We start from the raw sequence: 56,461 nt of genomic DNA on the forward strand, positions 1-56,461 counted from the left end.
CCCGTCCCTCCAGCTGCCGCCCCTGGCGCCTGAGCGGTCGTCGAGACATCGCGACGACGACCAGCCCAGGTCCTCGCACCGTTCGTCCCAGTCCAGGGGTCCGTCCCGGCATGGGTCTTCGTCACGTCGCTACTCGTCGTCCCAGTACGACCAGCCGGACCCCTACGTGCACTCGCAATCGTCGTCCCAGCGACTTCCGCCCCCGCGGAGCCAGGCGCCCCTGTACGAATTCAATGGCCGCCTCTACGAGTTGATCGGCGATGATTTCCACGAGGTGTGAGCCGCGCCCGGCGGGCCCGAATGCGCATCAGGTCCGGAGCCCGCCGGGCCGCACAACCCCGATCAGGACCGCACAGGCCCGCTCGTGAAGGCCCGAGGCCGGCGTGACCCGGTCGCCGCGGCTCCCCGCGCCCGTACATGCGGGATCTGTTCGAGCGCCCGGGCCAGAGAGCGGAAGGTGTCCGCCGGCAGCAGTGCGTCGCAGTACGGGAGCGCGGCGGCCATCGTCGATACGCGCGGCTCGAAACCCGGGGCCGAGGCGCGCGGGTTCAGCCACACCACCCGGTGGGCGCGGCGGCGCAACCGGGCCATGGCCGCGGCCAGTTCGTCCGCGGAGTCGCCGTCCCAGCCGTCCGAGCCGATGATCACGATCGCCCCGCGCAGCGCGCCGCCGTGGTGCGAGGCGAGCAGTGCGCTCAGGCAGCTCGCGATCCTGGTGCCGCCGAACCGGTCCGTGACCTGCGCCGTCGCCCCCTCGATCGCGAACTCGGCGGACCGGTGGCGCAGCACCGCGGTCAGCCGGGTCAGTGAGGTGGCGAACGCGAAGGCCTCCGCGTCGGCGGTGAGCGCCAGCGCCCGCATGAGGTGGAGGTACGCGACCGCCTGGGCCTGCATGGACCGGCTGACGTCGCACACCATGACGACCCGGCGTGGCGCGGCGACCGGTGCCACCCGCACCAGTTCCATCGGCTCCCAGCCGGTACGGCGCGACCGGGCGAGCGTGCGTCGCGGCGCGATCCGGCCCCGCCGCCCCCGGCCCGGCGCGACGCGCCGCGAGCGCCGGGTGGGCCACTCCCGTACGGCTGCCTCCAGCCACCGTCCGAGCAGCGCGCTCTCCTCGGGGCCCAGCGCCTCGAACGGTACGTCCGCGAGCCCGTCCAGCGCGCTCGGCAGGCGTTGCGGGACGGTCAGCTCGGCTTCTTCGGCGTCGGTATGCTCGGTCTGCGCCACCACCTGGGGCCGCGTCGCCCAGGGCAGCCCGCCGTCGCCCTCCGGCACCCCGTCCCGCCGTACGGAGGGTGCGGAGGCGGGGCGTTCGGCCGCACCGGAGGGCCCGGCGGGGCCGCGCCGGCGCGCGTGGGGGTCCACGCCGAGGACGGCCCCGCCGAACACGGCGTCGAAGACCGCGTCGAACACGGCCAGGTCGGAGTGGCGCCGTACGAGCGTGATCCGGGCGGTCCAGTACAGCGGCGTCCTGGTACGCGGCCGGGCGCCGTCCAGCGCGCGTACGAAGTCCTCGACCGCCGTGAACCCGACCGCAAGCCCGCGCGCCCGCAGCCGCTCGACGAACGCCACGGCGAAGGCGGCCCGGTCGGTGCCGCGCAGCAGCAGGGGCGGGGTGGGCGCCGCGTCAGCGGACAAGGAAGTAGGCCACGACCGCTATCACGACCACGGTCCCGGCCACGAGGGGGAGGAACCGCTTGTAGACCGACGCCCCGGCGATCCCCATCAGATCGAGCGGTGCGACGTCGTCGTCCTTCTCCTCCGGAGCCGGTGCTGGTGCTGGTGCTGGTGCTGGTGCTGGTGCTGGTGCTGGTGCTGGTGCTGGTGCGTGAGTCTGCGCCGGAGGAGCGGGCGCCGTGGACGCCGGAGGCGGGGGCGGCGTCTCCCGTACCGCGGCGGGGACCGATGCCGCCACGGGCTCGGGCTCAGGTACCGGAGTCGGTGCCGGTGCGGGAGCGGGTGCCGGGGCCTCCGCGTGCAGCTGCGCCTCCAGGTTCTGTACGAACTGGCCCAGCAGCTTGACCGACACCTCCTTGATCATTCCGCTGCCGAACTGGGCTATCTTCCCCGTGATGTTGAGGTCCGTCACGACCGTGACGACCGTCGCGTCCCCCTCCGCCCGCAGCGTCGCGTTGATCAGCGCCGACGCGTTGCCCGCGCCCCGGGAGTCCTTCCCCTTCGCGCGGATCACCGCCCGGCGGGCGGCCGCGTCCTTCTCGACGATCTCCGCCGTACCCGCGTACTGGCTGATCACCGGACCGACCTTGATCTTGATCTTTCCGGTGTAGACGTCCCCGTCCACGCCCGTGAGCTGCGCGCCCGGCATGCAGGGTGCGATGCCCTCCAGGTCGGTGAGCACCTCCCAGGCACGGTCGACGGGCACCCCGACGGTGAACTCGTTGTCGATCTTCATGGGTTCCTCCGTTGGCTACGCCGACGCGGGCTCGGGAAAGCCCAGGCCGTCCAGCGCTTCGTTGATCGTGGTGTGGTCGTCCGGGCTCTTGGCGATCGTGCTGAGCGTGCGGACGATGTCCGCGCGCACCAGCTCCGAGGCCCGCAGCACCGACAGCGCCGAGACCCAGTCGATCGTCTCCGCCATGCCCGGCGCCTTGTCGAGGTCGAGCCGTCTGACCCGCCCGATGAACTCCACCGCCGAGGCGATCAGCGGTTCGTTCGCGGCGGGTACGGTACGGCGCAGGATCTCCGCGGCGCGCTCGGGCGCCGGGAAGTCGATCCAGTGGTAGAGGCAGCGGCGGCGCAGGGCGTCGTGCAGTTCGCGGCTGCGGTTGGACGTCAGGATCACCACCGGGCGCCGGGCGGCCGTGAACGTGCCCAGCTCCGGGACGGTGAGCGACGCCTCGCCGAGGAACTCGAAGAGCAGCGCCTCGAACTCGTCGTCCGCGCGGTCGATCTCGTCGATCAGCAGCACCGGCGGTACGGGGCCTTCGTGCCGGATCGCCCGCAGGATCGGCCGGTCCTGGAGGAACTCCTCGGTGAAGAGGTCGGCGTCGCCCAGCCGCTCGTCGCGTGCTTCCGCGAGCCGTACGGCGAGAAGCTGGCGCTGGTAATTCCACTCGTACAGCGCCTCGTTGGCCGTCAGGCCCTCGTAACACTGCAGTCGCACCAGTGGTGTTCCCATCGCCCGGGCCAGGGCCTTTGCCGCCGCTGTCTTGCCCACCCCCGGCTCCCCCTCGACGAGGAGGGGACGCTCCAGGGCGAGGGCGAGGTAGAGGGCGGTCGCCGTTCCGTCGTCGACGAGGTGGCCGACGGCGTCGAGGCGGCGCCGTATGTCGTCGGCGTCCGTGAACAGGGGGATGGGGATGGGGCCGGAATCGGCGTCGGTGTCGGTGTCGGTGTCGTTCATGTCGTGCTACCGCCGCGCCTCTCCGCCGCGTACCGGTCGCGGCACCCGGGGGCGCAGAACCAGACGTCCGTTCCGTCGGCGGAGAGGTGCGGGGTGTCGGGCATGACCGTGACCGACATGCCGCAGACGGGGTCGGTCACGGTCGGCGGGGGTGAGGACGGGGACGGGGACGGGGGCCGGTCCCCGGCGGCAGGGGTTGCGGCGGCGGCCCCGCCCGGAGGGACTCCGCCCCCGGCGGCCCCGGCAACCTCGGCGGCCCCGGCGGCCCCGGCGGCCCCGCGTACCGCCGCGATGACCTCCGCAAGGATCGACAGCGCGACCTCCGGTGCCGTGCGCGCGCCGATGTCCAGGCCCGCCGGAGTGGAGATCCGGGCCCGTTCCGCGTCGGTCAGGCCCAGTTCGTCGAGGAGGGCCCGGCCCCGCCGGGGGCTCGCGACCAGGGCGATGTAGCCGATGCCCGCGTCCAGCGCGGCGCGCAGGGACGCGGTCTCGTCGCGGCCGTGGCTCGCGACGACCACCGCGTCCGCGCACGCCTCCGGCGCACCGTCCGGCAGGGAGCGGGCCGTGGCGTAACCGAGCACCTCCGCGAGGGCGACAAGGGCGTCCGCGACCGGGGTCCTGCCGACGATCTCGACCAGCGGCGGGGGCAGTCTCGGCTCCAGAAAGATCTCCAACGCCCCGCCCGAAAGGCAGGGATTGACGACCACTTGCGCCCCCGGAGACTCGGGGAAGTCCGCCTCGCCCTCGGGCAGCACCCGCAGCAGCAACGGGCCGCCGCCGTTCAGGGCGCCGAGTGCGGCCGTACGGACGGAGCCCTCGGCGCACACCCCGCCGACGAAGCCGTCGATCGTGCCGTCGCCCGTGACGATCGCCTCGTCGCCGGGGCGGGCGGAGCTTGGCACCTGGGCCCGTACCACCGTCGCGTGCACGAACGGCACGCGTCCGGCGGCGAGTTCCGCCATTCTGGCCGCCGTCCGGCCCGCCCGGTCCGTCACCGGCACTGCCGTCGTGGTCACCGGCGCCGCCATGGTCACCGGTGCTGCCGTCGTGGTCACAGACGCTGTCGTCATGGTCATCCGTACGTTCGCCACCCTCGTAACCCTCACTTCGACCGCGATCCGCCTCAGATCGGCGGCATCGGCCGCCCCCGCATCGCCTCCCACACCCGGGAGGGCGTCAGCGGCATGTCCGCGTGCCGGATGCCGTACGGCCGCAGCGCGTCCACCACCGCGTTCACCACGGCCGGCGGGGAGCCGACCGTCGCGGACTCGCCGACGCCCTTCGCGCCGATGGGGTGGTGGGGCGAGGGCGTGACCGTGAACCCCGTTTCCCAGTCCGGCACTTCGAGCGCCGTCGGGATCAGGTAGTCCATCAGTGAGCCGCCGAGGCAGTTGCCGTCCTCGTCGAAGGAGATCATCTCCATCAGCGCCATCCCGACGCCGTCGGTGAGGCCGCCGTGCACCTGGCCCTCGATGATCATCGGGTTGATCCGGGTGCCGCAGTCGTCCACCGCGATGAAGCGGCGGACCTTGACCTGCGCCGTGCCGGGGTCGATGTCCACGACGCAGATGTACGCGCCGTGCGGGTAGGTCAGGTTCTCCGGGTTGTAGCAGATCTGCGCCTCCAGACCGCCCTCGATCCCCTCCGGCAGATCACCCGCGCCGTGCGCCGCCATCGCGATGTCCTGGATGGTCACGGACTTCGACGGGTCGCCCACGACCGTGAACGAGCCCTTGTCCCACTCCAGATCGGCGACCGACACCTCCAGCATCCCCGAGGCGATGATCCGCGCCTTGTCCCGCACCTTCCGGGCGACCAGGGCCGCCGCCGCGCCCGAGACGGGGGTCGAGCGGCTGCCGTACGTGCCGAGCCCGAAGGGCGTCTGGTCGGTGTCGCCGTGCACCACGTCGATGTCGGCGGGCGGGATGCCGATCTCCTCGGCGACGATCTGCGCGAACGTCGTCTCGTGGCCCTGGCCCTGGGTCTGCACGGAGAGCCGTACGACGGCCTTGCCGGTCGGGTGGATCCGCAGTTCGCAGCCGTCGGCCATGCCGAGGCCGAGGATGTCCATGTCCTTGCGCGGGCCCGCCCCGACGGCCTCGGTGAAGAACGAGACGCCGATGCCCATGAGTTCGCCGCGGGCCCGCTTCTCCGCCTGCTCGCGCCGCAGTTCGTCGTAGCCGGCCAGCTCCGTCGCCAGCCGCATGGTCGGCTCGTAGTTCCCGGAGTCGTACACCCAGCCCGTCTTGGTGGTGTACGGGAACTGCTCGGGCCGGATGAAGTTGCGCCGCCTCAACTCGACCGGGTCCATGTCGAGTTCGAAGGCGAGACAGTCCACGATCCGCTCGACCAGATAGACCGCCTCGGTGATCCGGAACGAGCAGGCGTACGCCACCCCGCCCGGCGCCTTGTTGGTGTGGACGGCGGTCATCCTCGCGTACGCGGCCTCGATGTCGTAACTGCCGGTGAACACACCGAAGAACCCGGCCGGGTACTTCACCGGCGCCGCCACCCCGTTGAACGCGCCGTGGTCGGCGAGGACGTCGGTGCGGATCGCGAGGATCTTCCCGTCACGGGTCGCCGCGATCTCGCCGCGCATGATGTAGTCGCGGGCGAATCCGGTGGAGATGAGGTTCTCGGAGCGGTCCTCCATCCACTTCACCGGCTTCCCGGTGAGCAGCGAACCGACGATCGCGCAGACGTAACCCGGGTAGATCGGGACCTTGTTGCCGAAGCCGCCGCCGATGTCGGGCGCGATCACCCGGATCTTGTGCTCGGGCAGCCCGGCGACGATCGCGTACAGCGTGCGGTGGGCGTGCGGGGCCTGGGTGGTGGACCAGAGGGTGAGCCGGCCGTCGATCGCGTCGTAGTCGGCGACCGCGCCGCAGGTCTCCATCGGCGCCGGGTGGACGCGCGGGTAGACGATGTCCTGGCTGACGACGACATCGGCGCGGTCGAAGACGGCGGCGGTCGCCGCCTCGTCGCCGGTCTCCCAGTCGAAGCAGTGGTTGTCGGTCTTGCCCTCGATGTCGTCCCGGATCACGGGCGCGCCGACCTCCAGCGCCCGGCGGACGTCGACCACCGGGTCGAGCTGGTCGTACTCGACGTCGATCAACTCCAGCGCGTCGCGCGCCGCGTAGCGGTCCTCGGCGACGACGAAGGCGACCTCCTGGCCCTGGAAGCGCACCTTGTCGGTGGCGAGCACGGCCTGGACGTCGTTGGAGAGCGTGGGCATCCACGCGAGGCCCTTCTCCGCGAGCATCGCGCCGGTGACGACGAGCTTCACCTTGGGGTGCGCCTCGGCCAGCGTCGTGTCGACGGAGACGATCCGGGCGTGGGCCATCGGTGAGCGCAGCACGGCGAGATGGAGCATCCCGGGGAGCTGTACGTCGTCCACGTAACGGCCCCGGCCCCGGATGAAGCGCGGGTCCTCCTTGCGGAGCATCCGGCCGTGGCCGCAGGGTTTCCGGTCGTTGTCGGTGAACTCGGTGACGGGCGCGGGCGCCGGGGCGGCCGCGTGGCCCGCGACGGTGCTCATGACTCCTCCACGGCGGTGACGGCGCTGCGGGTCCCGGCCTCTTCGGCGGCGGCCCACTGGACGGAGCGGACGATGGAGGAGTAGCCGGTGCAGCGGCAGATCTGGCCGGAGACCGCTTCCCGTATCTCGTGCTCGGAGGGGTTCTTGTTACGGTCGAGCAGCGCCCGCGCGGTCATCAGCATGCCGGGGGTGCAGAAGCCGCACTGGAGGCCGTGGCACTCCATGAACCCCTGCTGGACGGGGTCGAGCCGGCCGCCCTGCTCCAGGCCCTCGACGGTCCGTATCTCGTGGCCGCCGGCCATCGCGGCCAGCACCGTACAGGACTTGACGGGCTCGCCGTCCATCCAGACCACGCAGGTACCGCAGTTGCTGGTGTCGCAGCCCCAGTGGGTGCCGGTGAGCGCGAGGTGGTCGCGGAGGAAGTGGACGAGCAGCAGCCGGCCCTCGATCTCACGGGTGACCTCGTCACCGTTGACGGTCATGGTGACCTGCATGGTCAGCCTCCCTGGGGGTAGTTCGGGCCACGGCCGGGGGCAGGGGCGGCGGGGGCGGCGGGGGCGGATCCCACCGCACCCGCCACGCCCGCCGCTCCTGCCCGCGCGTCCGCGATGCGCGCCACCGAGCGGCGCAGTGTGCGTACGGTCAGCTCCTTGGCGAGGTGGCGCTTGTACTCGGCGCTGCCGCGCCGGTCCGTGACCGGGTCGCAGGAGGCCGCCGCGATCTCGCCCGCCCGCGCGTACAGCGCCTCCGAGGGCTCCCTGCCGCGCAGTTCCCGGGAGATCTCCGGCAGCCCGGTCGTGTTCGGCCCGACGGCGGCGAGCCCCACCCGCGCGTCCTCGATGACACCGTGCTCCGCGTCCAGCCAGACGGCCGCGCCCGCCGAGACCACCGCCCAGTCGCCCGCGCGCCGTTCGACCTTCTCGTACGCGCTCGCGCCGTGGGGCCGGCGCGGGAGGATCACCTCGATCAGCATCTCGGCGTCGCCCACGGCCGTCTCGTAGGGACCGCGGTGGAACTCCTCCATACTCACGGTGCGCCGGCCGCCGCTGCCCTGGATCACGCAGCTCGCGCCGAGCGTCGTGCACACGGCGGAGAGGTCCTCGGAGGGGTCGGCCTGGCAGAGCGAACCGCCGAGCGTGCCGCGGTTGCGGACCACGGGGTCGGCGATCACGCGCTCCGCGTCGGCGAAGATCGGAAAGGTCCCGGCGAGCGCGGCGGACTCCAGCAGCTCGCGGTGGCGGGTCATGGCGCCGATGCGTATGCGGTCCGGCTCGACCCGGATGTAACCCAGCTCGTCGTAGAGATCGTTGATGTCGATCAGGTACTCGAAGTTGGCCAGCCGCAGCTTCATCATCGGGAGCAGACTGTGACCGCCGGCCACCAGCCGGGCCGTGTCACCCAGCCGGTCGAGGAGCCCGATGGCGTGATCGACGCTGGTGGCGCGTTCGTACTCGAAAGGGGCGGGAACCTGCATCAGCGATCCCTCTCTTGTGGCGCCCTCGCCACAGCCGCTTGCCGGCCCCCGTCGACGCCGTCATTTGGCTTCACGAGGTGCGGAAAGTCAACAGCGAATTAAGGTGTCGCTTAGGTCCCGGAAGGCCCGGGAACGAGCGCGGGCGACGTACACGCCACGGCTTAAGCGAACGCTGAAGTCTCCTTTGACAGCACCGGCCCCGGGACCCAGGCTGCGCCGGAAAGCTCGGAGGGAGCACAGGTGCGGGACATCGCCGGATCCATCGCCGCATGGCAGGCCGCAGGGGTGCGCTTCGCCCTGGCCACCGTCGTAGAGACCTGGAAGTCGGCGCCGCGCGGCCCCGGCGCGTCGATGGCCGTCGCGGAGGACGGCGAGGTGGTCGGCAGCGTCTCGGGCGGCTGTGTCGAGGGCGCGGTGTACGAGGTCGCGCGGGAGGTCCTGGCCACCGGCGAGGCCCAGCTCAAGACGTACGGGATCAGCGACGGCGACGCGCTGGAGGCGGGGCTGACCTGCGGTGGGATCGTGGACATCCTGGTCAGGCCGGCCGACGCCACGCACTTCCCCGGGCTGCCGGAGGTCCTGGAGCGCATCGCGGCGGGACTCCCGGTGGCGGTGGCGTCGGTGCTCTCCGTCGATCCGGACGCGTACGGCGACCACGGGACGCCGAGGACGCCAGGGGCTCCGGTGCCGGGCGGGAACCTGCTCGTGCTCCCGGCGGAGGCCTCCACGGAGGACTTCGCGGAGACCGCCCCGGATCCCTGTCCCTCCCCGGTACGGGGCACCCTCGGCGGCGCCCGGCTGGACGCGGCGGTCACCGAGCAGGCGCGCGGCATGCTCGCGCAGGGACACACCGGCGTCGTCCACATCGGGCGCCACGGCGAGCAGCGCATGGACGACCTGACGGTCTTCGTCCAGTCCTTCGCGCCGCCGCCGCGGATGCTGGTGTTCGGCGCGATCGACTTCGCGGGCGCGGTCGCGCGGATGGGGAAGTTCCTCGGCTACCACGTCACGGTCTGCGACGCCCGCCCGGTCTTCGCCACCCGGCGGCGCTTCCCCGACGCGGACGAACTGGTCGTCCAGTGGCCGCACCGCTTCCTGGAGGAGCATCCGGTGGACGCGTCCACGGTGATCTGCGTACTGACGCACGACCCGAAGTTCGACGTCCCCCTGCTGGAACGCGCCCTGCGCACCCCTGCCCGCTACATCGGCGCCATGGGCAGCCGCCGCACCCACGAGGACCGCCTCGCCCGGCTGCGCGAGGCCGGCCTGAGCGAGCGCGAACTGGCCCGGCTCTCCTCCCCCATAGGGCTCGACCTGGGCGCCCGTACGCCCGAGGAGACGGCAGTGGCGATCATGGCGGAGATCATCGCGCTGCGCTGGGGCGGCACGGGCGAGCGGCTGACGCGTACGGAACTCTCCATCCACCACGGTCAGCCGGTGAGATAGCCGCCCGAGACGTCCGCGTCGGTGCCGGTCAGGGGAGCCGCTTCGGCCGCCCCTCCGCACCCACCGGGCGTACGCCCTCCTAGGCACCGTCATCGAAAACAAGATTGCCGTACCTGCCGTTCGGCTCCCCGTTCGCGTACACACGCGGCGAGGTGAACACCCCGGCCAGTCCCTCGTCGAGGATCCGCCGCCGGGGCAGACTCACCCCGTAGTGCTCGCCCACCAGCCGGTAGACGTCCTCCATGGGCGGTATGTAGAGGACTTCCTCCTCGGGATCCTCGTCCGGGTCGAGCGTGCCGAGCCCGATCTCCGCCACCATGCGCCGCGTCAGGGGGTGGTCCGTCCTGATCGTCTCGTGGACCTCGCCCCAGAAGTACTGCCAGTCCGATGTCCCGTCCACGACGGCCCAGACGACGGGCGGGTCCCCGCCGTTGTCCTGAACGCCCAGACAAGTGCGGCCTTCCCACAGGTGCTTCACATGGTCGGGACGCTGGGTGTGGAACCCGTCCGAACCCCCGTGAAAAGCGAACGCCCACCCATCGTGCACTCCCAGCCGGGCCCAGTCCGGCACGCTGTAACCGGACTGCCGGAGCGTCCTGTTGAACGCATCCGGCTCCATGACACCGATGCCGGGGTCGGCTCCCAGCATCTCGGCCAGCTCCCCCACACCGACGCCTCTGACCATCTGCAGAATGAAACCCGGGTCATGAAGCTCGTCGTGCAACCACGCGAATCCGTCACTCATGACCGGCAGTGTGGCAGCGAGGTCTGACAACTCCCCCTCGGCGTCCTCGATGACACGGCCAGGCCGCGGGCACGGACTCGCCGGATGACCGCCGGCGAGATCCACGTCCGCGGCCACTCGGTCGGTCAGTCGAGACAGAACTCGTTGCCCTCGATGTCCTCCATCAAGAGGCACGACTCGTTCTCGTCATCCGCGAGCAGGAGTCGCACCCGTACCGCGCCGAGCGCGACCAGACGCGCGCATTCGGCCTCCAGCGCGGCCACGCGCTCGTCACCCACCAGCCCGGTGCCGACCCGCACGTCGAGATGGACCCGGTTCTTGACGACCTTGCCTTCGGGAACGCGCTGGAAGTACAGCCGCGGGCCCACACCTGACGGATCACCGCAGGCGAACGAGGCACCCCGACGCTCGGGCGGCAGCGTCCGGTCGTAGTCGTCCCAGGTGGCAAACCCCTCCGGCGGCGGCGGTACGACGTACCCCAGCACCTCGCACCAGAAACGGGCGACGTGCTCGGGTTCCGCGCAGTCGAAGGTGATCTGGACCTGCTTGATCGACGTCATCGGCCCATCGTAGAGGCGGCGTCCGGCGAGTCCGACTGGGTTTTTCGCAGCCTCGGTGGGAGGGCCCCCGACCGGTCCTCCAGCGCCAGAAAGTCAGGAGACGACGCAGAGTTCGCGTTCACCGCCCAGAGCAGCACGAAACCGCTCCCGCGAGCCCTCGCTCTCCAGGCCACCGCACTGGAGCAGCTCCTGAAAATGGCGATGCACATCGTCCGCCGCGTGAACCGGCGGCTCGTTGCCCGGCAGAAGCCACCGGAGAAGATCAAACTCATTCCAAATTCGATCGACTGACAGTCATGCCCTGGCTATGATCACGCCACGGCGGGGTCGTAGCACAGAGGTAGTGCGCCTACACAGCATGGAGGAGGACGCCGGTTCGAATCCGGCCGCCCCGCCTGCGCCCCTTCGTCCTGGCCTTCGGGCTGGGGCGGAGGGGCTCTTTCGTCATGTTTGAGGGCTCAGGTCCTCCGGGCGGCTCCGTAGGGCCAGACCACGTCCACGGGGACACCGGCCGCGCGCGCCTCGATCACCACGTCCGCCGTACCGCCGCCCTTCCCCGCCGGGGGCGCACCGTTCCAGACCGCGACGAGGCGGTCCGCGCGCTCCAGGAGGACGGCGTTCGCCGACTCGCACTGTTGCGGACTCACATGAAGGCCCTCCTGCCCTCAGCCGAGGCCCACCTGAACAGCCTCCGCCGAGGCAGCCTGGAGTGGATCTGCGGTCGGGGTCGCCTGAGCTCCGTGCGGCACCACAATCAACGGGCCCACACCAACCGTGGCTCAGTCCTCCGCTCAGACCTGAGTAGATGTCTACTCCCAAGACTGCGCCTGGATCCTGAGGAACTGCGGTAGCAGACTGGCCAAGGAGGCCCGGTGATCTGCGCGCACTGCGACCAGCCCATCCTCCGGGGCCGGCCCGCCACCGAGTCCACCGTCGAGACCGGATCCGGCATCGCCCCGCCCGTTCAGCGGCACCTGGACTGCAGGCCGAACCAGTTCCCGCGGCCGCGGGACTACCAGTTGCCGCGCCGGTGAACTCCCGTACACCGCCCGGGGCGCTCGCCCTGGCTTACGGGCCTGCCCGGCCGCGCCCGCCCCTGCGACCGGATCCAGAGACGGACCGAGCCTCGCAGTCAGCTTGGGGATGTGGCATCTATGTGGCATCAATCATGAAAACGGCCCCTGGTCGATCACGACCGGGGACCGCATTCAGCGTTCACCTGCTGGTTCCTACTGGTGGGCGCGGACGGTTTCGAACCGCCGACATCTGCTTTGTAAGAGCAGCGCTCTACCCCTGAGCTACGCACCCGTGGATGAGGGAACAGCGTACATGGCACACGGGGCCGGGCCACAAACCCGGGTCACGGCGCCGGGGGGCGCGGCTCTCGTCCGGGGCGGGTACGGGGGGTAACCCCACCCCGGGACGGTGGGCGGCCGGATCGGATCGGTGAGGGATCGTTCGTACCGTGGAGGGCACACCACTTCGGGCCGCCGGGGCGGGCCGGGCATGGGGCATCGGGGACCGGGGAGCCGGCCGGCGGCACAACCTTCTGGGGGACGATCATCGTGGCCGTACGCCGTGTACGCCGTAACCACACCCGTACGCTCATCGCCGCGGGCGGGGCCGCGCTGCTCGCCCTCACGGTCGCCGGGTGCGGGGCGGACGCGTCGGAGGCGACCGTGCAGGAGAAGGCGTTCCCGTTCAGCGGGAGGACGCTGAAGATCGACGCGGGGAACACCGCGGTCGAGCTGGCCACCGGGGAGGTGCGGGACGTCGAGGTGACCCGGCAGGTCGACGGCTGGGCGTTTCTGGGGAGCGGGCCCCACCCCGTCTGGAAGATGTCGGGCGACACGCTGACCCTCCAGGTGAAGTGCCGGGCGCTCGTCAGCGACTGCGAGGCCCGGCACCGGGTGACGGTGCCGCGTGGAGTGGCCGTGACGGTGGACGGGGACAACGGGAAGGTGACCGCCGTCGGGTTCGACACCGCGCTCAAGCTCACCACCGACAACGGCGCGATCTCCGTACGGGACTCCTCCGGGCCGCTCGACCTGAAGACCGACAACGGGAAGATCACCTCGGAGAACACCTCCGCCCCGTCCGTGGCCGCGTGGACCAGCAACGGTGCCATCCGGCTCGCGCACCGTACGGCGCCCGGCACGGTGGAGGCCGTCACCGACAACGGGAAGATCCAGATCGACCTGCCCGCCGCGTCGGCGCCGTACGCGGTGACGGCGAAGAGCGACAACGGAAAGATCGACGTGTCCGTGCCGACCAGCGAGAACAGCGCCCACGTGGTGAAGGCGCGCACCGACAACGGGAAGATCACGGTACGAAGCGCGAACTAACCGGCCCGCGTGTTCGTCATTACCTGGTGGGAGAATGAACCAGGGCAGGGCGAACTCGGCACGGGAGAGTGATGTGACGGCGACACACGCGCGGCCGTACGCAGGAGCCGGCGCACGTGCCGTCGGTGGCGCCCCGGCGGGTGCGGGCCGCGGGCTCGCGGGCCTCAGGGACGCGCTGACGCTGGTCCTGCTGCCGGTGCCGCTGCTGGTGGCCGCCGTGCCCGGCGCCTTCGCGGGCGGGGGGACGCGGCGCTGGTTCGGCGGTCGCGGCGAGAGCCTGCGGGCGGACGCGCAGGCCGCCAAGGACGCCGCCGCGGCCTCCTTCTACGAGCTGGACACCGCCCAGCGCGACCTGCGGATCTCCATAGAGACGATCACGGCGGTGGACAGCTCGCCGGGCGCCCGCAAGGCCGTCGCCGACTTCGCCGCGCTGGGGCAGCGGATCGACGAGGTGAGCCACGGCTACATCAACGCTGTGGACGCCCACGACCTGGACAAGGACGATCTGGAGCCGTCGGCCGCCTCGAAGGCGCGCACCGACCTCGCCAAGGCCAAGCAGGAGCTGGACCGGGTCAAGGGCGATCTCGGCCGGTTCGAGCAGGGGCTCGGGCCGCTGCTCGACAAGGCCGAGACGCAGCTCGCACGGCTGGCGCCCGCCGTGGAGCGGGCCCGGCAGGCGCTGCTGGCCGCGAGCGACGCGCTCGACGCGGTACGCGCCGCCGGGCTGCGCGCCGACGACCTGGCGGCCCGCCTCGCCGCGCTCGCCCCCGAGCTGACCAAGCTCAACCAGGGCGCGGGCCGGCACGGCGTCGCGGACACCCTCCAGCGCGCGGACCACGTCAAGCGGGACGCCGAGTCCGTACGGGCGGAGGCCGAGCGGCTGCCCGAGCGGGCCCGGGAGATCGACCGGCGACTGGTCTCGCTGCGTACCCGCGCACAGGCCCTCACCACCCGCGCCGGGACGGTGGAGCCCGTGCTCAGCGAGTTGCGCAGACGCTTCACGGCGGCGTGCTGGCAGGACCTCCAGCAGGTCCCCGACCATGCGGCGAGCAGCGTACGGCAGGCGGAGGAGAAGCTCGCGGAGGCGGCGAAGGCGCGCGAGGAGCAGCGGTGGCCGGACGCGACCTCACTGCTGAGCACGGCGCGGGCGCTGCTCAACGGCACGGACGAGGCGGTGTCCGCCGCCGGTGACCGCCTCCAGCGGCTCAACGCGGTGGCGAAGGACCCGCAGCAGGAGATCGACCGCACGCGGTTCGCGATACGGGACGCGCAGCGCCTGGCCATGTCCGGCCGGACCACCCCCGAGCCCCGGCACGCCCGCCCGCTGGACGACTCGGTGGGGCGGCTGGACCGGGCGGTCTCCTCGCTGGAGGGCCGCCACCCCGACTACTGGCACTTCCTGACCGAGACCGAGGCGGTACGGCGGCGGGTGGCCCAGGTGGTCACGGAGATCCGCGAGGAGCGCGGCGCCGGGCAGTAGCGCCCCTCCGCCCGGATCGTGGCGGCTCGGGGCCGGGCGGCTCGGGCCTGGGCGGCTCGCGTGCGGAGGGCCGGGGTCCGGGCGGCTCGGGTCCGGTCGAGTTGTCGGTCCGTCGCGGTGGGCGGATCCTGAGGATGCGTACGGGTACGTACGGGTGCGTGCCCGTACGTAGGTGTACGCACCCGTAGTCAGGCCACCGTCAGAAGGAGGCCGCCCATGGCCAGCCCAGCGATCCGCCGCTCCCCCGGCTCCCGGCCGGCGCCCGGCCCAGGCCTGTGGAAGGGGCGCGGGGGAGCCGACCGGCGTGACCGCGGCCACGCCCTCCGGCACGTCAGGCTCGACGAACACCTCCCCCTGGACCACCGGCTCAACCAGGTTTACCGCGTCGGCGCCGGGCTGATGGGCCTGGCCCTCATCGCCTTCGGGATCCTCGGCCTGATGGACCGGATCGGCTTCTTCGACACGGGCGGCCAGCAGGTCGCGGGGCTCAACGCCAACGGCACGCTGAGCGTGCTCTCCATCTGCGTCGGGGTGCTCCTGCTGGTCGGGATGGTGATCGGCAAAAACACCGCGTCGACCGTCAACATGGTCCTCGGGGTCCTCTTCCTCCTCAGCGGTTTCGTCAATCTGGCGCTGCTCAACACCAGTTACAACTTCCTCGCCTTCCACATCCAGAACGTGCTGTTCAGCTTCGTCGTCGGGCTGCTGCTGATGTTCTTCGGGATGTACGGCAGGGTCAGCGGCCACCTGCCGCACGACAACCCGTACTGGCGGGCCCGCCACCCCGAGGAGGCGGAGCGTGAGCTGCGCCGGAGGGCCGAGGCCGGCCCGGGGAGCGAGAGCGCCCGGGGGCAGGAGGGCGTCGGATAATCTGAGGCGTATGCCTCGCTACGAGTACCGCTGCCGCTCCTGTGGTGACACCTTCGAACTCAGCCGCCCGATGGCGGAGTCCGCCGCCCCGGCGTCCTGCCCCGAGGGGCACGACGACACGGTGAAGCTGCTCTCCACCGTCGCGGTCGGCTCCAGCGCCAAGGGCGGCGCCCCGGCCCCCGCCTCCGGTGGTGGCGGGGGCGGCGGCTGCTGTGGAGGCGGCTGCTGCGGCTAGGGTCTGTCGTTTGGATCAGGCTGGATCAGGGAGCGCCCGCCGCGTCAGCGGCTGATGTCGCCGTTGGTGCCGTGGATCGCAAGGCGGAGGAGGGAGGCGACGCATGAGCGTCGGCTCCCCCGCATCCGCCGTCAACGCGGCGAGGCGCGGCCCGCCGCGTCAGCGGCTGATGTCACTGCGGGCACGCGAGCCCAGCATGATCCAAACGACAGGCCCTAACTGCCCGTAGCGGCGTCCAGCAGGCGGCGGAGGATCTCCTCGCCCGCCGCGACACCCGTGTGCGACAGTGCGTCGACGTGCGGGGCGCGCCATCGCTCGTCGGCCAGTTCGCCGTGGCCGGGCCGGAACGCCCGGTCGGCGGCGAGCAGCAGGTCCGCGTCGAGCAGCGAGTCACCGGCGGCCAGGGTGAGTCCGGCGCCGGTCCTGCGGGCCACCTCCCGCATGGCCGCGCTCTTGGTGAGCGGCCGCGGTACGGCGTAGATCTTGCGGCCCTGGAGCGAGACGGTCCAGCCGCGCTCCCCCGCCCAGTCGGCCAGTTCCTTGACCCAGCCGTCGGGCAGCAGCGCGCGGTCGACCACCAGATAGGCGAACAGGTCCTCGGCGACCCGCTCCTTGAGGAGCCACGCCGGATCGGCGGTCGCGCTCAGATGCGCGCGGACCTCGGCGAGCGGCGCGCACTCGGCGGCCAGCCGCGCGGCCACCTGGGCCTGCCAGCCGGGGTCCGACACGCCGTCGACCAGCAGGTGGCCGCCGTTGGCGCAGATCGCGAACTCCGGCGCGGGGCCCGGCAGGCGGATCCGGCCGTACTGCTCGCGGGTGCGGGTCGTCGTCGGTACGAAGACGGTCGTGCGGGCGAGCCGGTCGAGGAGCGCCGCGGCCGTCTCCGTCAGATAGGACAGCGGCCGGCTCTCGTACACCTCGACGCAGAGCAGTCGCGGCGCCTCGGCGTCCGGCATCGGTAGCTGGAGGGCGGCGGCGGAGTAGATGAGGGTGCGGTCCAGGTCGCTCGCGACCAGGGTCGGCGGCGCGGTCGGGGATGCCTGCGGGGCCGCGGTCGGGGAGGCCGCCGGGGGCGACGTGGGGGCCGCGGTCGGGGGAGCCGCCGGGGGCGACGTGGGGTCCGTGCTCACGCGGTGGCCACCGCCTTGCCGTCGGCGCCGGTCGCGCCCCGGGTGTACCGGGGGTGGATCAGCCCGACGCAGGTGTACGGCAGGCCGTCGACCTCCTCCACGGGCACCCCGCGCTGCTCGGCCAGCAGCCGCACATGGTCGAGATCGGCCCCCGCGCCGCGCCGGGCGAGGATCTTCCAGGGGACGCGGCGCAGCAGGACGCGGGTGGTCTCGCCGACGCCCGGCTTGACCAGGTTCACGTCATGGATGCCGTACTCCTCGCTGATCCGCTCGACGGCCGCCCACCCCTCCCAGGTGGGGGCGCGGTCGGCCGCGAGGAGTTCCCCCACCTCCTTGGACACCGCGTCGGCGACCTCGTCGAAGCGGGCCGCGACGGTGTCGAGGAAGTGCTGCGAGACATCGGCCCCGGCCAGCTCCCGGTAGTGCTTCGCGCCGTGGAAGTCGTCCGGGCCGACCAGGTCGGCGCGGAGGACCGTACGGGAGATCAGCCCGGAGACCGTGGAGTTGAGGCAGGCGGAGGGGATGAGGAAGTCCTCACGGGTGCCGTACGTCCGTACGCAGCCGCCCGGGTCGGCGAGGACCGCGATCTCCGGGTCGAAGCCGCCGAACCCGGCCAGCGCCTCGGCCAGTTCGCGGGTGATGGCGCCCTTGCCGGTCCAGCCGTCGACGAAGACCACGTCGGCCGGGTCGTGGTGGGCGGCGAGCCAGCGCAGGGCGTTGGCGTCGATGCCCCGGCCGCGCACGATGGAGACGGCGTAGTGCGGCAGGTCCAGGCCGTGGCGGTGCTGGGCCCAGCGGCGCATCAGCACACCGACGGGGGTGCCGGCGCGGGCCAGCGAGACCAGCACGGGGCGGGGTGAGCGCTCGGCGAGCACCGTCTCGGTGACCGTGCCGACGGCTCGGGCGACCCGGGCCGCCGAGGTCTCCAGGGCGGCGGCGAACAGCTTCTGGTACCGCTCGCTCGGCTGGTACTCGACGGGCAGGGACTCCGCGTAGTGCGCGCCACCGCTCTGGATGGCCTCCTCGCGCTCCTCCGTCGGGGCCTCCAGCTCGACGTCCGAGAGGTCCTGGAGGAGCCAGCCGACGTCCTGCGGGGCGTAGGAGGAGAAGGCGGGGCCCCGGAGGGGGTCGGGGAGCATGGCGGGTTCCTGCCGTTCTGGGCTGTACGTGGAGGTGGCGGCGGGGGCGGGAGTGGCGGCGGGGGTGTACGAGGGGATCACGGCGAGGATCACGCGGGGCGTGTGCTCGGCGAGGCGGGCGAGGAGGCCGCCGGGGGCGTGCAGCGCGGGGGTGTCGGCGACGGAGTCGACCACCGCGACGACGGCGTCGAAACCGCCGCCCGCGACGTTGTACGCGTACCGGTCGCCGCCGTCCTCGGCCGTGACGGTGTCGTGGGCGGGGAAGACCAGGCGGCTGCGTATCGCGTAACCAGGGTCGTCGACGGCCAGCACGGGCGAGCGCGTCGTGGTCGAGTAGCGCACCTCCGGGGCCGCGGCGCCGTGCCCGGCCCCAGTCTCGCTCTCGGTCTCGTACGTACGCTCCAGCTCCCCGGCCAGCCGGAGCGGCGCGTACATCAGCTCCTCGAAGCCGAGGACGAGTACGCGCCGGACGTCGCCCAGTTCGGTGGCGAGGGCGCGCGCCATCGCGGGCAGCGCCGTCTCCAGGCTCGTCCGGTGGGCGGGGGTGAAGCCGTGCCGGCCGCCGTCCGGGACCCCGGCCGGCCACTCCAGGGCGACCCGGGACGTCCGGGAGGCGCGCTCCGGGGCGCCCGCCGCCGGGCGCTGCCCCGGGACGGGGACCGGCACCGGAACCGGCGCCGGCGCCTCGTGCCGGGCCACCAGCGCCTGGCCCTTCTCCAGCACGCCGTCCGGGAGCCGGACCGTACCGGAGGCCAGGGTCACCAGGTCGACGCGCGCCCCGATCTCACCGGCGAACTCGGCGAGCCGCCCCTGGTCGGCCGCCGACCGCATGTCGACCAGGGCGACGATCACGTACCACCGCCGGGGGTAGCGGTCGTGCAGGGCCCGGATCGTGTTCAGGACGGTGTTGCCGGTGGAGAACTCGTCGTCGACGAGGACCAGCGGCCCTTCCGAGGCCAGCAGCCCGGGGTCCTCCGGCAGCAGCAGGTGGGAGGTGGCGTGCGAGTGCGACTCCTCGAAGCCGCCCGCGGTCGCCACGCCCGCGACCATCCGGCGCGTGGAGTGCAGATACGTCGCGTCCCGCACCCCGTCGGCGACCGCGTGGCCGAGGCCGGTCGCGGTCTCCGCGTAACCGAGCACCACGGCCCGTCCGGCCTCCGCGCCCAGCAGCTCCCGTACGCGCGTGCCGAGCCGGACGCCCGTGCCGTGGACGACGGCGGGGCTCTGCGGCACGTGCTTGCCCAGCACGTTCGAGACGAGGAGATGCGCGCGCCGGGGGTTGCGGCGCAGGGCGAGGCCGAGCAGTTCGCGCAGCCCGTCGTCGCCGGTCAGCTCGACGCCCAGCCGCTCGGCCACCCATGTGCCGGACCAGACCATGCCGGTGTTCTCCTCCGTGTCGGTGACCCTCGCCGTATCCGTGTCAGCGGTCCTCGCCGTATCCGTGCCAGCGGTCCTCGCCGTATCCGTGTCAGCGGTCCTCGCCCGGTCAGCGGTTCCTGTGATGCTGCGTCCAGGGCCGCTCATTCCGCGAGTCCGGCCGTCAGCAGCTCCACGAAGCCGACGTCCTCGCGGGCGACGCCGAAGACCTCGGCCCGCCGGAGGGTGCGCTCGGCCCAGGCGCGGTGCGGCTTCACCTCGTTCATCTTGTTCGTGTACGCCGACCGCAGCACCCCGCCGCCGCCCCGCTCGGGGCGCAGGATGTCCTGGGCGTCGCTGAACTCCTCATGGCTGACGACCGACAGCGCGTGCACGGGCGGCACATGCGACGGGTGGATGCAGGTCTTGCCCAGGAGCCCGTTGGCGCGGTCGAGTTCGATCTCGCGCAGCAGGCCGTCGAGGTCGTGCTCGATCAGGGCCGTACGCAGCTCCTCGGCGCGCCCTTCGAGGAAGGGGCTGCGGCGGAGCTGCGGCTTGAACATGCGCTCCTGCAGCCGGAAGTACTCCCAGACGGGGCCCGTGATCGTGAAGCCCGTGCCGTCGGCGCGGCCCAGGACGTTGACGACGTCCGCGATGACCCCGGCGACGATCCGTACGTCGTACGCCGTCATGTCGGGCGAGCGGCGCAGCCCGTACGCCGAGCAGAAGTCGGTGACGCCGAGGCGCAGCGCGAGCACCCGTTCGCGGTACTTGTCGACGGCGTTGGCGATGCCGGTGAGTGTCTCGGTCCTGGTCTCCAGGTGGAGGAGTTCGGGCGATTCGAGGACGGGCATCGCGTACAGCGTGCGTCCGCAGGCGGCCTCCGCCTCGGCGAGGGCCTCCAGGAAGGGGGTGCCGCGTTCCTCGGTGAACTTGGGGAGTACGAATCCGGACAGCAGGCGGACGGAGGTGCCCATGCGCCGGACGAGGTCGGGGATCTGGTCCGGCTCGCGGACGCGGATGAAGAGCAGCGGTGTCTCGGTGCCCCGCTCGGCGAGGTCGGCGAGCTCGGCGAACTGGCGCACCAGGTTGGCCTCGGCGCCCTCGACCTCGGCGTCGTGGATGGAATCCTCCAGGCAGAGCACCATGGAGACGACGCCGCGGCCGGCCTGCTTCAGTACGTCGTCGGCGAGCCGGGGCCGGGTCGCGGGGCTGTAGAGGGTGGCCCCGAGCGCGACGGAGAGCAGCCCGGCGGGGGATCCGTCGGTGAACTCGCATGGTTCCCGGTGGAACAGGCCCTGCCGGACAGCGGGCGGGATATGCCCGAAATGACGCATGTGAATCCCCCGTACTGCCGCTTCGGCCTGTTGGCCTGCATGGCCGGTAATAGTACGTATGGCCGGGTGTCAAGAGTTCCCCGGGCGCATGAAATCCTGGTAACTCGTCTGCTTCTCGGTGGTTCCACCGGCGTACCGGCCGTACGGCCGGCGGCGCGGACCGTGGAGGAGCGGCCTCCACGTTGTCCCGGTGGGCGCTGGGAAGGCAGGATGGCCGGTATGACGCACGCGATGCTCAAGGGCTCGAACGTCCCCCTCGACGCCATGGCCGTACGAGCCGTGCTGCGCTGGTCGCCCGGCGCCGGGGTCCCTGATGTGGACGCCTCGGCGCTGCTGCTGGGCTCCGGCGGCCGGGTCAGGTCCGACGAGGACTTCGTCTTCTACAACCAGCCGAGGCATCCGTCCGGGGTGGTGCGCCGGCTGCCCAAGAAGCAGGTCGGTGAGTGGCTGACCGACTCCGTCGAGGCGGATCTCGCCGCGCTCGACCCCTCGGTCGAGCAGGTCATGCTCTCCGCCTCCTCGGACGGCGCGAGCTTCCACCACGTGAGCGATCTGCGGATCATGCTGTACGACGCGGGCGCGGCCGACGGGGAGCCGCTGGCCGTCTTCGACGTGCAGCCGGAGACCGGCGAGGAGACCGCGATCATCTGCGGCGAGCTGTACCGGCGCGGGGACGGCTGGAAGTTCCGCGCCGTGGGGCAGGGGTATCCGACCGGGCTGATCGGGCTCGCCACCGCGTTCGGCATCTCGGTCGACGACACGGAGGAGGCCGCCGGGGCGGACGGCGCCGAGGAGGGCGTGGCCACGACGGACGACGACGCCACGGTGTTCCACGGCGGTCCGGACGCCACGTCCCACCCCGGGGGCCGTCCGGTGGGCGACACCGCGGTCACGCAGCCCGCGGCGCAGCTCCCGCCGCCCCCGGCGGGGCCTCCCGGGTACGGCTACCCGCAGCCCGCCCTGCCCACGGCCCAGCCGCCGTACGGCTATCCGCAGCCCGTCTCGGCGCCGGGGCCCCAGCCCGCGTACGGCTATCCGCAGCCGGCCCCCGCCGCGGCGCCCGCCCCGGATCCGCACTTCCGGCTGCCCCCGATGGGCCCGCAGTTCGCCCGCCAGTAGCCCGCGCGCCGGTGGTGCGCCCCGGCGTACGGGGCCGCACCGGCCGTTGCGACCCCTCAAGGCCGGCTCTCAGGTCTTCGCCTTGTAGCCGCGGCCCCACTGGAGGCCCCAGCCGTACAGCCGGTCCAGCTCGGCCTGGAAGCCGTACACGTACTTCACCTCGCGGCGGACGACCAGGTCGCCCTTGACGTTCTGCAGCGAGAACACCGCGCAGGACCTGGCCTGCGGCTCGTCGTCGTCGAGGTCGATCTCGATCCGCGGGCCGTTGCTCGGGTAGAGCGTCACATGCGCGTGCGTGCGGTTGAACGCGGGCGTCTGGTCGTAGATGTAGACGAAGAACAGCAGGCGCTTGATCTCGTCGCGGTTGTCGAGGTTGACGTACACGGTCTCCCCCGAGCCCGCGCCGAACCGGTCGTCGCCGCTGAGCTTCACGTACGGCGGGTCGTTCAGGTCCCCGAGGAAGTTGCCGAGGGGCTGTACGACGCCTTTGCTGCCGTCCGTCAGCTCGTACATGCAGCCGAGGTCCAGGTCGACGTTGACCACGCCCTGTGTGTGGGCCTGGACGACCTCGGGCTTGAAGAGCTTGAGCGGGTTGCCCAGGATCTTGCCGCTCTGGCGTGAGCGCCCCCCGATGTCTGAGGTGCGCATCTGCCAGGAGAGGTTGACCCGGAGGTTCCCGGTCGCCGCGCCCTGCTTGGAGAGCGAGATCGTCGGGCGCCGCTTGGTCAGTTCGATGGAGTTGGACGCACTGCCCGAATCGAATTGCGATGCCCTTTGCCCTTGCCACAGGTTGTCCCAGAAGGCCATGCCCCCCACCCCGCTCCTGTCATCTGCTCGTCGTCTGCTTGCCAACGAATGGTCATATCGGCACGGAACAACGGGGCGGCCGGTAGGCTCCCGCCTTCTGGCCGCCCCGTTCACAGGGTTCCCTGGATCCGCTCCGTGTCACACCCCTGAGCACCGGCTCACGAGAGGGCTCACCGGAGCATGCGCTCAGACCTGGAGCGCCGTCTTGTCCCCGTCGGGGTCCTTGTCGCCGCCTTCCGCTTCGAGCGCCTTGTTACGGCGCACGGAGGACCAGAAGGAGGCGGCGATGAGAATCACGCCGACCAGACCCGTGACGATCTCGTTGATGGAGTGCTCGATGGTGATGAGCAGGATCGCGGCCAGCGCACCGATCGCATAGTGTGCGCCGTGCTCCAGGTAGACATAGTCGTCCAGCGTTCCCTGGCGGACCAGGTACACCGTCAGCGAGCGGACGTACATCGCGCCGATACCGAGACCCAGCGCCATCCAGAAGATGTGGTTCGTGATGGCGAAGGCACCGATCACGCCGTCGAAGGAGAAGGACGCGTCCAGGACCTCCAGGTAGAGGAAGAGGAAGAACGCCGCCTTGCCGGCCAGGCCGACCGCGGAGACCTGCTTGCCCTCGGCCTTGGCCTTCTCCTCCTCTTCCTGCTCGCGCTCCTCCTCTTCTTCGAGCTTGTCCTCGAAGTAGCCCGAGAGACCGCCCACGACGAGGTACGTGATCAGACCGGCGATCCCCGCCAGCAGTACGGTGGCCGACTTGTCGGTGTACCCGGTGCTGGTGTGCGCGTTGGTCGCGAAGGTCATCGCCGCGACCAGCAGGACGATCAGCGCGACGCAGACCGACAGCATGTCGACCTTGCCGAGCTTGGCCAGCGGGCGCTCCAGCCAGCCGAGCCACTTGATGTCCCGGTCCTCGAAGATGAAGTCCAGGAAGATCATCAGCAGGAACATGCCACCGAAGGCCGCGATCGCCGGGTGGGCGTCGGTGACCAGGTCCTCGTACCGGCCTGGATTGTCCATCGCCAGCTGGACGGCCTCGATCGGCCCGACCTTGGCGCTGATGGCGACGATCACGACGGGGAAGACCAGTCGCATACCGAACACGGCGATGAGGATGCCGATGGTGAGGAAGATCTTCTGCCAGAAGGCATTCATCTTCTTCAGGATCCCGGCGTTGACGACCGCGTTGTCGAAGGAGAGCGAGATCTCAAGGATGGAGAGGATCAGTACGATCCCGAACGCCTCCCACCCCCACTGCCAGGCCGCGAAGGCCAGGCCGATCGCCGTGATGGCGAACGACCAGCCGAAGGTTTTCAGGATCACTGCCTACCCCATCTGGTGATTAACGGGTTTTCCCCCGCGCAGCGTACTGCTTTACGAAACGTTGACCCCAAAGTCTAGAGCGATGCCCCTGAGGCCCGACGCGTACCCCTGACCAACTGCACGGAACTTCCACTCACCGCCATAGCGGTACAGTTCGCCGAAGATCATCGCGGTCTCCGTGGAGGCGTCCTCGCTGAGGTCGTAGCGGGCGAGTTCCTGGCCGTCGGCCTGGTTGACGACCCGGATGAAGGCATTGGCGACCTGGCCGAAGGTCTGGCCCCGGTTGTCGGCGTCGTGGATCGAGACCGGAAAAACGATCTTGTCGCAATGGGCCGGGACCTGGGAGAGATCGACGATCAGCGATTCGTCGTCGCCCTCGCCCTCACCCGTCAGGTTGTCGCCGGTGTGCTGGACCGAGCCTTCGGGGCTCGTCAGGTTGTTGTAGAAGATGAAGAACTCGTCGCCGAGCACCCGTCCTGACTGGCAGAGCAGCGCGCTGGCGTCGAGGTCGAAGTCGGCTCCGGTGGTGGAACGTGCGTCCCAGCCGAGCCCGACCAACACCTGGGTGAGGTTGGGTGCGGCTTTGGAGAGGGAGACATTGCCTCCCTTGGCGAGTGTGACGCCCATGATGGTGAGTCCTCCCCGAGGTGGTGTTCGTGCCGTGCTGGCAGGCGGGACGCGCCTGACGTCCTGCCCGCTCCGTTCCCGATACATGCGATTCGTACCCGTACCGAGATCATGCCGTTCCCGCCCGTGCTCGCGCACCTACTCCGCGGGACCGGTACGAACCCGGGACGCGTCCGGCGCCGCACAGAAATGTGCGGCGCCGGAGACGGGGCTTGGTGAACGGCGGACGGCTCAGACGTTGACGCCGAAGTCCTGGGCGATGCCGCGCAGGCCCGAGGCGTACCCCTGGCCGATGGCGCGGAACTTCCACTCCGCGCCGTTGCGGTACAGCTCGCCGAAGACCATCGCGGTCTCCGTCGAGGCGTCCTCGCTCAGGTCGTACCGCGCCAGCTCGTTGTTGTCGGCCTGGTTGACCACGCGGATGAACGCGTTGCGGACCTGGCCGAAGGACTGCTGGCGGCTCTCCGCCTCGTAGATCGAGACAGGGAAGACGATCTTCTCGACGTCGGCGGGGACCGTGGCCAGATTGACCTTGATCGCCTCGTCGTCGCCCTCGCCCTCGCCGGTGAGGTTGTCCCCGGTGTGCTCGACGGAGCCGTCGGGGCTCTTCAGGTTGTTGAAGAAGATGAAGTTGCCGTCGACGGCGACCTTGCCCTCGGCGTTCGTCAGCAGGGCGCTGGCGTCGAGGTCGAAGTCGGCTCCGGTGGTGGAACGTGCGTCCCAGCCCAGACCCACGGTGACCGCGGTCAGGTTGGGCGCGGCCTTGGTCAGCGAGACGTTTCCGCCCTTGCTGAGGCTGACTCCCACGAGTCCTCCCTATGTTTGAAGCGTTGGCATCCGATCAACGACTGGATCCTAGTGACCGGTTCCCGGCCATCGTGCGATTTCGACGGCCGGTATCGGATGTCGCGTCAGAGCGACGCGAGCGCCTTGACGTACTCGCCGAGGTCCCGGGCGTCGGGCAGCGCGTTGACGACGGTCCAGCGCACGACGCCCTCCTTGTCGATGATGAAGGTGCCGCGTACGGCGCACCCCTTCTCCTCGTCGAAGACGCCGTAGGCGCGCGAGACCTCGCCGTGCGGCCAGAAGTCCGACAGCAGCGGGTACTCCAGGCCCTCCTGCTCGGCGAAGACGCGCAGGGTGTGGGCGGAGTCGTTGGAGACGGCGAGCAGCTGGGTGTCGTCGTTGACGAACGTGGGCAGCTCGTCGCGCAGGGCGCAGAGCTCGCCCGTGCACACGCCGGTGAAGGCGAAGGGGTAGAAGAGCAGCACCACGTTCTTGGCGCCGCCGGCCGCGTCGGCCTTGCGGTAGTCGGACAGCCGCACGGTCCGCCCGTGGTTGTCCTTCAGCTCGAAGTCCGGGGCAGGGGTGCCGACCTCGATCGCCATGGATGCACGTCCTTTCGAATGGCTCGGCGGATCGGTCCTGACGCCAGGGGCGGCGTCAGGACCACGCGCCTGTGTGCCCCCGAGCCTACGCAAGGGCCCCCCGCCGACGAGATCGGCGGGGGGCCTTCAACGCTGCTCCGCCGGTGCCGGTGGCGACATCGGGGGCTGCCGGGTCATGTACGCGCCTCGGGCAGGGCCCGGGCGGCGTCAGTCAGCGCTTGCTCTTGGCCGCCTTGGGCGTGACAAGCCGGCTGCCGGTCCAGTCCTTGCCCGCGTTGACGCTCCTGGTCTGGGACAGGCCCGCGGTCTGGGACGCCTCGTTGACGTCGCTCGGTTCGACGTAGCCGTCACGGCCGGTCTTCGGCGTCAGCAGCCAGATCACTCCGCCGTCCTCGATCAGACCGATGGCGTCCACCAGCGCGTCCGTAAGGTCGCCGTCCTCGTCCCGGAACCACAGGACGACGGCGTCGGCCACGTCGTCGTAGTCCTCGTCGACAAGATCCTGGCCGGTGATGGCCTCGATGGACTCGCGGAGATCCTGGTCGACGTCATCGTCGTAGCCGATCTCCTGGACCACCTGTCCGGGCTCGAACCCAAGCCTTACGGCAAGGTTGGTCCGCTCCTCCGCGTGGTCCGCGGTCGCGCTCACGGATTGCCTCCTGATCATGTTTCGATTAAACGCTTCGGGCCGCGCGCGTACGCGGGGCATTGGCCGTAGTCCACACGGGCGGGGCGGATCGCGCAAGTACCCGGCCGCCGAGACCGCCGAAACGGTGACGTTCCGGGCGCCTTCGTCGCATCTCCCGTCACTTCGATCCCACCGCGCATGACCGGGGCCACACGTTTCCTCCTTCTTTGCCATGGTATGCCGTTTCGGTGCGCCAATCCGGCCCGAACGACCGAACGGAACGCTTGGACGGGATGGGCGTAAGGTTGCGATTTGATCGTTGCGGGAACCGGCCCCGAGCGGCCCCGCAGCCAGGAATTTCCTGGAGAATTGGGGTTACCGCTCGGTAGAGATGACGTTTCCGTCGTCGCGGTAGCACGATGGATGCGGCGTACGTTCCCCCGCGCAGCAGTATCCCGACCGCGTGCACCGCATCGTCCGTGTGCAGGGCACGACACGACCGACCAAGCGAAGGACAAGCGTGGCTTCCGGATCCGATCGCAATCCGATCATCATTGGCGGCCTTCCCAGCCAGGTCCCGGACTTCGATCCCGAAGAGACCCAGGAGTGGCTCGACTCACTCGACGCCGCCGTCGACGAGCGAGGCCGTGAGCGTGCCCGGTATCTGATGCTCCGGCTGATCGAGCGGGCGCGCGAGAAGCGCGTGGCCGTACCCGAGATGCGCAGTACGGACTACGTCAACACCATCGCCACCAAGGACGAGCCGTTCTTCCCCGGCAACGAGGAGATCGAGCGCAAGATCCTCAACGCGACCCGCTGGAACGCCGCGGTCATGGTCTCGCGCGCCCAGCGCCCGGGGATCGGGGTCGGCGGCCACATCGCCACCTTCGCCTCCTCCGCCTCCCTGTACGACGTGGGCTTCAACCACTTCTTCCGCGGCAAGGACGGCGGCGACGGCGGCGATCAGATCTTCTTCCAGGGCCACGCCTCCCCCGGCATCTACGCCCGCGCCTTCCTGCTGGACCGCCTCAGCGAGAGCCGGCTGGACGCGTTCCGCCAGGAGAAGTCGAAGGCGCCGTACGGGCTGTCCAGCTATCCGCACCCGCGTCTGATGCCGGACTTCTGGGAGTTCCCCACCGTCTCGATGGGGCTCGGCCCGCTCGGCGCGATCTACCAGGCCCGGATGAACCGCTATATGGCGGCGCGCGGGATCGCCGACACCTCCGCCTCCCATGTGTGGGCCTATCTCGGCGACGGCGAGATGGACGAGCCCGAATCGCTGGGACAGCTCTCCATCGCCGCCCGTGAGGGCCTGGACAATCTGACCTTCGTCGTGAACTGCAATCTCCAGCGCCTGGACGGCCCGGTTCGCGGCAACGGCAAGATCATCCAGGAGCTGGAGTCGCAGTTCCGCGGGGCCGGCTGGAACGTCATCAAGCTGGTCTGGGACCGCTCGTGGGACCCGCTGCTGGCGCAGGACCGCGACGGCGTGCTGGTCAACCGGCTGAACACCACGCCGGACGGGCAGTTCCAGACGTACGCCACGGAGACCGGCGCGTACATCCGCGACCACTTCTTCGGCGACGACCAGCGGCTGCGCGCCATGGTCGAGAACATGACCGACGACCAGATCCTGCACCTCGGACGCGGCGGCCACGACCACCGGAAGGTGTACGCGGCGTACGCGGCGGCCAAGGCGCACCAGGGCCAGCCGACGGTGATCCTCGCGCAGACCGTCAAGGGCTGGACGCTCGGGCCGAACTTCGAGGGCCGCAACGCGACCCACCAGATGAAGAAGCTCACCGTCGCCGACCTCAAGGGCTTCCGGGACCGGCTGCACCTGCCGATCACCGACCGGCAGCTGGAGGACGGGCTGCCGCCCTACTACCACCCGGGCAGGGACTCGGAGGAGATCCAGTACATGCACGACCGGCGCAGGTCGCTGGGCGGGTACGTACCGACCCGGGTCGTCCGCGCGAAGCCGCTGACGCTCCCCGGCGACAAGACCTACGCGGCGGTGAAGAAGGGCTCCGGGCAGCAGTCGATCGCCACCACCATGGCGTTCGTCCGGCTGCTCAAGGACCTGATGCGGGACAAGGAGATCGGCAGGCGCTTCGTGCTGATCGCGCCCGACGAGTACCGCACGTTCGGGATGGACTCGTTCTTCCCGAGCGCCAAGATCTACAACCCGCTGGGCCAGCAGTACGAGTCCGTCGACCGTGAGCTGCTGCTCGCGTACAAGGAGTCGCCGACCGGGCAGCTGCTGCACGACGGCATCTCCGAGGCGGGGTGCACGGCGTCGCTGATCGCGGCGGGCTCCGCGTACGCCACGCACGGCGAGCCGCTGATCCCGGTGTACGTCTTCTACTCGATGTTCGGTTTCCAGCGGACCGGTGACCAGTTCTGGCAGATGGCCGACCAGCTCGCGCGCGGTTTCGTGCTGGGCGCGACCGCCGGCCGTACGACGCTGACCGGCGAAGGTCTCCAGCACGCCGACGGCCACTCGCATCTGCTGGCCTCGACCAACCCGGGCTGTGTCGCCTACGACCCGGCGTTCGGCTTCGAGATCGCGTACATCGTGCAGGACGGTCTGCGCAGGATGTACGGGCCCGAGAGCGAGGACATCTTCTACTACCTCACGGTCTACAACGAGCCGGTCCGGCACCCCGCCGAGCCCGCCGACGTGGATGTCGACGGCATCCTCAAGGGCATCCACCGCTACCGGCCGGCCGAGCGGGGCGAGATTCCGGCGCAGATCATGGCGTCCGGTGTGGCCGTGCCGTGGGCGATCGAGGCGCAGCGGATCCTCGCCGAGGAGTGGAACGTCAGGGCCGACGTCTGGTCGGCCACGTCCTGGAACGAGCTGCGCCGTGAGGCCGTCGAGGTGGAGCGGCACAACCTGCTGCACCCGGAGGAGGAGCAGCGCGTCCCGTACGTGACGCGGAAGCTCTCCGGCGCGCAGGGCCCGTTCGTGGCGGTCTCGGACTGGATGCGCTCCGTGCCGGACCAGATCGCGCGCTGGGTGCCCGGTACGTACCAGTCGCTGGGCGCGGACGGTTTCGGCTTCGCGGACACGCGCGGCGCGGCCCGTCGTTTCTTCCACATCGACGCGGAGTCGATCGTGCTCGGGGTGCTGACCGAGCTGGCCAGGGAGGGCAAGGTCGACCGGTCCGCGCTGAAGCAGGCGGTGGACCGCTACCAGCTCCTGGACGCGTCGGCGGCGGACCCGGGGGCGGCGGGCGGCGACGCCTGACCGCGGGGAGTGCCGCGGGCGCTGCCGCCGAAGATCAGCGGACCGCGGAAGATCAGCAGTACGTCGTGAGGGCGGCGGGGCCGGAACGGTGCCGCCGCCCTCCGGCGTACGGTGCCGGCCGGTCATCGCTCCCAGATCTTGAAAGCCCTCACCCGGTACGGGGAGCTGGGCAGCCAGGTGCCGGTGCCGGGGTACGTCTCGAACTCGCCGGTCTCCCCGCAGGTGGCGGACTGGTACGTGGTCACGGGGCGGCCGGTGCGGTTGGCGAGGGAGTGGGCAGTGGTGCCGGCGGGAAGCGGCACACAGCTGTCGATGTCGGTCCCGGAGAGCTCGTAGGTCTGCCGGGCGCCCTTGAAGTCGTCCTTCTCCCAGAGGCACAGCTCGCCCGCCGCGCACGTCCCGAGGCGCGGCGGCACGGCCCGCGCCGCCGCCGGCGCGGCGGTGCCGGTCCCGGGGAGCAGGGCGGCGAGGGTGAGCGCCCCGACGGCGGCGCCGACGGTCCCGGCCGTACGGCGGAAGGCCGCCGTACGGGGAGCGGTCCTGTGGTTGGTGGTCGTGGTGGTGCGCTGCTCGGTCATCTCGTTCGGCCCCCGTGTCATGTGTCGTGCGGTCTCGTGTCGCGCGGTCTCGTGCCGTGCGGTACACGTGTCGTGCAGTCAGGTGTCGTGTGTCGTGTGCTGCCGGGACCGCGTGCCGCGATCTCGGCCGCCACCACTCTGACCTGCGACTGAGCATCGCCGGAAGGGGGTGGGGCCGCCCTCCACCCGGATAGGCGACAGCCCCGCCGGAACCTTCCGGCGGGGCTGTCATGGGCGTGATGTTGACGCCGGGTCACCCGGAGGCTGACGTCAGATGTGAACTCCTCCGCCCGCGGCGTCCGCGTTGTCGCCGCGCTTCGTCAGCAGGGCGACGAAGACCGCCACGACGGCGACTGCGGCCGCGACGAGGCAGGCCAGCCCCATGCCGGACATGAAGGTGTCGTGGGCGACGGCCGTGATCTGCTGGGCGACCGCGGGCGGCATGTCGGGGGTCACGGGCGCCATCCCGACCTGGACGGCCTCGGTCGCCTGGCCGGACTGGGCGGCGGTGAGCGGGGGCAGCCCGGCCTCGGTCCAGTTGCCCGGCAGGTCGTTGGAGACCTTCGAGGCCATCACGGCGCCGAGCACGGCCGTACCGAGGCTGCCGCCGATCTGCATGGCGGACTGCTGGATGCCGCCGGCCACCCCGGAGAGCTCCAGGGGCGCGTTGCCGACGATGACCTCGGTCGCGCCGACCATCACGGGGGCGAGACCGAAGCCGAGCATCGCGAACCAGACGGACATGGTGAGGCTGCTGGTGTCCGTGCCCAGGGTGGACATGCCGAACATGGCCGCGGCGGTGAACGCCATACCGCCGGCCAGCGGGATCCGCGGTCCCACCTTGGTGATGAGCACCCCGGCGAGCGGCGATCCCACGATCATCATCCCGGTGAGCGGCAGGAGATGGAGACCGGCGTCGACCGGGCTCATGCCGTGCACGTTCTGGAGGTAGAAGGTGACGAAGAAGAGCCCGCCCAGGAAGGCGATGGCCATCAGCACCATCAGCACCACACCGGCGGAGAGCGGTACGGAGCGGAAGAGCGCCAGCGGGACCAGCGGCTCCGCGACCCTCGTCTCCCAGTAGGCGAAGCCGCCGAAGCAGATCAGCGCCCCCGCGATGTACAGCCAGGTCGTGCCGGATCCCCAGCCCCACTCGGGGGCCTTGATGATCGCCCACACCAGGGCGAACATGGCGGCGGAGAGCAGCACGATGCCGAGGATGTCGAAGGACTTCGGGGCGTTCTGCGCGCGGTGGTCGAGCAGGATCAGCGTGCCGAGGACGAGGGCGGCCACGCCCACCGGCACGTTGATGAAGAAGACGGACTGCCAGTTCACGTGCTCGACCAGCACGCCGCCGAGGATCGGCCCTCCGGCGGTCGAGGCACCGATGACCATGCCCCAGATACCGATGGCCATGTTGAGCTTCTCGGCCGGGAAAGTGGCCCGCAGCAGACCGAGCGCGGCCGGCATCAGCAGCGCCCCGAAGAGCCCCTGGAGCACCCGGAAGGTGATCACGAGGGAGATGCTGTGGGAGAGCCCGATGGCCCCGGAGGCGGCGGCGAAGCCGGTGACACCGATGAGGAAGGTCTGCCGGTGACCGAAGCGGTCGCCCAGCTTGCCCGCGGTGATCAGCGCCACGGCGAGCGCCAGGAAGTAGCCGTTGGTGATCCACTGGACGTCGGCGAACGACGCGCCGAGGTCGGTTTTGATGGCCGGATTGGCGATGGCGACAATGGTGCCGTCGAGCGCCACCATCATGACGCCTATCGCCACGGAGAAGAGAGTCAGCCAAGGGTGGCCGCGCCGCCCCTTGGACGGCGTCTTTTCCGGGGGTTCCGGGGTCGGAGGCGCCTTGTCGACAGTGGTCTGACTAGTCATACCGGGAACGGTAGTGTCAGCCACTGACAGTTGACAAACCAATTCACACGTCAGTAACTGTCATTTTGCTCCCCGGTAAGGAAAGCGGTGGGAGCGAGATTCCGAAGGTGAGGTTTCCGCGGTGACCGGACTGCGTGCCCGCAAGAAGCAGCGCACCCGGGAGTGCCTGCTCCGGGTGGCACTCGAACTGTTCACCACCCAGGGGTACGAGCGGACCACCGTCGACGAGATCGCGGACGCGGTGGAGGTCTCCCAGCGGACGTTCTTCCGCTACTTCGCCAGCAAGGAGGAGGCCGCCTTCGCCATGGTCGATCTGGTGGAGTCGAAGTTCGTCGAGGCGCTGCGCGCCCGGCCCGCCGCGGAGGGCCCGTTCGAGGCGATGCGCAACGCCGTGTCGTCCGTCTGGGACGGCGTGGGCGACACGATCGAGTCCGTCGTGACGGTGGAGCTGTACATGGACTCGTACCGGATGATCGAGTCGACCCCGGTCCTGCTCGCCGCCCATCTGCGCCGCTCCTCCGATCTGGAGGAAGGGGTCGCCCGGCTCATCGCGGACCGCGAGAGCCTCGACGTCGACACCGACCCGAGACCCCGGGTGGCGGTCGCCGCGTTCACGGGTGTGATGCGGGCGTCCGGGCGGATGTGGGGCCGCGGCGAGGACTCCGGCGTGGCGGGTCTCGGCCGGCTGACCGAGGCGTATCTCGACCAGCTCACCCCGCGGCTCCTGGTGGACGACTGGGACTGACCGACGGCGGGCTCCGGATCGGGCGAGGCCGACCCCGCGGCCGCCCCGACCCCGCGGCCGCCCCGGCCGACCCGGCCGCCCTGGCCGACCCGCCGCGCTCATATCACCTCCCACATCGCCGCGCGTCACGCAAGGGCCGTTCGGGGGAAAATGCGGAGAAACGGCAGAGAAACCGCGCGGGAAGGGCGGAGATTCCCCGCAGGGACGGCACCCGTTGCTCACCGCCGTGCGGAACTCACTCCCCACGCACTCCCCCACGCGCTCCTATGCGCCGGAGCGTGCACTCCCGCTGCACGATCGGTGAGGTTACCGTTGGTTCAATCCTCCGCCGCCGGTGATGTGTCTCACGCTCGTCGCGAGGCCCCCCGCGCGCGCTCTAGGGTGAGAAGCAGTGACTTCCTTCGACTCCACCCCCACGCTGAGCGTGTGGCGCGCGCTGCTCGCCCTCGCGGTCGTCTTCATGATGCTGGCGACCACCGGATGGACCGCCGTGCAGCATCAGCGCGGCCCCGGCGAGCCCCTGACCGCCGCCTTCAACGCCTGGGAGCGGGGCCGGATCGGTGCCCGTCACCTGCCTGATCCGACCGGGCCCTCCAAGACCCTGTCCGCGTTCTTCGCCTCCCTCGACACCGCTCAGCAGTCCCGGCTCGCGGACAGATATCCGCTCGCCGTCGGCAATCTCAACGGTGCCCCGGCCGCCCTGCGCTACCGGGCCAACCGGGTCGCGCTGGCACAGGCGCGGACGGTCGAGGAACACCGGATGCACGACAGCAGGCTCTCCGGCGACGGCCGTCAACTCGCGGGCCGCCGCATGCACCGGTACGAGTCACTCCTCGGCGGCGACCGGCAGATCCTCGCGTTCGACCCGTCGGGCCCGGGCCGGGTGGCCGAGGTCCTGGGCGATCTCGACCGGGCCCAGCGCGTCTCGGTCGTGGTGCCCGGAGTCGACACCAACCTCCTGACCTTCGAGCGCGAGAACCGCAGGTACGCGGCGCCCGTGGGCATGGCCGAGTCCCTGTACTCCGCCGAACGCCGGGCCGACCCCGGCACCCGTACCGCCGTCATCGCCTGGGCCGACTACACCTCCCCCGCCGGCCTCGGCGTGGACGCGGCCATCGGGAAGCTCGCGGAGGACGGCGCCGTACGGCTCACCGCGCTCACCGCCGCGCTGCCCGGCCGGTCGAAGGTCTCGCTCTTCTGCCACAGCTACGGCTCCGTGGTGTGCGGGGTCGCCGCGCGCGCCCTGCCCGACCGGGTCACGGACGTCGCGGTCGCGGGCAGCCCCGGCATGCGCGTGGAGAACGCGGCGCAGCTCAGCACCGGCGCGCGGGTGTGGGCCATGCGGGACCGCGACGACTGGATCCAGGACGTGCCGTACCTCGCCGTCGGCGGGCTCGGCCACGGCGCCGACCCGGTGACGCGGGCGTTCGGCGCCCGGGTGCTCTCGGCCGCGGGCGCGGTCGGGCACGCCGGTTACTTCGAGCCGGGCACGGAGAGCCTGCACAACTTCGCGGACATCGGAGTCGGTTCGTACCGCGCCGTGACGTGCGCGGACGGCGCCGGGTCGTGCCGGAGCGGCATCGTCTACGACGGCGAGACGATGGCCGGATAGTCAGCGGCCGTAGACCACCCGCTCCCGGGGGCACGAGGGGCCCCGCGCGGCCTGACGCGCGTAGAATTCCCCCTCTTCGGCAGGCGACGCCGGGGCGCGCGACGCCTACGATGAGGCACATGGGTGATGTGCTTGCGGGGATTCATGCCACCTGGGAGTTCGACAGCGACAGCGTGCTCATCCGCTTCGAACGGGGGATACGGACGCCGAAGCTCCTCTCGGCGCTGGGCGAACGCCGTATCCCTCACGAGGCGTTGTCATCGGTGACGCTCACTCCGGGCAAGCGGGGGACGGTCGTCCTGCGTGCCGTGCCGAGACCGGGCGCCGACCCGCTCACGGAGGCCGCGGCCGGCCAGCTCAGGGAGAGCGGCGATCCGTACCGGCTGGTGCTGCCCGCCGAGTCCGAGACCCTCGCCGAGTACTACGCCGACGAGCTGCGCGCCGCGCTCACCGCCGCGCGGCGGCGGCGCGAGGACCGGGGAGAGGCGCCCGACGAGCCCGCGGAACGCTATCTGGTGGCGGCGCCCGCGGCGCCGCTGCACTTCAAGGCGTACGACGGCAAGGCGTCCTTCGACGGTACGACGGTCTCGTTCCGGTGGTTCTGGACGGGCGCCTCCTCCACGAAGTGGAAGGCGGGTGACCAGCGTCTGGCCGTCACGGAGCTGGAGGGCGTCGAGTGGCGCTCCCCCGAACTCTTCGACGGATACCTGCGCCTGCTCCCGCGCGACGGACACGGCACGGCGGGCTCCGGATCGGGCGAGGCCGACCACGACCCGGCCGCGGTCGTCTTCGGGCTCGGCTACGGCCCGGTCCACGAGTCGCTGCCGTTCGCGGCCGCCGTCCTGGCCGCGGTACGCGGCGCGGCGAAGCGGGTGCCGGCCCCGGCCCTCGCGATGGCCCCGGCGGGCCGCCGCGACCCGGCGGACGTCGCGGACCGGATCAGACACCTCGGGGAGCTGCACCAGGCGGGCCTGGTGACGGACGAGGAGTTCACGGCGAAGAAGACGGAGCTGCTGGCGGAGCTGTGAGCGGACGGGGAGGGGCTGTGGTCGGCGTGTGCCGTGGGGGGGCGTGTGGTCGGCGTGTGCCGTGGGGTTTCCCGGCGCCCCGGGTCATACCTGGGTATGAGGCGCGGACCGGCTCTCCGGTATGACGCGGGTCATCCGGCCGCTGCCTAGGCTGACCAGGTCATGAGTACCGTTCCCCCGCCGCCTCCGCCGGCCGCGCCGCCGCCGCCTTCCTCGACACCGCCGTCCCCCGCGCGCCCCGCCCCGCCGCGGGGGAGCCTGCGGGCGACCGCGCGGTCGCTCGCCGACGCGCTGCGGACCCCCTCGGACTCCACCGAACCGCTCCTCTCCACCGCGCCCAGGCGGTGGCAGCGGCGCACCCCGTACGTGCTCGTCCTCGGCTTCACCGTCACCCTGCTGCCCGTCACCACCACCGTCCTCAGCCAGGACTACCGGCTCGGCGGCGGCTGGTCGGGGGCGCTGGCCACCGCGCAGACCGCGCCGCTGCTGCTCGCCGTGACGCGGCCGCTCCAGGCGTGGTGGATCATCTTCGCCGCCGATGTCGTCGGCGGGATCCTGCTCCGGAGCGCCGACGGCACCGACGGACGGCCGTGGCCCTGGACGCCCATGGTGATCGTGGGCTACCTGGTGCTGATGATCTGTCTGGGGCTGCGCGAATCGCGCCGTACCCTGCTCGCCGTCTGGCTGGCCACCGGCCTCGCCGGGCTCTTCTTCGAGCTGATCTCGCAGAGCAGCAGCGACGGCACCCATCTGCTGCTGTTCGTCCTCAGCGGGCTCTTCCTGGTCCTCAGCGCCGCGCTGCGGGAACGCGGCGACGCACAGCGCCGGCTGGTCGAGCAGGAGACCATCAGCGAGGCGGAACGGGCCCGCAGGACCCTGCTGGAGGAGCGCGCCCGGATCGCCCGTGAGCTGCACGACGTGGTGGCCCACCACATGTCGGTGATCACCGTGCAGGCGGACTCGGCGCCGTACCGGATCGAGGGGCTGCCGGACGCCGCGCGCGAGGAGTTCTCCACGATCGCCGCCGGGGCCCGGGAGTCCCTGACGGAGATGCGGCGGCTGCTCTCGGTGCTCCGCAGCGACGGCACGGAGGGCGAGCGGACGCCGCAGCCGGGGCTCGACCGGGTGCAGCAGCTCGTGGAGGCGACCGTACGGGCGGGGGTGCCCGCCGAGCTGTCGCTGCCCGCCGGGCTCGGGACCGTACCGCCCGCCGTGGACCTCTCCGCGTACCGCATCGTGCAGGAGGCGCTGGCCAACGTCGTGCGCCACGCACCCGGCGCGCGGACGCGGGTCTCGGTGGTCGCCCACGCGGACCGGCTGACCGTCCTGGTGGTCAACGGCCCTGCGGCCGGGCGGACTTCGCCGCTGGAGACCACCGGCACGGGTCACGGGCTGGTCGGCATGCGCGAACGCGTACGGTTGACCGGCGGCACGCTGGACACCGGGCCGCTGCCGGACGGCGGCTTCCGGGTCGCGGCCCGTCTCCCCCTGGCCGCCGACCCGAGCGGCGACGCGGGCGTCACCCCGACCGCAGACCCGAGCGCCGTCCCGACCACCGACCCGACCGCCGACCGGACCGACCGCCTGCCGCACGTCCCGAAGAACCCGGCCCCCGAGGACACCCCTTGACCATCCGCGTGATCATCGTCGACGACCAGGCCATGGTGCGCGCGGGGTTCGCCGCCCTGCTCTCCGCGCAGTCCGACATCGACGTGGTCGGCGAGGCGCCGGACGGCCGCAAGGGCGTGGAGGTCAGCCGCACCGTTCACCCGGACGTGGTGCTGATGGACGTCCGGATGCCGGAGATGGACGGACTGGTCGCCGCCCGCGAGCTGTTGAACCCGCCGACGGGCGTGATCCACCTCCCGAAGGTGCTGATGCTGACCACCTTCGACGTGGACGACTACGTGTACGAGGCGCTGCGCGCCGGCGCCTCCGGCTTCCTCCTCAAGGACGCGCCCCCGGCCGATCTGATCGCGGCCGTACGGATCGTCGCGTCCGGCGAAGCGCTGCTCGCGCCCTCCGTGACCCGCCGGCTGATCGCGGACTTCGCCCAGCAGCGGCCCGCCCCGCGCCGGGACCGCGCCCAGCGGCTGCGGGGGCTGACGCCCCGGGAGACCGAGGTGCTCGAACTGATCGCGCGCGGACTCTCCAACCTGGAGATCGCCGAGCGGCTGGTGGTGGCCGAGCAGACGGTGAAGACCCATATCGGCCGGGTCCTTTCCAAGCTCGGACTGCGGGACCGCGCGCAGATCGTGATCTTCGCGTACGAGTCGGGCCTGGTCACCCCGGGCGACACCCCCGCCTGATCCGGGCGCCGCCGGGCGCGTCCCGTAAGGGCCGCGCCGCCGGACCCGATTCCGTACGCCGCCCCGCCGCACCGCCGATCCGAGACGTCGCACCGCCGCCCCGGACCCTTACGGGGGCAGGCCCCCAGTACCCCCACTACCCAGGTATGACCCGGTAGTTGGCTCCCGGGTGTGACGTCCGCCCGTACACCTTCTTCCTACTTTCCTCCTCGCCACCTCGATGGACGAGAGCGGGAAGAGGGAGACGTACATGCGCCGCTACAAGAGGACTCTGGTCGCCGCCGCGCTGGCGACGACCGTGGTCGGGGGCACGGCGGGCTGGGCCTCCGGCAGTGCGCAGCAGGCCGTGACCGGGCCGCCGCCCGGGAGCGCGGCCTGGCGGGCCGACGGCTCGCTGGGGCGGGCGCTGCCCGATCCGGGGTCGGCGAGCCCGTACGAGGTCGCCGCGTTCTTCCGGGCGCTGACGCCCGGACAGCGCGCGGACCTCACCCGCCGCCACCCCTCGGTCGTCGGCAATCTCGACGGGGTGCCCGTGGCGCTGCGCTACGAGGCCAACGCGCTCACGATCCGGGCCGCGCACGACCCCCGCTACGGGCGTCTCGCGGCGCCCGGCCGGCGGATCCTCGCCTTCGACCCGCGGGGCCGGGGCCAGGTGGCCGAGGTGTACGGGGATCTGACGGCGGCCCGCCATGTCGCCGTCGTGGTGCCGGGCTCGGACATCGACGCGGGGAGCTTCGACCGCGCGAAGGACCCGTACGGCACGCCCGCCGGGATGGCCGCGTCGCTGCGGAGGGCGACGCGGGACCGTACCGCCGTCGTCGCGTGGGCGGGCTACACCACCCCCGTGGGGGTGGGGCTCGACGCGGCCACCGGCGACCTCGCCGAGGCGGGGGCCCGGCGGCTGGCGCGGTTCACCCAGGGGCTGGCGGCGGCCGGGGCGGCGAAGCCCGCGCTCTTCTGCCACAGCTACGGCTCGGTGGTGTGCGGGCTCGCCGCCCACGAGGTGAACGCCACCGACATCGTGGTGCTCGGCTCGCCCGGGATGCGCGCCGACGACGTCGCGGGCCTCCGTACGGAGGCGCGGGTCTGGGCGGCGAAGGATCCGTCCGACTGGATCTCCAAGGTCCCTAACGTCGAGTTCGCCGGGCTCGGCCACGGCCCCGACCCGGCCGCCGCGGAGTTCGGCGCCCACCGGGTGCCCGCCGCCACGGCCGAGGGCCACACCGGCTACTTCGTCCCCGGCACGGACTCGCTCCGCGCCTTCGCCGCCATCGCGCAGGGCCGCGCCGCGCAGGACCGTACGACGGGAGAGGGCCGATGATCGCCGGGACCGTGGCGAAGATCGAGGCGCGCACCCCCGCCTCCCGCGACCGCGCGATCGACGGGCTCCGCGCCCTCGCGCTGCTCGCCGTGCCGACCGGGCACTGGCTGCTCGGCGGCTTCACGCTCGACTCCGGCGGCGCGCTGCACAACGCGAGCCCCCTCACCGCCTTCGGCGGTTTCGCGCCGGTGAGCTGGGTGCTCCAGATGCTGGGCGTCTTCTTCCTGGTCGGCGGGTACGCGTCGGTCCTCTCGTACCGCAGGCGGCCCGGCACGACGGCCGCCTGGCTGCGCGGCCGGGTGGTGCGTCTGGGCCGGCCGGTCCTCGGGGTGACGGCCGTCTGGGCGGTGCTGCTGCCGGTGCTGTACGGGCTCGGCGTGCCCGGCACGACGCTGCGGACCGCGTCGACGCTGGTGATCCAGCCGCTCTGGTTCGTGGGGATCTACGTGGTCGTCACCGCGCTGACCCCGTACTGCGTCGCCGCCGCGCGCCGGCTCGGCGGCTGGTCCGCCGCCCCGCTGCTGGTCTCCGTCGCCGCCGTCGACCTGCTGCGGTACGGGCCGTACGCGGACGCCGTGCCGTCCTGGCTGAGCGTGCTCAACATCCTGCCCGGCTGGCTCTTCGCGTACCAGCTCGGTGTGGCGTGGGGCGAGGGGCGGATCGGGCGGCGCGGGGCGCGGGTCCTGCTCGCCGGCGGTGTGCTGCTCTTCGCCGCGCTGCTGGTGGTCTTCGACTACCCGGCGTCGATGGTCGGAGTCCCGGGTGAGGTCCGCACCAACTCGCATCCGCCGTCGCTGCTGGTGCTCGCCCTCGCCGCCGCGCAGAGCGGCGCGGCGATCCTGGTCAGGGACCGGCTGGGGCGGCTGCTGGTGCGGCCCGCGCTGTGGGCCCCGGTGGTGGTCGTGAACCTCTCCGCGATGACGATCCTGTGCTGGCACCAGACGGCGATGCTCGCGGTGGCCGTACCCGGTTCCTTCGCCGGTCCGCTGACCGGTCTGACGACCTCGCCGGACACGCTCGGGTGGATCGTGGCCCGGCTGACCTGGCTGCCGCTCTTCGCGACGCTGCTGGTGGTCATCGGCCGGTACGCGCGCGGCTTCGACGCGCCGTGGGAGACGGGGACGCGGGGCGCGAAGGCCCGCCGCGCGGCGGCGGGGCTGCTCGCGGCGGGCTTCGCGGTGTTCGCGCTGGGGCTGGCGTGAGCCACGGGGGCACGGGGCCGGGCTCACTACCGGGCAGGGCCCACTCCCGGGCAGGGCTCACTCCCGGGCAGGGCTCACTCCCGGGCGGCCGACGTGAAGGTCATGTCGGCGTACCGGCCGCCCGCCACCCGCGCCGCGATCGGCTCCAGCAGGCTCAGCTCGCTCTCGGTGAGGATGAGATGCGTCGCGGCGGTGTTCTCCTCGATCCGGCCGCGCCTGCGGGTGCCGGGGATCGGCACGACGGCCAGGCCGTGCAGCGGCGCCCGCTGCTGCACCCAGGCGAGGGCGACCTGGCCCGGGGTGGCGCCCCGCCCCTCGGCGATCTTGCGGACCGGCTCCAGCAGCGCGGCGTTCGCGGCGGCGTTGTCCCCGGTGAAGCGCGGCTGCTGCCGACGGAAGTCGTCGGCGCTCAGCTCGCGCTCGGCGTGGACGAACGAGCCGGTCAGGAAGCCGCGGCCGAGCGGGGAGTACGGCACGAGCCCGACCCCCAGTTCGGCGGCGGCAGGCACCGCGGTCTTCTCGATGTCGCGGCTGAAGAGCGACCACTCCGACTGGAGCGCGGTGATCGGATGCACGGCGTGGGCCGCGCGCAGCTCCGCGCCGGTGACCTCGCTCAGCCCGAGGTAGGTGACCTTGCCCTCGTCGACCAGCTCGGCCATGGCGCCGACCGTCTCCTCGATGGGGACGTTCACATCGCGCCGGTGCATGTAGTAGAGGTCGATCCGCTCCACGCCGAGCCGCCGCAGGCTGCCCTCCACGCAGTGCCGCAGATAGGCCCGGTCGTTGCGGATAATCCGGCTGCCCGGGTCGGCGGGATCGATCCCGAGGGCGAACTTGGTGGCCAGGACGATCTCGTCGCGGTGCGCCCGGACGAACGGCGCGAGGAACTTCTCGTTCTCGCCGTCGCCGTACACGTCCGCCGTGTCGTACAGCGTCACCCCCAGCTCCAGGGCCCGCTCCAGCGTGGCGCGCGCCTCGTCGGCGTCCGTGGGCCCGTACGCGAAGCTCATGCCCATGCAGCCGAGCCCCTGGGAGCCCACCTCGGGGCCGCCGGTGCCCAGGCGTACCTTCTCGATCCTGCCGTCGTTCGTGCTCCGGCTCTTGTTGTCGCTCATCGGGGGTCGAACCTCTCCGACGCCGTGCGGGCGTCCGCGTAAAAGCTGATCTTGTGGTCGAGCACGGACACCGTGTCCTGAAGCTCCGTGATCCTGCGGAGCACGTCGCGGCGGGTCCGTTCCAGCAGCTCCTGCCGCTCCTCGAACGTCTCGTCGCCTACCCGGATCAGCTCGGCGTACCGGACCATGTCCGCGACGGGCATCCCGGTCAGCCGCAGTTTGGTGACGAAGACGAGCCAGTCCAGGTCCTTGTTGCTGAAGCGGCGCTGCCCGGTGTGCGACCGGTCGATGTGCGGCATGAGGCCGATCCGCTCGTACCAGCGCAGGGTGTGCGCGGTGAGCCCGGTGAAGGCGGCGACCTCGCTGATCGTGTAGCGGTCCTCGCCGTGGGGCCGTGGATGGGCCGACGGCGCGGTGGCGCAGATGTCGACGGGGGCCGTCCGTACGGGGCTGCTCTGGATCAGCGTCATACCTTCAACGCTAGAACCTTCGAGTGCACTCGAAGCAAGTGGAAAAGGCGATGACTCTGCCGAACGGAGTGGCAGAATCGCACTCCATGAGCCTCGCACGCCGCGCGACCCCGGCGGACGCCGGAGAGCTGGTCCGGCTCCGCACGATCATGCTCGACTCGGTGCACGGGCCGGACCAGGACACCGCCTGGCAGTCCCCCGCGGCCGAGACGCTGCGTACCCGGCTCGCGGATCCGGGCGGCGATCTCGCCGCCTTCGTCGTGGACCGGCCGGGGGACGGACCGGTGCGCGCGGTCGGGGCGGACGGGGCCGGACACCTCGGCGGTACGGGCCTGGCGGCCTGCGCGGTCGGTGCCATCGAGCAGCGGCTCGGCAGTCCCGGCAACCCGCTGGGGCTCGTCGGCCATGTCTTCAGCGTCGCCACCGATCCTGACCTGCGGCGGCGCGGCTACTCCCGGGCCTGCATGGAGGCGCTGCTCGACTGGTACCGGAGCCGTGGCGTCCGGAAGATCGATCTGCACGCGTCGGAGGAGGGCGAGCCGCTCTACGCCTCGCTGGGTTTCGTCCGCAACCCCGCCCCCGCCATGCGGCTGCGGCCCCACGGCGGCGGTCCTGACGGCGCGGAGGGCGGCAGCCGGCCCGTCGCACCTGCCCAGTAGGCTCGGGCGCATGCAGAGCCTGGCGATGATCGAGAACTGGCCCGTGCCGCACGCCGCGGCCGTCGTCGTGCGCGCCGACGGGAGTGTCGCCGGGTCGTACGGACCCACCGCGCGGCGGTTCCCGCTCGCCTCCGTGACCAAGCCGCTCGCCGCGTACGCGGTGCTCGTGGCGTACGAGGAGGGCGCCGTCGAGCTGGACGAGCCGGCCGGGCCCGACGGGGCCACCGTGCGCCATCTGCTCGCGCACACCAGCGGGCTCGCCTTCGACGAGCACCGGGCGGCCGCCGCGCCCGGCACCCGCCGGCTCTACTCCAACGCGGGTTTCGAGGTGCTGGGCGACCATGTCGCCAAGGCCACCGACATCCCCTTCGCCGACTACCTCCGCGAGGCCGTGCTCGAACCGCTCGGCATGGCCGACACCTCCCTGCCGGCCGGCGGCTCACCGGCGCGGGACGGCGTGTCGACCGCCTACGACCTGGCGCGGTTCGCCGCCGAGGTGCAGGCGCCCCGGCTGCTCGACCCGCGTACGGTGCTGGAGGCGACGGGCGTGGTCCACCCGGGGCTCTCCGGGGTGCTGCCGGGCTACGGCAACCAGAAGCACAACGACTGGGGGCTCGGCTTCGAGATCCGCGACGGCAAGTCCCCGCACTGGACGGGGAGTTCGTCGTCGCCGCGCACCTTCGGCCACTTCGGGCAGTCCGGTACGTTCCTGTGGGTCGACCCGGACGCGGGGGTGGCCTGTGCGGCGCTGGCGGACCGGGACTTCGGACCGTGGGCGATCGAGGCGTGGCCACCGTTCACGGACGCGGTGCTGGCGGAACTGGCCGGATAGCGCCCTCCGGCCCCGCCCGGGGGCGCCTCAGGCCCGCATCTCCCAGAGGAGCACCTCCGCCGCCGCTCCCCCGCCCGCGGTCCCGGGTCCGGCGACCAGTTCCAGCCCCCGCGCGTCGGTGATCCGCGCCGAGTCGCCGGGGGCCAGCTCACCCGTACCGCCGGCGCCCTCGGTGCGTTCGGGCCCCTCCAGCCGTACCGCGCCCCGCACCACGTGCGCGTAGACCGCGGGCGCGTCCGGCACGGCGGAGCGCTCGCCGGCCCGCAGGCGGCGTACGTGCAGCAGCGCGCCCGCCCGGGGCAGGGCGTACGGGGTGGCGTCGGCGATGCCCCGTACGACCTCGTACGCGGGCTCGCCGCCCGGCTCCAGCGGGGTCAGCCACATCTGGACGAAGACCAGCGGGTCCGGTCCGTCGTTGCGCTCCACATGGCGCACCCCGCCCGCGGAGCTGAGCCGCTGGAGGTCGCCGGGGCGGACGACCGTGGCGTGCCCGGCCGAGTCGCGGTGGGTCAGCTCGCCCTCGACGACCCAGGTGACGATCTCCGTGTGCCGGTGGGGGTGTTCGTCGAAGCCCGCGCCGGGCGCCAGCCGTTCCTCGTTGCAGGCGAGGAGCGCGCCGAAGCGGAGGTTGTCCGGGTCGTAGAAGGGTCCGAAGGAGAAGGCGTGCAGCGACTCGATGCCCGCCGCGGCGTCGCCGCCCGCGTAACGCTCCGCTGCGTACCGTACGAGAATCACGTCACCACCGTAGCCCCGGCCCCACGAGCACCCGAGCCGATAAGGCAGTCTTGTCCCGTGCCTGAACCATCGAACGAACCCCATCCGCATCCCGCGACGCTGCGGCGGCTGGAGCAGTCCTCAGGACGGCTCGCCGCGAACGCCATCGCCCGCATGGACGAGACGCTGCCGTGGTACCGCGCGATGCCTCCGGAGAACCGTTCGTGGATCGGGCTGGTGGCACAGGCGGGGATCGCGGCGTTCACCGAGTGGTTCCGTCACCCGGAGACCCCGCAGGCCATCTCCACCGATGTCTTCGGCACGGCGCCGCGGGAGCTGACCCGGGCGATCACCCTGCGCCAGACCGTCGAGATGGTGCGGACCACGATCGAGGTCATGGAGGCGGCGATCGGAGAGGTCGCCGCTCCCGGCGACGAGTCCGCGCTGCGCGAGGCGCTGCTCGTCTACGCGCGGGAGATCGCCTTCGCCACCGCGCAGGTGTACGCCCAGGCCGCCGAGGCGCGCGGCGCGTGGGACGCGCGGCTGGAGTCGCTCGTCGTCAACGCGGTGCTCTCGGGCGAGGCCGACGAGGGCGCCATCTCGCGGGCGGCGGCGCTGGGCTGGAACTCCCCCGAACATGTCTGCGTGCTCCTCGGCACCGCCCCGGACGAGGACAGCGAGCTGACCGTGGAGGCGATCCGGCGGGCCGCGCGCCACGCCAAGCTCCAGGTGCTGACCGGGGTGCTCGGCGACCGGCTCGTGGTGATCGCGGGCGGCAGCGACGATCCGCTGAAGGTGGCGAAGGCGCTGATCGGCCCGTACGCGGCGGGCGCGGTCGTCGCGGGCCCCGTGGTGCCCGATCTGCTGGCCGCCACGAAGTCCGCGCAGGCGGCCGCGGCGGGGCTCAAGGCGTGTTTCGCCTGGCAGGACGCCCCGCGCCCGGTGCTGGCGGACGATCTGCTGCCGGAGCGCGCGATCGCCTCCGATCCGGCGGCCCGCGAGCAGTTGGTGGAGGAGATCTACAGACCGCTCGAAGAGGCGGGCTCGGCGCTGCTGGAGACTCTGAGTGTCTATCTGGAGCAGGCGAGCAGCCTGGAGGGCGCCGCGCGGATGCTCTTCGTCCACCCCAACACCGTGCGCTACCGGCTGCGACGTGTGACTGACGTCACCGGATGGTCACCCTCCGACGTCAGGTCGGCGTTTACGCTGCGGATTGCGCTGATCCTCGGGCGTCTGGCCGACGGGGATCCCCAGTCCTAGGCTTTTGTCGTACTCCAACAATTCCCCTCACGGTTCTTCGTTCCTGTCCTCACGGGCGGTGAGGACCGTACACAAGAGAGAGTGTGAGTGTGCTCGTACTCGTCGCTCCCGGCCAAGGCGCTCAGACGCCCGGCTTCCTGACTCCCTGGCTCGATCTCCCCGGCGCCGAAGACCGGCTGCGGGCCTGGTCGGCCGCCATCGACCTGGATCTGGTCCACTACGGCACGAAGGCCGACGCGGACGAGATCCGCGACACCGCCGTCGCGCAGCCACTGCTGGTGGCCGCGGCGCTGCTCTCGGCCCGGCAGCTCTTCCCCACCACCGCCGACCTGGTGCCGCGCGTCGGCGCGGTCGCGGGCCACAGCGTCGGTGAGCTGGCCGCCTCGGCGCTCGCCGGGGTGTTCGCGGACGACGTCGCCATGAGCCTCGTACGGGCGCGTGGGCGGGCGATGGCCGAGGCCGCCGCCGTCACCGAGACCGGCATGTCCGCGCTGCTCGGCGGCGACCCGGAGACCACGCTCGCCCACCTCGACAGGCTCGGCCTGACGCCGGCGAACGTGAACGGCGCCGGCCAGATCGTGGCCGCGGGCACGGCCGAGCAGCTCGCCGCGCTGGCGGAGGACAAGCCCGAGGGTGTGCGGCGCGTGGTGCCGCTGAAGGTCGCCGGGGCGTTCCACACGCACCACATGGCGCCCGCCGTCGAGAAGCTGTCGGTCGCCGCCGCCTCCGTCGACGCCGCCGATCCGGCCGTTCCGTACGTCTCGAACAGCGACGGCGGCGCCGTCGCGACCGGCTCCGAGGTGGTGGCGCGGCTGATCGGCCAGGTCGCCAACCCGGTGCGCTGGGACCTGTGCATGGAGACGTTCCAGGAGCGGGGCGTGACCGCGCTGATCGAGCTGTGCCCCGGCGGCACCCTGACCGGGATCGCGAAGCGCGCCCTGCCCGGTGTGCGGACCCTGCCGCTGAAGACCCCCGCCGACCTGGACGCGGCCCGCGAACTCATCGCCGGGTCCGCGCCGTCCTCGCACTCCTCCGCGGCTGAATAAGGAGCAGAGAGCATGTCGAAGATCAAGCCCAGCAAGGGCGCCCCGTACGCGCGGATCATGGGCGTGGGCGGTTACCGCCCGGTCCGGGTCGTGCCGAACGAGGTGATCCTCGAAACGATCGACTCGTCCGACGAGTGGATCCGCTCCCGCTCCGGTATCGCCACCCGCCACTGGGCCTCGCCCGAGGAGACCGTCGCCGCGATGTCCGTCGAGGCGGCGGGCAAGGCCATCGCCGACGCCGGGATCACCCCGGAGCAGATCGACGCCGTGGTCGTCTCCACCGTCTCGCACTTCAAGCAGACCCCGGCCATCGCGACGGAGATCGCGGACCGGATCGGCGCGGGCCGGCCCGCCGCCTTCGACATCTCGGCGGCGTGCGCCGGCTTCGTGTACGGACTGACCCTGGCCAAGGGCATGATCGTCGAGGGCTCGGCCGGACATGTCCTGGTCATCGGCGTGGAGCGGCTCTCGGACCTGACCGACCTGGAGGACCGCGCGACGGCCTTCCTCTTCGGTGACGGCGCGGGCGCCGTCGTCGTCGGCCCCGCGCAGGAGCCGATGATCGGCGCGACGGTGTGGGGCTCCGAGGGCGACAAGTCCGACACCATCCGGCAGACCGTGCCGTGGGACGATTTCCACGCCGGTGCCACGAAGGCCGGTGCCACGGAGGCCGGTTCCAGGGAGAAGTTCCCGGCCATCACCCAAGAGGGTCAGGCGGTCTTCCGCTGGGCCGTCTTCGAGATGGCGAAGGTCGCCCAGCAGGCGCTGGACGCCGCGGGCATCACCGCGGATGATTTGGACGTCTTCATTCCGCATCAGGCCAACATGCGGATCATCGACTCGATGGTGAAGACTCTGAAGCTGCCGGAGAGCGTCACGGTCGCGCGTGACGTCGAAACCACCGGCAACACCTCGGCCGCCTCGATCCCGCTCGCGATGGAGCGGATCCTGGCGACCGGTCAGGCGAAGAGCGGCGACACCGCGCTCGTCATCGGATTCGGGGCGGGTCTCGTGTACGCGGCGACGGTCGTTACCCTCCCCTAGGCACTCCGGATCTTTCCGGAGCGTCTTCCGTAAATCCTCAGCTCAAATCCGCTCAATATTGCTCAACATCGAAGGAGATCGCCCACCATGGCCTTCACCCAGGAAGAGATCGTCAAGGGTCTCGCCGAGATCGTGAACGAGATCGCCGGTATCCCGGAGGAGGACGTCCAGCTGGACAAGTCCTTCACCGACGACCTGGACGTCGACTCGCTGTCCATGGTCGAGGTCGTCGTCGCCGCCGAAGAGCGCTTCGACGTGAAGATCCCGGACGACGACGTCAAGAACCTGAAGACGGTCGGCGACGCCGCCGACTACATCACGAAGCACCAGGCCGCCTGACCACTCGGAGCCTGACCGCTCAGGGCCTGACTGCCTGACCCGTAACATCGCGCGGCAAACGCCACCCGGTGGTGGCGCCGTAACAATTCAGCACCCTCTACACGTGGAGAAGAATTCCAGTGAGCCAGACCAATCGCACCGTGGTCGTCACCGGTATCGGCGCAACCACACCACTGGGTGGCGACAGCGCATCGACCTGGGATGGTCTGCTCGCCGGCCGCTCGGGAGTACGGCCCCTGGAGGGCGAGCGCTTCGCCGACCTGCCGGTCCGGATCGCCGCGACCGCCGCCGTCGACCCGGGCGACGTCCTGCCCCGGCCGCTCGCCCGCAAGCTGGACCGCTCGGCGCAGTTCGCGCTGATCGCGGCCAGGGAGGCATGGGCGGACGCCGGTTACACTGACAAGGCGGGGGACGACCCCCAGGTCGACCCCGACCGGCTCGGCACCGTGATCGCCTCCGGCATCGGCGGCGTCACGACCCTGCTCGACCAGTACGACGTGCTCAAGGAGCGCGGCGTACGCCGGGTCTCCCCGCACACCGTGCCGATGCTGATGCCCAACAGCCCGTCCGCCAACGTCAGCCTGGAGGTGGGCGCCCGCGCGGGCGTGCACACCCCGGTCTCCGCGTGCGCCTCGGGCGCCGAGGCCGTCGGCTACGCGGTGGAGATGATCCGCACGGGCCGGGCCGACGTGGTCGTGGCCGGCGGTACGGAAGCGGCCATCCACCCGCTGCCCATCGCGGCGTTCGCCAACATGATGGCGATGTCCAAGAACAACGACGAGCCCACCAGGGCCTCCCGCCCGTACGACACGGCCCGGGACGGCTTCGTCCTCGGCGAGGGGGCGGGCGTCGTCGTCCTGGAGTCGGCCGAGCACGCGGCCCGGCGTGGCGCGCGCGTCTACTGCGAGGTGCTGGGCCAGGGCCTCTCCTCGGACGCCCACCACATCGCGCAGCCCGAGCCGACCGGCCGGGGCATCGCGAAGGCCATGCACAACCTGCTCGACAGCTCGGACCTCAAGCCGTCCGAGATCGCGCACCTCAACGCACACGCCACGTCCACCCCGCAGGGTGACATCGCCGAGATCAAGGCGCTGCGCCAGGTCCTCGGCGACGACCTGGACCATGTCGCGATCTCCGCGACGAAGTCGATGACCGGCCACCTGCTGGGCGGCGCGGGCGGTATCGAGACGGTGGCCACGGCCCTGGCGCTGTACCACCGCACGGCCCCGCCGACGATCAACATCGACACCCTCGACGAGGAGGTCGACGCGGACGTGGTGCGCGGGGAGCCCCGCCCCCTGCCGAGCGGCACGATCGCGGCGATCAACAACTCGTTCGGCTTCGGCGGCCACAACGTGGTGCTGGCGCTCCGTACGGTCTGACACCTGGCACGGCCCGACGCCCGGTACGGTCCGGCGTGCTCGGGGCCGGCGGGTCCCGGCGTCTCCGGGGCTCAGCCGCCCGATCCGCCGAAGCTGGCGAAGTACGTCGCCGCCATGTCGTCGTCGCCGTGGCCCTGCTCCGCGGCGCGGCGGAAACGTTCCGCTCCCGCCGCGGCGAGGTCCAGCCGTACGCCTTCCGCCGCGCCCGCCGCGACGATGAGGCGGGCGTCCTTCGCCGCGGTGGTGACGGAGAAGTTCGGGGTGTAGTCGTCGGCCAGGATCGCCTGGGACTTGGCCCGGAGATAGCCGCAGTCCAGCGGGCCGCCGCCGACGGCCTCCAGGAAGCCGGCCGGGTCCACGCCGAGCCCCTTGGCCAGGGAGAGCGCCTCGGCCGTGGCGTGGGTGAGGGCCAGGACCCAGCTGTTGCAGACGAGCTTGAGGCGGGTGGCGGCGGCCGTGCCGCCCTCGTCGCCCAGCCAGACCGTACGGCTGCCCACCGCGTCCAGGACCGGCGCGAGCGGCTCCCTGGCCCGGGGCGGACCCGCGGCCAGTACCAGCAGCTGTCCGCTCTCCGCGGGGGCCCGGGTGCCGAGGACCGGGCCGTCGACGAAGACCAGCCCCCGCTCCGCCGCGAATTCCGCCAGCGGGGTGACGGCCTCGACGCCCACCGTCGTCGACTGGAGCCAGACGGTGCCGGGACGCAGGCCCGGCACCGCGGCCTCCATCGCCGCCACCACCGCCGGGCCGTCGTACAGCATCGTGAGGACGACATCCGCGCCGCCCACCGCCTCGGCGGGGGTCGCGGCGACGCGCGCGCCGTCCGCGGCCAGCGCCTCGGCCTTGGCGGGGGTGCGGTTCCAGACCCGGACGTCGAGTCCCGCGCGGCAGAGGTTACGGGCCATCCCGGCGCCCATGATGCCGGTGCCGAGGACAGCTACTGCGAGTGTGTCAGCCATACGGCCACCGTAGGTCCTCCCGTTCGGATCACGACGGAGCGCCGCTCAGACCACCTGGTGCAGCCAGCGCACCGGGGCGCCCTCGCCCGCGTGGCGGAACGGCTCCAACTCGTCGTCCCACGGCTTGCCCAGCAGGGTGGCGAGCTCCACCGCCAACTGGGTCTCGCCCCGCTGCGCGCGGGCGAGGGCGGCCCGCAGCCGGTCCTCGGGGACCAGGATGTCGCCGTGCAGACCGGTGACCGCGTGGAAGATGCCCAGGTCGGGGGTGGCGCTGTAGCGCTCGCCCTCCGCCGTGGGACAGGGTTCCCCGGTGACCTCGAAGCGGAGCATCTGCCAGCCGCGCAGCGCGGAGGCGAGTTTGGACGCGGTGCCCGCTCGGCCCTTCCAGGAGACCTCGGCCCGCCAGGTGCCGGGCGAGGCCGGCTGCCTGATCCAGTCGAGCTGGACCCGTACCCCCAGCACCCCGGCCACCGCCCATTCGACATGCGGGCACATCGCGCGGGGTGCGGAGTGAACGTACAGAACTCCACGTGTCGTCACCGGGACCTCCAGTGTGGGACGAGGTTCGCCTTTCCCAGCGGCCTCAGTAAACAGCATCGGGAGTGAAACTCCGCAAAAGGGACAGCTTGTGACGTGATGTAATTTACCGGAGCCGAGCGATCAGGCGCCTCTGTTTCGACGTGGGAAAAGCTATCGTGCGGTGAGGGGCCCGGGGTGACGTACCGTCGGTCCCGGACGGATATACGCGAAGCTTTCACCGGCGCACGCCCGCAGCGGACGCCGATCGGGAGGACTGATGCGAGGAGAGAGCCCGCGGGACCGCCGCGGGCCCGGCCGGGTCCGTACCGCGTCCGCCGCCCGGGTCCGTACCGTGGCCGCCGCCGTGGCCGCCGCCGTCCTCGCCGGGACCGGGGCGCTCGCCGGGTGCACCTCCTCCGGCTCCGCCTCCTCCGACTCCACCACCGAGGCGGTCAGGCCCTCCCCCCGCCCCACCCCGGTCTGGGACCGCAGCCCGGGCTCCGTCGCCGCCGTCGGGGACTCGATAACGCGTGGCTTCGACGCCTGCGGGGTGCTCGTGGACTGCCCCGAGGTGTCCTGGTCGACCGGCACGGACAGCGGTGTGCGGAGCCTCGCCTACCGGCTGCTCGGCGGGCTGGCGGCCGAGGGACCGCCGGCCGCGCGGCTTGCGGAGAACTCCTGGAACCTCGCCGAGACCGGCGCCCGGATGGCCGATCTGCCGGACCAGATGGCGCGGGCGGCGCGGTACGGCCCCGAACTGGTCACGGTCATGGTCGGCGCCAACGACGCCTGCCGGCGCGCGGCCACGCAGATGACCCCGGTCGCCGCCTTCAAGGCCTCCTTCGAGGAGTCGATGCGCCTGCTCCGCGAAGGCGCGCCCAAGGCGCAGGTGTACGTGTCGAGCGTGCCGGACCTCAAGCGCCTCTGGTCGACCGGACGCGGCAATCCGCTGGGCCGGCAGGTCTGGAAGCTGGGCATCTGCGCCACGATGCTGGGCGACGCGCAGGACGACAGCAAGGGCGCCCAGAAGCGGCGGAACATGGTGTACGACCGGGTCGTGGCGTACAACGACACGCTGAAGGGCGTGTGCGCGAAGGACGTGCGCTGCCGGTACGACGGCGGCGAGGTCTTCGACTTCCGGTTCACCGGCAAGCAGCTCAGCCACTGGGACTGGTTCCACCCCAGCAAGAACGGGCAGAGCAGGCTGGCGGAGATCGCGTACCGCAATGTCACGGCGGCGGAGCCACCCGCGTAGGGTCGTGATCGTGACTGTCATGAACACGGAGCGCGTCGGCGCCACGCCCGAGGGTACGCCGGTCGACCGCTGGACCCTGGAGCGGGCCGGTACCCGGATACGGCTGCTGACGTACGGCGGCATCCTGCAGTCGGTGGAGGTTCCCGACCGGAACGGGACCGTCGCCGATGTCGTCCTCGGCTTCCCCGGCCTGACCGGCTATCTGGAGCACCGGGGGCCGTACTTCGGGGCGCTCGTCGGCCGGTACGCGAACCGCATCGCGGGCGCCGCCTTCACCCTGGACGGGGTGGTGCACCGGGTCACGCCCAACGAGGGGCCGAACTGTCTGCACGGCGGGGCGTACGGCTTCGACCGGCGGGTGTGGGACGCGGAGCCCGTCGGCGCGGACGGGGACGGGACGGGACCGTCGGGAGTCCGGCTGTCGCGGGTCAGCCCGGACGGCGAGGAGGGGTTCCCCGGCCGGCTGGAGGTCTCGGCGTCGTACACGCTCGACGGGGACGGGGCGCTGCGGATCGCGTACCGCGCGGTGACGGACGCGCCGACGCATGTCACGCTGACCAATCACACGTACTGGAATCTGGGCGGCGCGGACGGCGTCCCGGCGACGTCCGGGCACGAGCTGCGGATCGCGGGCGGCCGGATCACCCCGGTGGACGGCTCGATGCTGCCGACCGGGGAGCCGGCGCCGGTGGACGGCACGCGCTTCGACTTCCGCGCGTCCCGCCCGGTGGGCCCCGGCTACGACCACAACTACGTCCTGGACGGCGGGCCGGAGGGCGCCCCCGCCGCCGAGCTGTACGACCCTGCGTCCGGCCGGGCGCTCACGATCACCACCACGGAGCCGGGGCTCCAGCTCTACACCGGTGACCACTTCGACGGGAAGCCGTTCGGTCCCGGCGCCGGTATCGCGCTGGAGACGCAGCACTTCCCGGACTCGCCGAACCGGCCGGCCTTCCCGAGCACGGTGCTGCGGCCGGGTGAGGTGTACGAGTCGGCCACGGTCTACCGGTTCACGACGCGCTGACGCCACCGGTTCACGACGCGCTGACGACTGTTCGCCGGGACGGGTGCGGCCCCGGGGCGGTGTCAGGTTCCGCCCCGGGGCCGCACGTCTTCAGACCCTATCCCGTCGCCTCCACCAGGGCGGACAGCCGGCGGTCGCTGACGGAGCGGCCCGCCTGGATCTCGTAGGAACCGGCCATGTACGACCAGGAGTTGGCCGCCTCGTCCCAGATCTCGAACGCCCGGCGGCGCAGCGGGACCGTCACCTCGACGCTCTCGCCGGGGGCCGCCTCGACGGAGGCGAAGCCGGCCAGCCAGCGCGCGGGGCGCTCCACCGCGCCGGCGTCCGCGCCGGGGACCGGGGCGAGGTAGATCTGGACGACCTCGCGGCCCGTACGGGTACCGGAGTTGCGCACCCGTACCCGCGCCCCGGCCGGGGTGGCCTCGATCGTCTCGTACTCCCAGTCGGTGTAGCCGAGGCCGTGACCGAAGGGGTACGCGGGGGTCGTGCCGGCCCGTTCCCACGCCCGGTAGCCGATGAACACGCCTTCGGTGTAGGGGAGTTCGCCGTTGTCCGGGGTGGTCTTCGAGACGGGCGCGTCCGCGAGGGCGGTGGGCCAGGTGGTGGGGAGCCGGCCGGCCGGCTCCGCGCCGCCGAGCAGGACGTCGGCGAGCGCGGCGCCGCCCTCCTGGCCGGGGAACCAGGTCAGCAGCACCGCCGCCACGTCCTCGCGCCAGGGCAGCTCCACCGGGGAGCCGGTGTTGACGACCACGACCGTGCGGGGGTTGACGGCGGCGACCGCGCGCACGAGGTCGTCCTGGCGGCCGGGGAGCCGCAGGTCCGCGCGGTCGAAGCCCTCGGACTCGACGCGCTCGGTGGTGGCGACCACGACGACGGCGGTGGCGGCGGTACGGGCCGCCTCGACGGCCTCCGCGATCAGCTCGTCGGGGTCGTGGCGCGGGCCGAGGTGGAGCAGGGAGACGGCGACGGCGCTGATCGGGGCGTCCGCGAGCCGGAACACGGTGTGCCGGAGGGAGAGTTCGACCGGCACCCCCTCGGTGAGGGTGGCGCGGGCGCGCTCCACGGGCTCACCGAAGAACGCCTCGAACGGGTCGGCGGCGGAGCCGGGTTCCTGGGCGCCGTCGAAGAGGACCTCGCCGCCGACGGTCAGGGTGAAGCCGCCGAGGCCACGGGTGCCGAAGGTGTGCTCGCCGCTCTCCCGGGGCGTGAAGGTGCCGGTCAGCTCGACGGAGTGGAGGGTCTCGTGGGTGACCCCGTCGGGCAGGTCGGCGCCGGCCCACTGGATCCGGCCGCCGGGGACGGAGCCGGTGCCGAGGATCCGCCCGGAGTCGTCCCGGCAGACGGCGGTCAGCTCGAACCCCTGGTCGGCGTCGGTGAGTTCGTCGCTGGGGTCGGCGCCGATCGCGTAGCTGAGGCGGCCCGGCGGGAGCGCGGCGGTGAGGCCGTCCAGCGGGGAGACGATGTGGTCGGGGAAGACGGTGGCGGAGCCGCCGCCGAGGACCCGGGCGTCGCGGGCGGCGGCGCCGCTGAGCGCGATCGTGCCGTCCGCGGGGTCGAGCGGCAGCGCGGGACGGCCGGCCCGCTCCTCGTTCCGTACGAGGACGAAGGAGCGGCGGGCGATCTCGCGGGCCAGCGCCTCGCCGTCGAGCGGCGCGGGCGGGGTGGTGACGGCGGCGGGCGCGCCGTCGAGGGCGCCGGTCCTGGCGGCGAGCAGCAGGACCCGGCGCACGGCGTCGTCGACGGCGGACTCGGGCACCTCCCCGGCCCGTACGGCGGCGGCCAGCGCCTCGCCGTAGACCGTGCGGGGCCCCGGCATCGCGACGTCCAGACCGCCGAGGAGCGCGCCGGCGGTGGAGCGCGCGGCCAGCCAGTCGGAGACGATGTAGCCGTCGAAGCCCCATTCGCCGCGCAGCACGTCGTTCTGGAGGTAGCGGTGCTCGGTCATCGTGGAGCCGTTGACCTGGTTGTACGCGGCCATGATGCCCCACGGATGGGCGTTGGCCACGATGGCCTCGAAGGGCGCGAGATACAGCTCGCGCAGCGGGCGGGGGGCGACGAGGTTGTCGACGGTGAAGCGGTCGGTCTCGGCGTCGTTGGCGACGAAGTGCTTGACCGTCGTGCCGACGCCGCCGTCCTGGACGCCGAGCACGTAGCCGGTGCCGATCTCGCCGGTGAGGTACGGGTCCTCGCTGTACGCCTCGAAGTGCCGGCCGCCGAGGGGCGAGCGGTGCAGGTTGACGGTCGGCGCGAGCAGGACGTGCACGCCCTTGCGGCGGGCCTCCTGGGCGAGCAGCCGCCCCGCCCGGCGGGCCAGCTCCGGGTCCCAGGAGGCGGCGAGGGCGGTCGGGGACGGGAGGGCCACGGACGGGTCGTCGGCGGTCCAGCGGACGCCGCGGACGCCGATGGGCCCGTCGGACATGACGAGCGACGCGAGCCCGATCCCGGGCAGTTCGGGCAGGGACCACATGTCCTGGCCGGCCAGGAGCCGGGCCTTGGCGTCCAGGTCGAGCTTGCCGAGCGCCGCGGCGACCGCGGCGTCACGTGCCTGATCGGCCCGGGTGGTGGGTGCGTCGGCCACGGCCGTACCTCCTCGTCGACGTACAGAACGATCGAATGGTTACATGGTGACGGCCAAATCTGTAGAGCGGTAAGTTTGGTTATCCTTTCGTTATTTTCTAGGAAGGGAGCGGCCGATGACGAGGGCCAGGACCGAGGAGCGGCGCGCGGACATCCTCCGCGCCGCCCTCGAAGTGATCGCGGAGCGCGGCTACCGGGGCGCGACCCTGGGCGCGGTGGCCGAGCGCGCCGGTCTGACCCAGCAGGGACTGCTGCACTACTTCCCCTCCAAGGAGGCGCTGCTCGTCGCCGTCCTGGAGGAGCGGGACCAGTGGGACACCGGTGGGCGCAGCGACGGCCGCCGCGGCTGGCGGCTCGACCTGCTGGACTCCCTGGTGGAGTACAACGCGATGCGCCCCGGGATCGTCCAGACCTTCTCGGCGCTGC

Annotated in this window: 52 protein-coding genes, 2 tRNA genes and 1 pseudogene (2 of these 55 running past the window's edge); 27 read left to right on the forward strand and 28 right to left on the reverse strand. The window is 71.9% G+C overall.

Features of this window, described 5'->3' with window-relative positions; genetic code table 11:
- Positions 1-280, forward strand: partial view of a DUF4157 domain-containing protein gene (locus ACFXKG_RS15220; protein WP_384837835.1) — the end only. 1,466 nt of this gene lie to the left of the window's left edge; 280 of the gene's 1,746 nt are visible here — the last part of the coding sequence; its start codon lies beyond the left edge, outside the window; it ends in the stop codon at positions 278-280.
- 62 nt (positions 281-342) lie between these two features.
- On the opposite strand, the gene ACFXKG_RS15225 is transcribed toward ACFXKG_RS15220, so the two are convergent.
- Genes ACFXKG_RS15225 through ACFXKG_RS15255 form a run of 7 tightly spaced genes read right to left on the reverse strand, consistent with a single transcriptional unit; the run spans position 343 to position 8,379 of the window.
- Entirely contained in the window at positions 343-1,641 is a 1,299-nt protein-coding gene (locus ACFXKG_RS15225) for a VWA domain-containing protein (RefSeq protein WP_384837838.1), read from the reverse strand.
- A complete protein-coding gene (locus ACFXKG_RS15230; protein WP_384837841.1) occupies positions 1,631-2,416 on the reverse strand; it encodes an SRPBCC family protein in 786 nt (261 codons plus the stop codon). The genes ACFXKG_RS15225 and ACFXKG_RS15230 overlap by 11 nt, the downstream gene beginning before the upstream one ends.
- Before the next feature lie 15 nt (positions 2,417-2,431).
- Positions 2,432-3,367, reverse strand: coding sequence for an AAA family ATPase (locus ACFXKG_RS15235; protein WP_384837844.1), 936 nt, complete (start codon positions 3,365-3,367; stop codon positions 2,432-2,434).
- A complete protein-coding gene (locus tag ACFXKG_RS15240) occupies positions 3,364-4,437 on the reverse strand; it encodes an XdhC family protein (protein WP_384837847.1) in 1,074 nt (357 codons plus the stop codon). Before ACFXKG_RS15240 ends, ACFXKG_RS15235 begins: the two co-directional genes overlap by 4 nt.
- A gap of 53 nt (positions 4,438-4,490) precedes the next feature.
- Entirely contained in the window at positions 4,491-6,905 is a 2,415-nt protein-coding gene (locus tag ACFXKG_RS15245) for an aerobic carbon-monoxide dehydrogenase large subunit (protein WP_384837850.1), read from the reverse strand.
- Positions 6,902-7,399, reverse strand: a complete 498-nt coding sequence (locus ACFXKG_RS15250; RefSeq protein ID WP_384837853.1) for a (2Fe-2S)-binding protein — start codon at positions 7,397-7,399, stop codon at positions 6,902-6,904. Before ACFXKG_RS15250 ends, ACFXKG_RS15245 begins: the two co-directional genes overlap by 4 nt.
- 2 nt (positions 7,400-7,401) lie before the next feature.
- On the reverse strand, positions 7,402-8,379 hold the full coding sequence (locus ACFXKG_RS15255; RefSeq protein ID WP_384837856.1) for an FAD binding domain-containing protein: 978 nt from the start codon (positions 8,377-8,379) through the stop codon (positions 7,402-7,404).
- A 240-nt stretch (positions 8,380-8,619) separates the two neighbouring features.
- Between ACFXKG_RS15255 and ACFXKG_RS15260 the strand changes: the two genes are divergently transcribed.
- A complete protein-coding gene (locus tag ACFXKG_RS15260; protein ID WP_384837859.1) occupies positions 8,620-9,825 on the forward strand; it encodes an XdhC family protein in 1,206 nt (401 codons plus the stop codon).
- A gap of 79 nt (positions 9,826-9,904) precedes the next feature.
- On the opposite strand, the gene ACFXKG_RS15265 is transcribed toward ACFXKG_RS15260, so the two are convergent.
- The gene (locus ACFXKG_RS15265; protein WP_384837862.1) at positions 9,905-10,570 is read right to left on the reverse strand and encodes a hypothetical protein; all 666 of its coding nucleotides are present in this window, start codon (positions 10,568-10,570) and stop codon (positions 9,905-9,907) included.
- A gap of 125 nt (positions 10,571-10,695) precedes the next feature.
- Entirely contained in the window at positions 10,696-11,130 is a 435-nt protein-coding gene (locus tag ACFXKG_RS15270) for a VOC family protein (RefSeq protein ID WP_384837865.1), read from the reverse strand.
- A gap of 321 nt (positions 11,131-11,451) precedes the next feature.
- Between ACFXKG_RS15270 and ACFXKG_RS15275 the strand changes: the two genes are divergently transcribed.
- Positions 11,452-11,526 (forward strand) — tRNA-Ala (locus ACFXKG_RS15275).
- Positions 11,527-11,588: 62 nt separating this feature from the next.
- Here the strand turns inward: ACFXKG_RS15275 and ACFXKG_RS15280 are convergent.
- Positions 11,589-11,768, reverse strand: a pseudogene (locus tag ACFXKG_RS15280) (hypothetical protein); the annotation flags it as partial.
- Positions 11,769-12,002: 234 nt separating this feature from the next.
- Here ACFXKG_RS15280 and ACFXKG_RS15285 point away from each other — a divergent pair.
- Positions 12,003-12,164 carry a hypothetical protein gene (locus ACFXKG_RS15285; RefSeq protein ID WP_384837868.1) on the forward strand — a complete coding sequence of 54 codons (162 nt, stop codon included), beginning with the start codon at positions 12,003-12,005 and terminating at the stop codon, positions 12,162-12,164.
- Between the two features lie 199 nt (positions 12,165-12,363).
- Here ACFXKG_RS15285 and ACFXKG_RS15290 read toward each other — a convergent pair.
- Positions 12,364-12,438, reverse strand: a tRNA-Val gene (locus ACFXKG_RS15290).
- A 251-nt stretch (positions 12,439-12,689) separates the two neighbouring features.
- On the opposite strand from ACFXKG_RS15290, the gene ACFXKG_RS15295 reads away from it, so the two are divergent.
- From ACFXKG_RS15295 to ACFXKG_RS15310, 4 genes are all read left to right on the forward strand, one after another.
- Positions 12,690-13,475, forward strand: coding sequence for a DUF4097 family beta strand repeat-containing protein (locus ACFXKG_RS15295; protein ID WP_384838021.1), 786 nt, complete (start codon positions 12,690-12,692; stop codon positions 13,473-13,475).
- A 73-nt stretch (positions 13,476-13,548) separates the two neighbouring features.
- Complete coding sequence (locus ACFXKG_RS15300) at positions 13,549-14,955, forward strand: hypothetical protein (RefSeq protein ID WP_384837871.1); 1,407 nt, start codon at positions 13,549-13,551, stop codon at positions 14,953-14,955.
- Positions 14,956-15,171: 216 nt separating this feature from the next.
- Positions 15,172-15,825: a DUF4383 domain-containing protein gene (locus ACFXKG_RS15305; RefSeq protein ID WP_384837874.1), complete on the forward strand. Its 654-nt coding sequence runs from the start codon at positions 15,172-15,174 to the stop codon at positions 15,823-15,825.
- 10 nt (positions 15,826-15,835) lie between these two features.
- Positions 15,836-16,060, forward strand: a complete 225-nt coding sequence (locus ACFXKG_RS15310) for a zinc ribbon domain-containing protein (RefSeq protein ID WP_384837877.1) — start codon at positions 15,836-15,838, stop codon at positions 16,058-16,060.
- A 215-nt stretch (positions 16,061-16,275) separates the two neighbouring features.
- Here the strand turns inward: ACFXKG_RS15310 and ACFXKG_RS15315 are convergent, their stop codons facing one another.
- The 3 genes from ACFXKG_RS15315 to ACFXKG_RS15325 form a co-directional block, all read right to left on the reverse strand.
- Complete coding sequence (locus tag ACFXKG_RS15315) at positions 16,276-17,076, reverse strand: HAD family hydrolase (RefSeq protein WP_384838024.1); 801 nt, start codon at positions 17,074-17,076, stop codon at positions 16,276-16,278.
- A gap of 110 nt (positions 17,077-17,186) precedes the next feature.
- Positions 17,187-19,706: a phosphoribosyltransferase gene (locus ACFXKG_RS15320; protein ID WP_384837880.1), complete on the reverse strand. Its 2,520-nt coding sequence runs from the start codon at positions 19,704-19,706 to the stop codon at positions 17,187-17,189.
- Between the two features lie 143 nt (positions 19,707-19,849).
- The gene (locus tag ACFXKG_RS15325) at positions 19,850-21,022 is read right to left on the reverse strand and encodes an HpcH/HpaI aldolase/citrate lyase family protein (RefSeq protein ID WP_384837882.1); all 1,173 of its coding nucleotides are present in this window, start codon (positions 21,020-21,022) and stop codon (positions 19,850-19,852) included.
- Positions 21,023-21,241: 219 nt separating this feature from the next.
- Between ACFXKG_RS15325 and ACFXKG_RS15330 the strand changes: the two genes are divergently transcribed.
- On the forward strand, positions 21,242-22,141 hold the full coding sequence (locus tag ACFXKG_RS15330; protein WP_384837885.1) for a TerD family protein: 900 nt from the start codon (positions 21,242-21,244) through the stop codon (positions 22,139-22,141).
- 69 nt (positions 22,142-22,210) lie between these two features.
- On the opposite strand, the gene ACFXKG_RS15335 is transcribed toward ACFXKG_RS15330, so the two are convergent.
- The 6 genes from ACFXKG_RS15335 to ACFXKG_RS15360 all read right to left on the reverse strand — a co-directional run bounded on the left by ACFXKG_RS15335 (position 22,211) and on the right by ACFXKG_RS15360 (position 26,938).
- Positions 22,211-22,948: a Tellurium resistance gene (locus ACFXKG_RS15335; protein ID WP_384837888.1), complete on the reverse strand. Its 738-nt coding sequence runs from the start codon at positions 22,946-22,948 to the stop codon at positions 22,211-22,213.
- A gap of 186 nt (positions 22,949-23,134) precedes the next feature.
- Entirely contained in the window at positions 23,135-24,274 is a 1,140-nt protein-coding gene (locus ACFXKG_RS15340) for a DUF475 domain-containing protein (RefSeq protein ID WP_384837891.1), read from the reverse strand.
- Between the two features lie 51 nt (positions 24,275-24,325).
- Positions 24,326-24,901 (reverse strand): TerD family protein, encoded by a 576-nt coding sequence (locus ACFXKG_RS15345; RefSeq protein ID WP_365812795.1) that lies wholly within the window; start codon positions 24,899-24,901, stop codon positions 24,326-24,328.
- A gap of 231 nt (positions 24,902-25,132) precedes the next feature.
- Positions 25,133-25,708 (reverse strand): TerD family protein, encoded by a 576-nt coding sequence (locus ACFXKG_RS15350; protein WP_365812794.1) that lies wholly within the window; start codon positions 25,706-25,708, stop codon positions 25,133-25,135.
- 104 nt (positions 25,709-25,812) lie between these two features.
- On the reverse strand, positions 25,813-26,289 hold the full coding sequence (locus ACFXKG_RS15355; protein WP_384837894.1) for a peroxiredoxin: 477 nt from the start codon (positions 26,287-26,289) through the stop codon (positions 25,813-25,815).
- A 211-nt stretch (positions 26,290-26,500) separates the two neighbouring features.
- On the reverse strand, positions 26,501-26,938 hold the full coding sequence (locus ACFXKG_RS15360; RefSeq protein ID WP_384837897.1) for a DUF3052 domain-containing protein: 438 nt from the start codon (positions 26,936-26,938) through the stop codon (positions 26,501-26,503).
- Between the two features lie 499 nt (positions 26,939-27,437).
- Between ACFXKG_RS15360 and aceE the strand changes: the two genes are divergently transcribed.
- Complete coding sequence (gene aceE, locus ACFXKG_RS15365; protein ID WP_384837900.1) at positions 27,438-30,170, forward strand: pyruvate dehydrogenase (acetyl-transferring), homodimeric type; 2,733 nt, start codon at positions 27,438-27,440, stop codon at positions 30,168-30,170.
- A 122-nt stretch (positions 30,171-30,292) separates the two neighbouring features.
- Here aceE and ACFXKG_RS15370 read toward each other — a convergent pair whose 3' ends face one another.
- Together ACFXKG_RS15370 and ACFXKG_RS15375 are read right to left on the reverse strand one after the other, a co-directional pair.
- Positions 30,293-30,769 carry a peptidase inhibitor family I36 protein gene (locus ACFXKG_RS15370; protein WP_384837903.1) on the reverse strand — a complete coding sequence of 159 codons (477 nt, stop codon included), beginning with the start codon at positions 30,767-30,769 and terminating at the stop codon, positions 30,293-30,295.
- 249 nt (positions 30,770-31,018) lie between these two features.
- Complete coding sequence (locus ACFXKG_RS15375; RefSeq protein WP_384837906.1) at positions 31,019-32,626, reverse strand: MFS transporter; 1,608 nt, start codon at positions 32,624-32,626, stop codon at positions 31,019-31,021.
- A gap of 121 nt (positions 32,627-32,747) precedes the next feature.
- On the opposite strand from ACFXKG_RS15375, the gene ACFXKG_RS15380 reads away from it, so the two are divergent.
- From ACFXKG_RS15380 to ACFXKG_RS15410, 7 genes are all read left to right on the forward strand, one after another.
- Positions 32,748-33,371, forward strand: coding sequence for a TetR/AcrR family transcriptional regulator (locus ACFXKG_RS15380; RefSeq protein ID WP_384837909.1), 624 nt, complete (start codon positions 32,748-32,750; stop codon positions 33,369-33,371).
- Positions 33,372-33,762: 391 nt separating this feature from the next.
- Positions 33,763-34,983 carry an alpha/beta hydrolase gene (locus ACFXKG_RS15385; protein WP_384837912.1) on the forward strand — a complete coding sequence of 407 codons (1,221 nt, stop codon included), beginning with the start codon at positions 33,763-33,765 and terminating at the stop codon, positions 34,981-34,983.
- Positions 34,984-35,102: 119 nt separating this feature from the next.
- Entirely contained in the window at positions 35,103-36,011 is a 909-nt protein-coding gene (locus tag ACFXKG_RS15390) for a DUF4429 domain-containing protein (RefSeq protein ID WP_384837915.1), read from the forward strand.
- A 162-nt stretch (positions 36,012-36,173) separates the two neighbouring features.
- Positions 36,174-37,640 (forward strand): sensor histidine kinase, encoded by a 1,467-nt coding sequence (locus ACFXKG_RS15395; protein WP_384837918.1) that lies wholly within the window; start codon positions 36,174-36,176, stop codon positions 37,638-37,640.
- The gene (locus tag ACFXKG_RS15400) at positions 37,637-38,320 is read left to right on the forward strand and encodes a response regulator (RefSeq protein ID WP_384837921.1); all 684 of its coding nucleotides are present in this window, start codon (positions 37,637-37,639) and stop codon (positions 38,318-38,320) included. Before ACFXKG_RS15395 ends, ACFXKG_RS15400 begins: the two co-directional genes overlap by 4 nt.
- Before the next feature lie 250 nt (positions 38,321-38,570).
- Positions 38,571-39,641 carry an alpha/beta hydrolase gene (locus tag ACFXKG_RS15405; protein ID WP_384837924.1) on the forward strand — a complete coding sequence of 357 codons (1,071 nt, stop codon included), beginning with the start codon at positions 38,571-38,573 and terminating at the stop codon, positions 39,639-39,641.
- Positions 39,638-40,843 (forward strand): acyltransferase, encoded by a 1,206-nt coding sequence (locus ACFXKG_RS15410; RefSeq protein WP_384837927.1) that lies wholly within the window; start codon positions 39,638-39,640, stop codon positions 40,841-40,843. Before ACFXKG_RS15405 ends, ACFXKG_RS15410 begins: the two co-directional genes overlap by 4 nt.
- 74 nt (positions 40,844-40,917) lie before the next feature.
- Here ACFXKG_RS15410 and ACFXKG_RS15415 read toward each other — a convergent pair whose 3' ends face one another.
- The gene (locus ACFXKG_RS15415; protein ID WP_384837930.1) at positions 40,918-41,958 is read right to left on the reverse strand and encodes an aldo/keto reductase; all 1,041 of its coding nucleotides are present in this window, start codon (positions 41,956-41,958) and stop codon (positions 40,918-40,920) included.
- On the reverse strand, positions 41,955-42,428 hold the full coding sequence (locus ACFXKG_RS15420; protein WP_384837932.1) for a MerR family transcriptional regulator: 474 nt from the start codon (positions 42,426-42,428) through the stop codon (positions 41,955-41,957). Before ACFXKG_RS15420 ends, ACFXKG_RS15415 begins: the two co-directional genes overlap by 4 nt.
- A gap of 86 nt (positions 42,429-42,514) precedes the next feature.
- Here ACFXKG_RS15420 and ACFXKG_RS15425 point away from each other — a divergent pair, with 86 nt between their 5' ends.
- Together ACFXKG_RS15425 and ACFXKG_RS15430 are read left to right on the forward strand one after the other, a co-directional pair.
- Positions 42,515-43,087, forward strand: a complete 573-nt coding sequence (locus ACFXKG_RS15425; RefSeq protein ID WP_384837935.1) for a GNAT family N-acetyltransferase — start codon at positions 42,515-42,517, stop codon at positions 43,085-43,087.
- 10 nt (positions 43,088-43,097) lie between these two features.
- Complete coding sequence (locus ACFXKG_RS15430) at positions 43,098-43,919, forward strand: serine hydrolase domain-containing protein (protein WP_384837938.1); 822 nt, start codon at positions 43,098-43,100, stop codon at positions 43,917-43,919.
- A gap of 27 nt (positions 43,920-43,946) precedes the next feature.
- Here the strand turns inward: ACFXKG_RS15430 and ACFXKG_RS15435 are convergent, their stop codons facing one another.
- Positions 43,947-44,654, reverse strand: a complete 708-nt coding sequence (locus tag ACFXKG_RS15435) for a pirin family protein (RefSeq protein WP_384837941.1) — start codon at positions 44,652-44,654, stop codon at positions 43,947-43,949.
- Positions 44,655-44,711: 57 nt separating this feature from the next.
- On the opposite strand from ACFXKG_RS15435, the gene ACFXKG_RS15440 reads away from it, so the two are divergent.
- From ACFXKG_RS15440 to fabF, 5 genes are all read left to right on the forward strand, one after another.
- Entirely contained in the window at positions 44,712-45,893 is a 1,182-nt protein-coding gene (locus ACFXKG_RS15440) for a helix-turn-helix domain-containing protein (protein ID WP_365812762.1), read from the forward strand.
- 89 nt (positions 45,894-45,982) lie between these two features.
- Positions 45,983-46,939: an ACP S-malonyltransferase gene (locus tag ACFXKG_RS15445; protein ID WP_384838027.1), complete on the forward strand. Its 957-nt coding sequence runs from the start codon at positions 45,983-45,985 to the stop codon at positions 46,937-46,939.
- Positions 46,940-46,951: 12 nt separating this feature from the next.
- The gene (locus ACFXKG_RS15450) at positions 46,952-47,983 is read left to right on the forward strand and encodes a ketoacyl-ACP synthase III (protein WP_384837944.1); all 1,032 of its coding nucleotides are present in this window, start codon (positions 46,952-46,954) and stop codon (positions 47,981-47,983) included.
- Between the two features lie 87 nt (positions 47,984-48,070).
- The gene (locus tag ACFXKG_RS15455) at positions 48,071-48,322 is read left to right on the forward strand and encodes an acyl carrier protein (protein WP_365812758.1); all 252 of its coding nucleotides are present in this window, start codon (positions 48,071-48,073) and stop codon (positions 48,320-48,322) included.
- A 119-nt stretch (positions 48,323-48,441) separates the two neighbouring features.
- Complete coding sequence (gene fabF / locus ACFXKG_RS15460; RefSeq protein WP_384837947.1) at positions 48,442-49,704, forward strand: beta-ketoacyl-ACP synthase II; 1,263 nt, start codon at positions 48,442-48,444, stop codon at positions 49,702-49,704.
- 71 nt (positions 49,705-49,775) lie between these two features.
- Here the strand turns inward: fabF and ACFXKG_RS15465 are convergent, their stop codons facing one another.
- Together ACFXKG_RS15465 and ACFXKG_RS15470 are read right to left on the reverse strand one after the other, a co-directional pair.
- Positions 49,776-50,660: an NAD(P)-dependent oxidoreductase gene (locus tag ACFXKG_RS15465; protein WP_384837950.1), complete on the reverse strand. Its 885-nt coding sequence runs from the start codon at positions 50,658-50,660 to the stop codon at positions 49,776-49,778.
- A 45-nt stretch (positions 50,661-50,705) separates the two neighbouring features.
- Positions 50,706-51,200, reverse strand: a complete 495-nt coding sequence (locus ACFXKG_RS15470) for a DUF3145 domain-containing protein (protein ID WP_384837953.1) — start codon at positions 51,198-51,200, stop codon at positions 50,706-50,708.
- A 256-nt stretch (positions 51,201-51,456) separates the two neighbouring features.
- Here ACFXKG_RS15470 and ACFXKG_RS15475 point away from each other — a divergent pair, with 256 nt between their 5' ends.
- Both ACFXKG_RS15475 and ACFXKG_RS15480 read left to right on the forward strand, forming a co-directional pair.
- Positions 51,457-52,434: an SGNH/GDSL hydrolase family protein gene (locus ACFXKG_RS15475; RefSeq protein ID WP_384837956.1), complete on the forward strand. Its 978-nt coding sequence runs from the start codon at positions 51,457-51,459 to the stop codon at positions 52,432-52,434.
- 19 nt (positions 52,435-52,453) lie between these two features.
- Entirely contained in the window at positions 52,454-53,458 is a 1,005-nt protein-coding gene (locus ACFXKG_RS15480; protein ID WP_384838030.1) for an aldose epimerase family protein, read from the forward strand.
- A 97-nt stretch (positions 53,459-53,555) separates the two neighbouring features.
- On the opposite strand, the gene ACFXKG_RS15485 is transcribed toward ACFXKG_RS15480, so the two are convergent.
- The gene (locus ACFXKG_RS15485) at positions 53,556-56,036 is read right to left on the reverse strand and encodes a glycoside hydrolase family 3 protein (protein WP_384837958.1); all 2,481 of its coding nucleotides are present in this window, start codon (positions 56,034-56,036) and stop codon (positions 53,556-53,558) included.
- Positions 56,037-56,151: 115 nt separating this feature from the next.
- Here ACFXKG_RS15485 and ACFXKG_RS15490 point away from each other — a divergent pair, with 115 nt between their 5' ends.
- Positions 56,152-56,461, forward strand: the 5' portion of a protein-coding gene (locus tag ACFXKG_RS15490) for a TetR/AcrR family transcriptional regulator (protein ID WP_384837961.1). 278 nt of this gene lie beyond the right edge of the window; only the first 310 of its 588 coding nucleotides appear in the window; it begins with the start codon at positions 56,152-56,154; its stop codon lies off the right edge, out of view.

Source organism: Streptomyces sp. NPDC059255 (assembly GCF_042752355.1).
Taxonomy (GTDB): domain Bacteria; phylum Actinomycetota; class Actinomycetes; order Streptomycetales; family Streptomycetaceae; genus Streptomyces.

Coding starts and splice junctions, on each gene's coding strand:
- ACFXKG_RS15230 (WP_384837841.1), bottom strand. CDS start 2,416: ATGAAGATCGACAACGAGTTCACCGTCGGGGTGCCCGTCGACCGTGCC.
- ACFXKG_RS15235 (WP_384837844.1), bottom strand. CDS start 3,367: ATGAACGACACCGACACCGACACCGACGCCGATTCCGGCCCCATCCCC.
- ACFXKG_RS15240 (WP_384837847.1), bottom strand. CDS start 4,437: ATGACGACAGCGTCTGTGACCACGACGGCAGCACCGGTGACCATGGCG.
- ACFXKG_RS15245 (WP_384837850.1), bottom strand. CDS start 6,905: ATGAGCACCGTCGCGGGCCACGCGGCCGCCCCGGCGCCCGCGCCCGTC.
- ACFXKG_RS15250 (WP_384837853.1), bottom strand. CDS start 7,399: ATGCAGGTCACCATGACCGTCAACGGTGACGAGGTCACCCGTGAGATC.
- ACFXKG_RS15255 (WP_384837856.1), bottom strand. CDS start 8,379: ATGCAGGTTCCCGCCCCTTTCGAGTACGAACGCGCCACCAGCGTCGAT.
- ACFXKG_RS15265 (WP_384837862.1), bottom strand. CDS start 10,570: ATGAGTGACGGATTCGCGTGGTTGCACGACGAGCTTCATGACCCGGGT.
- ACFXKG_RS15270 (WP_384837865.1), bottom strand. CDS start 11,130: ATGACGTCGATCAAGCAGGTCCAGATCACCTTCGACTGCGCGGAACCC.
- ACFXKG_RS15305 (WP_384837874.1), top strand. CDS start 15,172: ATGGCCAGCCCAGCGATCCGCCGCTCCCCCGGCTCCCGGCCGGCGCCC.
- ACFXKG_RS15310 (WP_384837877.1), top strand. CDS start 15,836: ATGCCTCGCTACGAGTACCGCTGCCGCTCCTGTGGTGACACCTTCGAA.
- ACFXKG_RS15320 (WP_384837880.1), bottom strand. CDS start 19,706: ATGGTCTGGTCCGGCACATGGGTGGCCGAGCGGCTGGGCGTCGAGCTG.
- ACFXKG_RS15325 (WP_384837882.1), bottom strand. CDS start 21,022: ATGCGTCATTTCGGGCATATCCCGCCCGCTGTCCGGCAGGGCCTGTTC.
- ACFXKG_RS15330 (WP_384837885.1), top strand. CDS start 21,242: ATGACGCACGCGATGCTCAAGGGCTCGAACGTCCCCCTCGACGCCATG.
- ACFXKG_RS15335 (WP_384837888.1), bottom strand. CDS start 22,948: ATGGCCTTCTGGGACAACCTGTGGCAAGGGCAAAGGGCATCGCAATTC.
- ACFXKG_RS15345 (WP_365812795.1), bottom strand. CDS start 24,901: ATGGGCGTCACACTCGCCAAGGGAGGCAATGTCTCCCTCTCCAAAGCC.
- ACFXKG_RS15355 (WP_384837894.1), bottom strand. CDS start 26,289: ATGGCGATCGAGGTCGGCACCCCTGCCCCGGACTTCGAGCTGAAGGAC.
- ACFXKG_RS15370 (WP_384837903.1), bottom strand. CDS start 30,769: ATGACACGGGGGCCGAACGAGATGACCGAGCAGCGCACCACCACGACC.
- ACFXKG_RS15375 (WP_384837906.1), bottom strand. CDS start 32,626: ATGACTAGTCAGACCACTGTCGACAAGGCGCCTCCGACCCCGGAACCC.
- ACFXKG_RS15390 (WP_384837915.1), top strand. CDS start 35,103: ATGGGTGATGTGCTTGCGGGGATTCATGCCACCTGGGAGTTCGACAGC.
- ACFXKG_RS15395 (WP_384837918.1), top strand. CDS start 36,174: ATGAGTACCGTTCCCCCGCCGCCTCCGCCGGCCGCGCCGCCGCCGCCT.
- ACFXKG_RS15405 (WP_384837924.1), top strand. CDS start 38,571: ATGCGCCGCTACAAGAGGACTCTGGTCGCCGCCGCGCTGGCGACGACC.
- ACFXKG_RS15410 (WP_384837927.1), top strand. CDS start 39,638: ATGATCGCCGGGACCGTGGCGAAGATCGAGGCGCGCACCCCCGCCTCC.
- ACFXKG_RS15415 (WP_384837930.1), bottom strand. CDS start 41,958: ATGAGCGACAACAAGAGCCGGAGCACGAACGACGGCAGGATCGAGAAG.
- ACFXKG_RS15420 (WP_384837932.1), bottom strand. CDS start 42,428: ATGACGCTGATCCAGAGCAGCCCCGTACGGACGGCCCCCGTCGACATC.
- ACFXKG_RS15425 (WP_384837935.1), top strand. CDS start 42,515: ATGAGCCTCGCACGCCGCGCGACCCCGGCGGACGCCGGAGAGCTGGTC.
- ACFXKG_RS15430 (WP_384837938.1), top strand. CDS start 43,098: ATGCAGAGCCTGGCGATGATCGAGAACTGGCCCGTGCCGCACGCCGCG.
- ACFXKG_RS15450 (WP_384837944.1), top strand. CDS start 46,952: ATGTCGAAGATCAAGCCCAGCAAGGGCGCCCCGTACGCGCGGATCATG.
- ACFXKG_RS15455 (WP_365812758.1), top strand. CDS start 48,071: ATGGCCTTCACCCAGGAAGAGATCGTCAAGGGTCTCGCCGAGATCGTG.
- ACFXKG_RS15465 (WP_384837950.1), bottom strand. CDS start 50,660: ATGGCTGACACACTCGCAGTAGCTGTCCTCGGCACCGGCATCATGGGC.
- ACFXKG_RS15475 (WP_384837956.1), top strand. CDS start 51,457: ATGCGAGGAGAGAGCCCGCGGGACCGCCGCGGGCCCGGCCGGGTCCGT.
- ACFXKG_RS15480 (WP_384838030.1), top strand. CDS start 52,454: ATGAACACGGAGCGCGTCGGCGCCACGCCCGAGGGTACGCCGGTCGAC.